49 protein-coding genes (1 of these 49 running past the window's edge) are annotated in these 57671 nt (G+C 60.5%); 19 read left to right on the forward strand and 30 right to left on the reverse strand.

All coding sequences use genetic code 11. From position 1 onward, the window contains the following. Window positions 1-243 precede the first annotated feature (243 nt). From VC35_RS15730 to VC35_RS15740, 3 genes are all read left to right on the forward strand, one after another. Window positions 244-1275 (forward strand): NADP-dependent oxidoreductase, encoded by a 1032-nt coding sequence (locus VC35_RS15730; RefSeq protein ID WP_046041323.1) that lies wholly within the window; start codon window positions 244-246, stop codon window positions 1273-1275. A gap of 79 nt (window positions 1276-1354) precedes the next feature. Further along, on the forward strand, window positions 1355-1957 hold the full coding sequence (gene recR / locus VC35_RS15735) for a recombination mediator RecR (protein WP_046041325.1): 603 nt from the start codon (window positions 1355-1357) through the stop codon (window positions 1955-1957). Between the two features lie 190 nt (window positions 1958-2147). Next, a complete protein-coding gene (locus VC35_RS15740) occupies window positions 2148-3296 on the forward strand; it encodes an acyl-CoA dehydrogenase family protein (protein WP_046041327.1) in 1149 nt (382 codons plus the stop codon). Window positions 3297-3426: 130 nt separating this feature from the next. Here the strand turns inward: VC35_RS15740 and VC35_RS15745 are convergent, their stop codons facing one another. The 17 genes from VC35_RS15745 to ccoN (VC35_RS15825) all read right to left on the reverse strand — a co-directional run bounded on the left by VC35_RS15745 (window position 3427) and on the right by ccoN (VC35_RS15825) (window position 20448). Further along, on the reverse strand, window positions 3427-3975 hold the full coding sequence (locus VC35_RS15745) for an adenine phosphoribosyltransferase (RefSeq protein ID WP_008050206.1): 549 nt from the start codon (window positions 3973-3975) through the stop codon (window positions 3427-3429). 77 nt (window positions 3976-4052) lie between these two features. Next, the gene (gene fnr, locus VC35_RS15750) at window positions 4053-4787 is read right to left on the reverse strand and encodes a fumarate/nitrate reduction transcriptional regulator Fnr (protein WP_046041331.1); all 735 of its coding nucleotides are present in this window, start codon (window positions 4785-4787) and stop codon (window positions 4053-4055) included. 93 nt (window positions 4788-4880) lie between these two features. Then, a complete protein-coding gene (gene hemN / locus VC35_RS15755) occupies window positions 4881-6263 on the reverse strand; it encodes an oxygen-independent coproporphyrinogen III oxidase (protein ID WP_046041427.1) in 1383 nt (460 codons plus the stop codon). Between the two features lie 266 nt (window positions 6264-6529). Further along, the gene (locus VC35_RS15760) at window positions 6530-7213 is read right to left on the reverse strand and encodes a sulfite exporter TauE/SafE family protein (RefSeq protein WP_046041333.1); all 684 of its coding nucleotides are present in this window, start codon (window positions 7211-7213) and stop codon (window positions 6530-6532) included. Continuing rightward, window positions 7206-7424 carry a cbb3-type cytochrome oxidase assembly protein CcoS gene (gene ccoS, locus VC35_RS15765; protein ID WP_046041335.1) on the reverse strand — a complete coding sequence of 73 codons (219 nt, stop codon included), beginning with the start codon at window positions 7422-7424 and terminating at the stop codon, window positions 7206-7208. Before ccoS ends, VC35_RS15760 begins: the two co-directional genes overlap by 8 nt. A gap of 22 nt (window positions 7425-7446) precedes the next feature. Continuing rightward, window positions 7447-9897 (reverse strand): heavy metal translocating P-type ATPase, encoded by a 2451-nt coding sequence (locus VC35_RS15770; protein ID WP_046041337.1) that lies wholly within the window; start codon window positions 9895-9897, stop codon window positions 7447-7449. A gap of 181 nt (window positions 9898-10078) precedes the next feature. Further along, window positions 10079-10618, reverse strand: a complete 540-nt coding sequence (locus VC35_RS15775; protein WP_046041339.1) for a FixH family protein — start codon at window positions 10616-10618, stop codon at window positions 10079-10081. A gap of 11 nt (window positions 10619-10629) precedes the next feature. Then, entirely contained in the window at window positions 10630-12045 is a 1416-nt protein-coding gene (gene ccoG / locus VC35_RS15780; protein ID WP_046041341.1) for a cytochrome c oxidase accessory protein CcoG, read from the reverse strand. Window positions 12046-12299: 254 nt separating this feature from the next. Further along, the gene (locus VC35_RS15785; protein ID WP_259674440.1) at window positions 12300-13391 is read right to left on the reverse strand and encodes a metallophosphoesterase family protein; all 1092 of its coding nucleotides are present in this window, start codon (window positions 13389-13391) and stop codon (window positions 12300-12302) included. 146 nt (window positions 13392-13537) lie between these two features. Beyond that, window positions 13538-14515: a cytochrome-c oxidase, cbb3-type subunit III gene (gene ccoP, locus VC35_RS15790; RefSeq protein ID WP_046041345.1), complete on the reverse strand. Its 978-nt coding sequence runs from the start codon at window positions 14513-14515 to the stop codon at window positions 13538-13540. Further along, window positions 14512-14697 (reverse strand): CcoQ/FixQ family Cbb3-type cytochrome c oxidase assembly chaperone, encoded by a 186-nt coding sequence (locus VC35_RS15795; protein WP_003175465.1) that lies wholly within the window; start codon window positions 14695-14697, stop codon window positions 14512-14514. The genes ccoP (VC35_RS15790) and VC35_RS15795 overlap by 4 nt, the downstream gene beginning before the upstream one ends. A 5-nt stretch (window positions 14698-14702) precedes the next feature. After that, window positions 14703-15311 (reverse strand): cytochrome-c oxidase, cbb3-type subunit II, encoded by a 609-nt coding sequence (gene ccoO / locus VC35_RS15800; RefSeq protein ID WP_009042961.1) that lies wholly within the window; start codon window positions 15309-15311, stop codon window positions 14703-14705. Beyond that, on the reverse strand, window positions 15311-16753 hold the full coding sequence (gene ccoN, locus VC35_RS15805) for a cytochrome-c oxidase, cbb3-type subunit I (protein ID WP_046041350.1): 1443 nt from the start codon (window positions 16751-16753) through the stop codon (window positions 15311-15313). Before ccoN (VC35_RS15805) ends, ccoO (VC35_RS15800) begins: the two co-directional genes overlap by 1 nt. Window positions 16754-17253: 500 nt before the next feature. Beyond that, window positions 17254-18210 (reverse strand): cytochrome-c oxidase, cbb3-type subunit III, encoded by a 957-nt coding sequence (ccoP, locus tag VC35_RS15810; RefSeq protein ID WP_046041351.1) that lies wholly within the window; start codon window positions 18208-18210, stop codon window positions 17254-17256. Beyond that, window positions 18207-18401 (reverse strand): cbb3-type cytochrome oxidase subunit 3, encoded by a 195-nt coding sequence (locus VC35_RS15815; RefSeq protein WP_046041353.1) that lies wholly within the window; start codon window positions 18399-18401, stop codon window positions 18207-18209. The genes ccoP (VC35_RS15810) and VC35_RS15815 overlap by 4 nt, the downstream gene beginning before the upstream one ends. Before the next feature lie 3 nt (window positions 18402-18404). Further along, window positions 18405-19013 (reverse strand): cytochrome-c oxidase, cbb3-type subunit II, encoded by a 609-nt coding sequence (gene ccoO, locus VC35_RS15820; RefSeq protein WP_008020035.1) that lies wholly within the window; start codon window positions 19011-19013, stop codon window positions 18405-18407. Between the two features lie 10 nt (window positions 19014-19023). Next, entirely contained in the window at window positions 19024-20448 is a 1425-nt protein-coding gene (ccoN, locus tag VC35_RS15825; RefSeq protein WP_046041357.1) for a cytochrome-c oxidase, cbb3-type subunit I, read from the reverse strand. 94 nt (window positions 20449-20542) lie between these two features. Between ccoN (VC35_RS15825) and VC35_RS15830 the strand changes: the two genes are divergently transcribed. Next, window positions 20543-21220 (forward strand): alpha/beta family hydrolase, encoded by a 678-nt coding sequence (locus tag VC35_RS15830; protein ID WP_046041359.1) that lies wholly within the window; start codon window positions 20543-20545, stop codon window positions 21218-21220. Window positions 21221-21332: 112 nt separating this feature from the next. On the opposite strand, the gene VC35_RS15835 is transcribed toward VC35_RS15830, so the two are convergent. The 4 genes from VC35_RS15835 to acnA all read right to left on the reverse strand — a co-directional run bounded on the left by VC35_RS15835 (window position 21333) and on the right by acnA (window position 27465). After that, on the reverse strand, window positions 21333-21794 hold the full coding sequence (locus VC35_RS15835; RefSeq protein WP_046041361.1) for a hypothetical protein: 462 nt from the start codon (window positions 21792-21794) through the stop codon (window positions 21333-21335). A 222-nt stretch (window positions 21795-22016) separates the two neighbouring features. Further along, window positions 22017-23582, reverse strand: a complete 1566-nt coding sequence (locus VC35_RS15840) for a methyl-accepting chemotaxis protein (RefSeq protein ID WP_046041362.1) — start codon at window positions 23580-23582, stop codon at window positions 22017-22019. 105 nt (window positions 23583-23687) lie between these two features. Beyond that, window positions 23688-24479, reverse strand: coding sequence for a CPBP family intramembrane glutamic endopeptidase (locus VC35_RS15845; RefSeq protein ID WP_046041363.1), 792 nt, complete (start codon window positions 24477-24479; stop codon window positions 23688-23690). 244 nt (window positions 24480-24723) lie between these two features. Next, complete coding sequence (acnA, locus tag VC35_RS15850) at window positions 24724-27465, reverse strand: aconitate hydratase AcnA (RefSeq protein ID WP_046041364.1); 2742 nt, start codon at window positions 27463-27465, stop codon at window positions 24724-24726. A gap of 487 nt (window positions 27466-27952) precedes the next feature. Here acnA and rlmM point away from each other — a divergent pair, with 487 nt between their 5' ends. Both rlmM and tusA read left to right on the forward strand, forming a co-directional pair. After that, the gene (gene rlmM / locus VC35_RS15855; RefSeq protein WP_046041367.1) at window positions 27953-29026 is read left to right on the forward strand and encodes a 23S rRNA (cytidine(2498)-2'-O)-methyltransferase RlmM; all 1074 of its coding nucleotides are present in this window, start codon (window positions 27953-27955) and stop codon (window positions 29024-29026) included. Between the two features lie 92 nt (window positions 29027-29118). Next, window positions 29119-29370 (forward strand): sulfurtransferase TusA, encoded by a 252-nt coding sequence (tusA, locus tag VC35_RS15860; RefSeq protein WP_046041369.1) that lies wholly within the window; start codon window positions 29119-29121, stop codon window positions 29368-29370. Window positions 29371-29419: 49 nt separating this feature from the next. On the opposite strand, the gene VC35_RS15865 is transcribed toward tusA, so the two are convergent. Next, window positions 29420-30829: an MATE family efflux transporter gene (locus VC35_RS15865; protein ID WP_046041428.1), complete on the reverse strand. Its 1410-nt coding sequence runs from the start codon at window positions 30827-30829 to the stop codon at window positions 29420-29422. Between the two features lie 164 nt (window positions 30830-30993). Between VC35_RS15865 and pdxB the strand changes: the two genes are divergently transcribed. Beyond that, window positions 30994-32136 carry a 4-phosphoerythronate dehydrogenase PdxB gene (gene pdxB / locus VC35_RS15870; RefSeq protein ID WP_046041372.1) on the forward strand — a complete coding sequence of 381 codons (1143 nt, stop codon included), beginning with the start codon at window positions 30994-30996 and terminating at the stop codon, window positions 32134-32136. Window positions 32137-32219: 83 nt separating this feature from the next. On the opposite strand, the gene VC35_RS15875 is transcribed toward pdxB, so the two are convergent. Further along, window positions 32220-32399: a PA1571 family protein gene (locus tag VC35_RS15875; RefSeq protein ID WP_046041374.1), complete on the reverse strand. Its 180-nt coding sequence runs from the start codon at window positions 32397-32399 to the stop codon at window positions 32220-32222. Between the two features lie 251 nt (window positions 32400-32650). Between VC35_RS15875 and VC35_RS15880 the strand changes: the two genes are divergently transcribed. Further along, window positions 32651-34444, forward strand: coding sequence for an ABC transporter transmembrane domain-containing protein (locus VC35_RS15880; protein WP_185754797.1), 1794 nt, complete (start codon window positions 32651-32653; stop codon window positions 34442-34444). A gap of 103 nt (window positions 34445-34547) precedes the next feature. Here the strand turns inward: VC35_RS15880 and VC35_RS15885 are convergent, their stop codons facing one another. Further along, window positions 34548-36476, reverse strand: a complete 1929-nt coding sequence (locus VC35_RS15885; protein WP_046041379.1) for a transglycosylase SLT domain-containing protein — start codon at window positions 36474-36476, stop codon at window positions 34548-34550. A 214-nt stretch (window positions 36477-36690) separates the two neighbouring features. Between VC35_RS15885 and VC35_RS15890 the strand changes: the two genes are divergently transcribed. Next, entirely contained in the window at window positions 36691-38610 is a 1920-nt protein-coding gene (locus VC35_RS15890) for an ATP-binding cassette domain-containing protein (RefSeq protein WP_046041380.1), read from the forward strand. Window positions 38611-38798: 188 nt separating this feature from the next. On the opposite strand, the gene VC35_RS15895 is transcribed toward VC35_RS15890, so the two are convergent. Continuing rightward, complete coding sequence (locus VC35_RS15895) at window positions 38799-39239, reverse strand: universal stress protein (protein WP_046041383.1); 441 nt, start codon at window positions 39237-39239, stop codon at window positions 38799-38801. Between the two features lie 104 nt (window positions 39240-39343). Between VC35_RS15895 and VC35_RS15900 the strand changes: the two genes are divergently transcribed. The 7 genes from VC35_RS15900 to VC35_RS15930 all read left to right on the forward strand — a co-directional run bounded on the left by VC35_RS15900 (window position 39344) and on the right by VC35_RS15930 (window position 47738). After that, complete coding sequence (locus VC35_RS15900; protein ID WP_046041384.1) at window positions 39344-39781, forward strand: hypothetical protein; 438 nt, start codon at window positions 39344-39346, stop codon at window positions 39779-39781. 514 nt (window positions 39782-40295) lie between these two features. Further along, window positions 40296-42443, forward strand: coding sequence for a fatty acid oxidation complex subunit alpha FadB (fadB, locus tag VC35_RS15905; RefSeq protein WP_046041387.1), 2148 nt, complete (start codon window positions 40296-40298; stop codon window positions 42441-42443). Window positions 42444-42472: 29 nt separating this feature from the next. Then, window positions 42473-43648: an acetyl-CoA C-acyltransferase FadA gene (gene fadA / locus VC35_RS15910; RefSeq protein WP_008023006.1), complete on the forward strand. Its 1176-nt coding sequence runs from the start codon at window positions 42473-42475 to the stop codon at window positions 43646-43648. Between the two features lie 99 nt (window positions 43649-43747). Beyond that, on the forward strand, window positions 43748-43984 hold the full coding sequence (locus VC35_RS15915) for a DUF1653 domain-containing protein (protein WP_046041390.1): 237 nt from the start codon (window positions 43748-43750) through the stop codon (window positions 43982-43984). A gap of 114 nt (window positions 43985-44098) precedes the next feature. Further along, window positions 44099-46726, forward strand: a complete 2628-nt coding sequence (gene topA, locus VC35_RS15920; protein ID WP_046041393.1) for a type I DNA topoisomerase — start codon at window positions 44099-44101, stop codon at window positions 46724-46726. Between the two features lie 159 nt (window positions 46727-46885). After that, a complete protein-coding gene (locus VC35_RS15925) occupies window positions 46886-47410 on the forward strand; it encodes a DUF6586 family protein (RefSeq protein WP_046041395.1) in 525 nt (174 codons plus the stop codon). A 94-nt stretch (window positions 47411-47504) separates the two neighbouring features. Next, a complete protein-coding gene (locus tag VC35_RS15930) occupies window positions 47505-47738 on the forward strand; it encodes a hypothetical protein (protein WP_046041430.1) in 234 nt (77 codons plus the stop codon). A gap of 93 nt (window positions 47739-47831) precedes the next feature. On the opposite strand, the gene sulA is transcribed toward VC35_RS15930, so the two are convergent. Next, complete coding sequence (gene sulA / locus VC35_RS15935) at window positions 47832-48308, reverse strand: SOS-induced cell division inhibitor SulA (protein ID WP_046041397.1); 477 nt, start codon at window positions 48306-48308, stop codon at window positions 47832-47834. Between the two features lie 10 nt (window positions 48309-48318). Next, window positions 48319-48927 (reverse strand): transcriptional repressor LexA, encoded by a 609-nt coding sequence (gene lexA, locus VC35_RS15940; RefSeq protein WP_007974043.1) that lies wholly within the window; start codon window positions 48925-48927, stop codon window positions 48319-48321. 229 nt (window positions 48928-49156) lie between these two features. Here lexA and VC35_RS15945 point away from each other — a divergent pair, with 229 nt between their 5' ends. The 3 genes from VC35_RS15945 (at window position 49157) to VC35_RS15955 (ending at window position 51783) form a co-directional block, all read left to right on the forward strand. Then, window positions 49157-49864, forward strand: coding sequence for a TetR/AcrR family transcriptional regulator (locus tag VC35_RS15945; RefSeq protein ID WP_007974041.1), 708 nt, complete (start codon window positions 49157-49159; stop codon window positions 49862-49864). 170 nt (window positions 49865-50034) lie between these two features. Further along, window positions 50035-51033, forward strand: a complete 999-nt coding sequence (gene nagZ, locus VC35_RS15950; protein WP_185754798.1) for a beta-N-acetylhexosaminidase — start codon at window positions 50035-50037, stop codon at window positions 51031-51033. Window positions 51034-51045: 12 nt separating this feature from the next. Further along, window positions 51046-51783: an S-methyl-5'-thioinosine phosphorylase gene (locus VC35_RS15955; protein ID WP_046041401.1), complete on the forward strand. Its 738-nt coding sequence runs from the start codon at window positions 51046-51048 to the stop codon at window positions 51781-51783. Window positions 51784-51854: 71 nt separating this feature from the next. Here the strand turns inward: VC35_RS15955 and VC35_RS15960 are convergent, their stop codons facing one another. The 3 genes in view from VC35_RS15960 to mfd are tightly spaced (at most 10 nt apart) and all read right to left on the reverse strand, a layout consistent with a single transcriptional unit that may run on beyond the window. Continuing rightward, complete coding sequence (locus VC35_RS15960) at window positions 51855-54548, reverse strand: DEAD/DEAH box helicase (RefSeq protein WP_046041403.1); 2694 nt, start codon at window positions 54546-54548, stop codon at window positions 51855-51857. Between the two features lie 6 nt (window positions 54549-54554). Then, on the reverse strand, window positions 54555-55133 hold the full coding sequence (locus VC35_RS15965; RefSeq protein WP_046041404.1) for a CsiV family protein: 579 nt from the start codon (window positions 55131-55133) through the stop codon (window positions 54555-54557). 10 nt (window positions 55134-55143) lie between these two features. Beyond that, window positions 55144-57671: the 3' portion of a transcription-repair coupling factor gene (gene mfd, locus VC35_RS15970; RefSeq protein WP_046041406.1), read on the reverse strand. Its footprint extends 922 nt past the window's final position; 2528 of the gene's 3450 nt are visible here — the last part of the coding sequence; the start codon falls outside the window, past its right edge — the gene reads right to left on this strand; the stop codon is at window positions 55144-55146.

Genomic DNA, 57671 nt, shown 5'->3' on the forward strand with positions numbered 1-57671 from the left:
CTTAACTGATCGGCATTAGGCATAGCGCCTGGCATTTTTGTTTCTGGCCATTGGGTAGGTAGTGACAGGTATGCCACCATCGCGAGCAGGCTCGCTCTCACAGGGGATTGCATTCCAAATGTGGGAGCGGGCTTGCTCGCGAAGAATTCACCCCGGTCCAACTGAGTAAACATCGAACGCCATACCGCCACAAAGGTCTGCTCCCTCTATCACTGAATCTCATCGATCACAGGAGACGCTGCCATGTCCGACACCATGACCCTCAATCAACGCATTGTCCTGGCTTCTCGCCCGGTGGGCGCGCCAACGCCGGAAAACTTCCGCATGGAGCGGGTGGCGCTGCCGGACTTGGCCGACGGTGAGGTGCTGCTCAAGACCGTTTTCCTGTCGCTGGACCCCTACATGCGCGGACGCATGAGTGACGCACCTTCCTACGCCGCTCCGGTGGAAATCGGCGAAGTCATGACCGGGGGCGCTGTCAGCCGGGTCGAGCGTTCCCTCAATCCGAAGTTTCAGGAAGGTGACCTGGTGGTCGGTGCCACCGGTTGGCAAAGCCACAGCATCAATGACGGTCGCAGCATCATTCCGATTCCTGGGCTGCCAAACCCTTCGATGGCTCTCGGGGTGCTGGGGATGCCGGGCATGACCGCGTACATGGGCCTGATGGACATCGGCCAGCCGAAGGCCGGCGAAACCCTGGTGGTTGCAGCTGCGTCCGGGGCGGTGGGCTCGGTGGTTGGCCAGGTGGCGAAGATCAAGGGGTTGCGCGTGGTTGGCGTGGCAGGTGGTGCGAACAAGTGCCGCTATGTCGTCGAAGAGCTGGGCTTCGATGCCTGCATCGACCACAGGAGCCCGGACTTTGCCGATGAACTGGCCAAGGCCTGTGGCAAGGGAATCGACATCTACTACGAAAACGTCGGCGGCAAGGTATTCGACGCGGTGGTGCCGTTGCTCAACCCCAAGGCGCGGATTCCACTCTGCGGCCTGATTGCCTCCTATAACGCCCATGAGGCGCCGAGCGGCCCGGATCGCCTGCCACTGTTGCAGCGCACCCTGTTGACCAAGCGGGTGCGCATCCAGGGCTTCATCGTGTTCGATGACTATGGTGATCGCCAGTCGGAATTCCTCAGCACCATGGCGCCCTGGGTACGCGATGGCAAGGTGAAGTTCCGCGAAGACGTGGTCGATGGCCTGGAACAGGCGCCCGATGCGTTTATCGGCATGCTGGAAGGGCGCAACTTCGGCAAACTGGTGGTTCGGGTTTCCCGGGACTGAGTAATTGACGCTGCAATTTGACGCTCAACCGAGGCGCGGGTATAAACCGCGTCTCGTTGTTTTGTCGGACTTTTCCACCATGAGCTTCAGCCCTTTGATTCGCCAACTGATCGACGCCCTGCGAATTTTGCCAGGCGTGGGTCAGAAAACCGCCCAGCGCATGGCGTTGCAATTGCTCGAGCGTGACCGCAGCGGCGGCTCGCGACTGGCGCTGGCCCTGAGCCAGGCCATGGAAGGGGTTGGTCACTGCCGCTTGTGCCGTACGCTGACGGAAGATGATCTGTGCCCGCAATGCGCCGATACCCGTCGCGACGACACCTTGCTCTGCGTGGTGGAAGGTCCGATGGACGTCTATGCAGTGGAGCAGACCGGTTTTCGCGGGCGCTATTTCGTGCTCAAGGGGCATCTGTCACCGCTCGACGGCCTGGGGCCGGAAGCCATCGGCATTCCGCAATTGATGGCGCGGATCGAGGAGGCCGGCACGTTCGCCGAAGTCATCCTGGCCACCAACCCGACCGTGGAAGGTGAAGCCACGGCGCACTACATCGCCCAATTGCTCAGCAGCAAAGGCCTGATCGCCTCGCGCATCGCCCATGGCGTACCGCTGGGTGGCGAGCTGGAGCTGGTGGATGGCGGGACACTGGCGCATTCGTTTGCCGGGCGTAAGCCGATCACTCTGTAATTTGTGTTGTTTGGGCTGACGCCATCGCGAGCAAGCTCGCTCCCACATTGGTTTTGTGTACGCCGCAATACCCTGTGAGAGCGAGCTTGCTCGCGATAAGGGCACCTCGCTCTACCTGACTTACACAATTTTGTTGAAAACCAAGCAAGCGCTCGGTTAACTTCACTGACCTCTTCAGTGGAGCTCGCCGATGTCTGCCTTTCAGGAATACTTCGACCCCAGCCACCAATTGGTCCGTGACAGCGTCAGACGTTTCGTCGAGCGCGAGATACTTCCTGATATCGAGCAGTGGGAAGAAGCCGAAAGCTTTCCTCGTGAGCTCTACCTCAAGGCCGGCGCAGCGGGGATTCTCGGCATCGGTTATCCGGAAGCTTACGGAGGCAGCCATGAAGGGGATCTGTTCGCCAAGGTTGCCGCCAGTGAAGAGTTGATGCGCTGCGGCTCAGGCGGGCTGGTTGCCGGCCTGGGGTCGCTGGATATCGGCTTGCCGCCCATTCTCAAGTGGGCCCGACCCGAAGTGCGGGTTCGTGTGCTGCCCCAGGTGCTGTCGGGAGAGAAGATCAGCGCCCTGGCCATCACCGAGCCTGGCGGCGGCTCCGACGTCGCCAACCTGCAAACCCGTGCCGTGCGCGACGACGATTTCTACCGGATCAGTGGCAGCAAGACCTTTATCACCAGCGGCGTGCGCGCGGATTTCTATACCGTTGCCGTGCGAACGGGCGAGCCAGGTTTCGGTGGCATCAGCCTGCTGCTGATCGAGAAGGGCACGCCCGGTTTCACCGTAGGACAGCAGCTGAAGAAAATGGGCTGGTGGGCGTCAGACACCGCTGAACTGTTCTTCGATGATTGCCGGGTGCCTGTAGGAAACCTGATCGGTGCCGAGAACATGGGCTTTGCCTGCATCATGGGCAATTTCCAGAGCGAACGCCTGGCCCTGGCGTTGATGGCCAACATGACCGCACAACTTGCGCTGGAAGAGAGCCTGAAATGGGCGCGCCAGCGCGAAGCCTTTGGCAAGCCGATCGGCAAGTTTCAGGTGATCAAGCATCGCCTCGCCGAGATGGCGACCGCGCTGGAGGTGTCCCGGGAATTCACATACCGCCAGGCGGCGAAGATGGCGGCGGGGCAGAGCGTGATCAAGGAGATTTCCATGGCCAAGAATTTTGCGACGGATACCGCGGACCGGATCGTCACCGATGCGGTGCAGATACTCGGTGGGCTGGGTTACATGCGCGAGAGTCTGGTGGAGCGGCTGTACCGCGACAACCGGATCCTGTCGATTGGCGGCGGGACGCGGGAAGTGATGAACGAGATCATCAGCAAGCAGATGGGGCTTTGAGTTCGGTGGTGTAGCGGCTGACGCTTTCGCGAGCAAGCCCGCTCCCACAGTGAATTGCATTCTTCCTGACAGAACGCAGTCAAATGTGGGAGCGGGCTTGCTCGCGAATGGCGTCAGTACAGGCGCCAGATTACTTGTCGCTCAACGCAAACTGCGTCAGGCAGAACGTAGGAATGCCCATGTCTTCCAGACGCTGCGAGCCACCCAGTTCCGGCAGATCGATGATCGCCGCCGCTTCATGCACCCGCGCGCCCATGCGGCGGATCAGGTTGGCGGCGGCAATCAGGGTGCCGCCGGTAGCGATCAGGTCATCGAACATCACCACCGAATCCCCTTCACACAGGCTGTCGGCGTGCACTTCCAGGAACGCTTCGCCGTATTCGGTCGCATAGCCCTCGGCCAGCACTTCAGCCGGCAGTTTGCCTTGCTTGCGGAACAGCACCAGCGGCTTGTTCAACTGATAGGCCAGTACCGAACCGATCAGGAAACCACGGGCGTCCATCGCGCCGATGTGGGTGAAGTCAGCCTCGACGTAACGGTGGGCGAAGCTGTCCATCACCAGGCGCAGGGCCGTGGGTGACTGGAACAGCGGGGTGATGTCGCGAAAGATCACACCCGGTTTCGGGAAGTCGATGACAGGGCGGATGAGGGATTTGATGTCGAAGGAGTCGAAGACCATCGTGGTGTCCTGGCAGGGCTGCAAACGACAAAGTATAACGGCGGCTGAACCGTTTCGCTCAGCCGCAACGTTTTGTTTCAGCCTTCCAGCGAGCCACCGGCCAGGGCGCACAGCTGGATCGGGTCGATAATCCGGATTTCCTTGCCTTCTGCCGCAATCAGTTCGTTTTGCTGGAAGCGGGTAAAGACCCGGGACACGGTTTCCACCGCCAGGCCCAGGTAGTTGCCGATTTCGTTACGCGACATGCTCAGGCGGAACTGATTGGCGGAAAAACCCCGGGCACGGAAACGTGCCGAGAGGTTGACCAGGAAGGTGGCAATGCGTTCGTCGGCGGTCTTTTTCGACAACAGCAGCATCATCTGCTGGTCGTCACGGATTTCGCGACTCATCACGCGCATCAGCTGGCGGCGCAACTGCGGCAATTGCAGGGCCAGTTCGTCGAGGCGTTCGAAAGGAATCTCACACACCGAGGTGGTTTCCAGGGCTTGTGCCGACACCGGGTGCTTTTCGGTGTCCATGCCCGACAGGCCAACCAGTTCGCTGGGCAGGTGGAAACCAGTGAGCTGTTCCTCACCGGTGTCGCTCAGGCTGAAGGTCTTGAGGGCGCCAGAACGGACTGCGTAGACAGAATCGAAGGTATCGCCCTGGCGGAACAGAAATTCGCCTTTTTTCAGCGGCCGGCCGCGTTTGACGATTTCGTCCAGCGCATCCATGTCTTCCAGATTCAACGAAAGTGGCAGGCAAAGAGGGGCCAGGCTGCAATCCTTGCAATGGGCTTGATTATGAGCGCGCAGTTTTACTGGCTCGGACATTTCTTCAATCCTTGTGGGAATTCACACATAAGACGTAAGGGTAACTCACCCGAGGACATTGAGGCCAGCCTGTGGCGCTTTTGTCGCAGCGCTCTAGATTACCCGTGAAAAACGCTGGCGACTGTGTTGTTCCAGGTACGCGTCGAACACCATACACACCGAGCGGGCCAACAGTCGTCCGGCGGGCAGGATGGTGATCCTGTCGCGTTCGAGTTCGATCAGCCCGTCTTTGGCCATGCCTTGCAGCTGGGGCCAGAGATCACCGAAATAGCCCTGGAAATCGATGTTGAAGGCCCGTTCGATATCGGAAAACTCCAGGCTGAAATTGCAGATCAATTGCTGGATGACCGCGCGCCGCAGCCGGTCGTCGGCGTTGCACAGCAGGCCACGGCTCGTGGCGAGCTGCATGGATGCAAGGACGTTCTGGTACTCGGTCAGGTCGCTGCTGTTCTGGCAGTACAGGTCGCCGATCTGGCTGATCGCCGACACGCCAAGGCCGATCAGATCGCAATGACCGTGGGTGGTGTAGCCCTGGAAGTTGCGTTGCAGGGTCGACTCTTCCTGGGCAATCGCCAGCTCATCGTCGGGCAGGGCGAAGTGGTCCATGCCAATGTAGCGGTAGCCGGCGCTGATCAGTTGCTCAATGGTGCGCTGCAGCATTTCCAGTTTCTGTGCAGGTGTCGGCAGTTCATTGCTGTTGATGCGCCGCTGGGGCATGAAGCGTTCCGGCAAGTGGGCGTAGTTGAACACCGATAACCTGTCCGGTTGCAGGTTGATGACCTCTTCGACGGTGCGGGCGAAATTCTCCGGCGTCTGTCTTGGCAGGCCGTAGATCAGGTCGATGTTGATCGAGCGAAACTGCAAGGTGCGGGCGGCGTCGATCACCGCGCGGGTTTCTTCCAGGCTTTGCAGGCGATTGACTGCACGCTGAACCGCCGGATCGAGGTCTTGCAGGCCGATGCTCACCCGATTGAAGCCCAGTTCCCGCAGCAGGCCCATGGTCGACCAGTCGGCCTCGCGCGGGTCGATCTCGATGCCGTAGTCGCCGGAGTCGTCGTCCAGCAAATTGAAGTGTTTGCGCAGATGCGTCATCAACTGGCGCAGTTCGTCGTGGCTGAGAAAGGTAGGTGTGCCGCCACCGAAGTGCAGTTGCTCGACTTTCTGCGTGGGGTCGAGGTGGCAAGCGATCAACTGGATTTCCTGTTCCAGGCGCTGCAAATAAGGCTGCGCCCGCCCGCGATCCTTGGTGATGACCTTGTTGCAGGCGCAGTAATAGCAAATGTTCGCGCAGAACGGCACGTGCACGTACAGCGACAACGGGCGTTGGGCCTTGCGGCTGTCGCGCAGGGCATGAAACAGGTCGAAAGTGCCGACCTGGCTGTTGAATTGCACGGCGGTCGGGTACGAGGTGTAGCGTGGTCCCGCCAGGTCATAACGGCGGATCAGGTCGGTGTCCCAACGAATGGCGTCGAGCATCATGCGGGCATTCCCCCGGATAGGCTGGCAGTGTCAGCCACTTTATGCGAGGGCGGGGAGGGGCATCTTGATTTGCATCAAGGGGGAGTGTGAAGTGCATTTTGTGGCGAGGGGGCTTGTCGGAATGCCGCACCACCCCGTTCGGCGGCGTAGCCGTCGTATACCCAACAACTTTTTCTCACTGACTCACTGCATTATCTGATTTGGGGCCGCTGCGCAGCCCAACGGGGTGGTGCGGCATTCCGACAAGCCCCCTCGCCACAATGTCAGTGTCCCATCAACCAATGCTGATGCGGCCCCGGCAAGGTCCAGATGCCGAACAGCATCACGAGCAATCCACCCGCCATCCGCACGCTGCGTTTGCGCAACAGTGCGGTGATGCGCTCGGCGGCAAGGCCTGTCGCCAGCAGCACCGGCCAGGTGCCGAGCCCGAACGCGAGCATCAACAATGCGCTGTCCAGCGCGTTGCCCTGGCTGGCCGACCATAGCAAGGTGCTGTAAACCAGACCGCACGGCAGCCAGCCCCAGAGCGCGCCCAACAGCAGCGCACGGGGAACGCTCGACACCGGCAACAACCGGTTGGCGACTGGCTGGATATGCCGCCACAGGCCGCGACCGAGGCTTTCGATACGGGTCAGGCCGCTCCACCAGCCGGCCAGGTACAGGCCCATGGCAATCAGCAGCAAGCCGGCAAGGATGCGCAGGAACATCGCCGCCGGGCTGCTGGCCACGGCCCATCCGGCCAGGCCGATCAGCAGTCCGGCGCAGGCATAGCTCAGGATCCGGCCCAGGTTGTAGGCCAGCAACAAGCGAAAGCGGCGACTGCGTTGTTCCTTGGGAATCGCCAGGGTCAGCGCGCCCATCAAGCCGCCGCACATGCCCAGGCAATGGCCGCCGCCGAGCAAGCCGAGGATCACCGCAGACACCAGCAGTGGCGCAAGGTCAAGCATGGGGCGGGGCCTTGTCTTGCGGCTTGGTCGGTTGGCCGCTGGCCTCATCGACGGCGGCGGTGTGGTTCGGGTCCTGGTCGTCGAACAGGATGCTATGGGCCGGGCCGTCGAGGTCGTCGTACTGACCGCTGTCCACCGCCCAGAAAAAGATATAGACGGCGATGGCCACGATCAGCAGCGCAGCGGGAATCATCACGTAAAGAGCTGGCATCTGGACTCCATGCCCGCGCGGCTCAGGCCGGCAGCGGGCGGGTTTCTGGCGAAGTGCTGGCGGCGGGCGCGCTCGGCATGCGAGTCAGGCGCAGCGCGTTCAACACCACGGTCAACGAACTGATCGACATGCCCACCGCCGCCCAGACCGGCGTGATCCAGCCGAGGGCGGCGAAGGGCAACATGAGGCCATTGTACAACCCGGCCCACAGAAGGTTCTCGATAATGACCCGGCGGGTGCGCCGCGCCAGGCTGAAGGCTTGCACCAGCGCGTCGAGGCGGTTGGAAAGCAGCACGGCATCGGCACTGGTTTTCGCAAGGTCGGTGGCCGAGCCCATGGCGACGCTGATATCCGCAGCCGCCAGCACTGGCACGTCATTTACCCCGTCCCCCAGCATCAACACCTTGCGACCTTCTTTGTGCAGTTGCTGCAGGACCTGCAGCTTATCGTCCGGACGCAAACCGCCACGGGCTTCATCGATACCCAGTTCCGCCGCCACGCTGGCGACCATTGGCGAGCTGTCGCCGGACAACAGCAGCGTGCGCCAGCCTCGCGCCTTGCACGTGGCCAACAGCGCGGGCGCGTCGGCCCGCAAGCGATCGTCGAGGACAAGCCAGGCCAGCGGTCCCTGGTTGTCGCCAAGCAGCAGCCATTGGCCGGCTTCCTCAGGCATCGACGGCACCATGGCGCCGCTGAGTTCGCAGACGAAATTCGGTTGGCCGATGCGCAGGCGGCGCCCGTCAACCAGCCCCTCCAGGCCAAGGCCCGGTGTGCTGTGGACTTCTTCGGCAGCCATCGGTGCACGACCGAAAGCGCGGGCGATCGGATGTTCGGAGCGGTTTTCCAGGGCTGCGGCGAGGCCCAGGCATTGATCGCTGTCGAGTGCGCCGAGGGGGCGGATCGAACGCAGCGCCAGGCGACCTTCGGTGAGGGTGCCGGTCTTGTCGAAAATCACTGTGTCGATCTGGTTCAGGCCTTCCAGCACATGGCCACGCGTCAACAGCAGGCCCAGTTTGTGCAATGTGCCGGTGGCGGCGGTGAGGGCGGTCGGTGTGGCCAGCGACAACGCGCAAGGGCAAGTCGCTACCAGCATCGCCAACACAATCCAGAATGCTCGCGATGAGTCCAGTTCCCACCACAGCAGGCCAATGACCGCAGCCGCAATCAACGACAACAGCAGGAACCATTGCGCGGCGCGGTCGGCGATTTCCGCCAGGCGCGGTTTTTCGGCCTGGGCACGATCGAGCAGGCGAACGATGGCCGAGAGGCGAGTGTCCTGGCCCAGGGCCTGAACCTCGACGGTCAGTGCGCCTTCGACGTTCATTGTGCCGGCGGTGACCGCGTCGCCGAGGGTGCGGGGTTGTGGCAGGTATTCACCGGTCAGCAGGGACTCGTCGACACTCGACTGGCCGTCGAGGATCTTGCCGTCAGCCGGGAGAATGGCGCCCGGATGAACCAGCACCTGATCGCCGACACGCAGTTCACTGAGCAGAATGCGTTCGCTCTGGCCGTCGGCTGTCAATCGCAGGCACGAGGCGGGCAACAGATTCACCAGCTGCGCGGTGGCGGCGGCGGTGCGCTCCCGGGCGCGACGTTCCAGATAACGCCCGGCGAGCAGGAACAGGGCAAACATGCCAACGGCATCGAAATACAGTTCTCCGACCCCGGTGATCGACGTCCAGATCCCGGCGATGTAAGCGCTACCGATGGCCAGCGACACCGAAACGTCCATGGTCAGGTGGCGGGTGCGCAGATCGCGCATGGCGCCTTTGAAGAACGGCGCGCAGCTGTAGAACACAATCGGAGTGGTGAGGAACAGCGCGACCCAGCGCAGGATGGTGTGCAGTTCGGGGCTGAGGTCGATGTTGAATTCAGGCCAGGTGGCCATGGTTGCCATCATCGCCTGGAACCACAGCAAACCGGCCACGCCGAGCTGGCGCAGGGCCAGGCGGTTTTCGCTGGCCAGTTGTTCGCTGGCCCGGTCGGCCTGATACGGGTGTGCGGCGTAACCGATGTGACGCAGCTCGCTGAGGACCTGGCTCAGCGGCAATTGCCCATCGGCCCAGCGTACGTGCAGGCGATGGTTGGACAGGTTCAGGCGCGCTTCGGCCACGGCCGGCAAGGTGCGCAGGTGTTTTTCGATCAGCCAGCCGCAGGCGGCGCAGCTGATGCCTTCCATCAATAGTGTGGTTTCGGCGAGTTCGCCGTCGTGGCGAACGAAGGGTTGCTGCACATCGGCACGGTCGTACAGCGCCAGTTCATCCACCAGTTGCACCGGCAGCGCTTCGGGGTTGGCCGAGGCTTCGCTACGGTGCTGGTAATAGCATTCCAGGCCACCGGCGACAATGGCCTCGGCCACGGCCTGGCACCCCGGGCAGCAGAACTCGCGGGGTTGCCCCAGGACTGCAGCGGTGAAGCGGCTGCCGGCGGGGACGGGCAGGGCGCAGTGGTAGCAGGGGAGTGGGGTGGTCATTTCTGTAGCCATGAAAGCCTTTGTGGCGAGGGAGCTTGTCGGATCGCCGCATCGTCCCGCTCGGCTGCGAAGCAGTCGTAGTGCTGCGGACTCGCTGTACCTGAAGGAACTGAGTTGCAGATTTTAGGGGTGCTGCGCACCCCAGCGGGAGCAAGCTCCCTCGCCACATTCGATGGCATTTTTATTTCTTCAGGTCTTCGGCACCTTGCAGCGGTTCGTCACCCAGCAGCAGGTCTTTGTCATGGCTGACCATTTCTTCTTCGAACATGCGCCAGATGTGCTCGTCCTGAGTGCCGAGCAACTCGACAAAACGCCGGCCTTCGACCTTGTCGCTCAACTGGCCGATGTAGCGGCCCTGTTCGGTTTCGCTGCGGGTCAGGGTGATCTTGCGATCCTTTTCCGGTTGGGTCGGCGAGATCAGGTTCAGCTCCAGGGTCCCGGGCTGGCTGTCGCCGCTCAGGCGCAGGTCAACCTCGCCGGTCATGCCATCGAGATGAACGCTGGCGCGCATTTTCAGGGTCTGGGCCAGCAGCTCACGGTCGAGGGAGCGGTTGATGCCTTTGCCGGCCTCGTAGTAGTTGTCGTTGACCAGGTTGTCCGGGTTCTTCACCGCGATGGTCACCATGGACAAGGTCAGGGTCACCGAGCAGGCCAGGATCCCGATGATGATCCACGGCCAGAGGTGCTTGTACCAGGGACTAGCGGCAGTTGCTGCGGGCATGTTCAGTTCTCTCAACGAATTTGTGGGCCGATGAACCGGCTCTTGGCTTCAATGTGGACGCTGTCGTCATCGGCGTCCTTGAGGATGAATTTCACCTCGTTGGTGCTCGACGGCAGTTTTTCCGGTGCGACGGACAGCTCGGCAGGCTGGCTGATGATCTCGCCGGCCGCGACCTTGATCTCGCGTCGACCCTGCAATTTGAGATCCGGCAGGCCGGAGGCTTCGAGCAGGTAGGTATGGTCGCGCTGGTCCTTGTTCATGATTTTCAGGCTGTAGACGTTTTCGATCCGGCCTTCGGCGTTCTCGCGGTACAGCACGCGGTCCTTGCTGACATCGAAGCCCACCAGTGCACGCATGAAGAACGCCGTCGCCAGCAGGCTGATCATCGCCAGCAGCACCACGGCATAGCCAATCAGGCGCGGACGCAGTTTATGGGTTATCTGCCCGGACAGGTTGTGCTCGGTGGTGTAGCTGATCAGCCCGCGCGGGTAATCCATTTTGTCCATGATGGCGTCGCAGGCATCGATACAGGCGGCGCAACCGATGCATTCGATTTGCAGGCCGTCGCGGATGTCGATACCGGTCGGGCAGACCTGGACGCACATGGTGCAGTCGATGCAGTCGCCCAGGCCCTGAGCCTTGTAGTCGATGCCTTTTTTGCGCGGGCCACGGCCTTCGCCACGGCGCGGGTCGTAGGAAACGATCAGGGTGTCCTTGTCGAACATCACACTCTGGAAGCGCGCGTACGGGCACATGTAGATGCACACCTGTTCACGCAACCAGCCGGCGTTGCCATAAGTGGCGAGGGTGAAGAAACCGACCCAGAAGTACGACCAGCCATCCGCCTGGCCGGTGAAGAAGTCGAACACCAGTTCGCGGATCGGCGAGAAGTAGCCGACGAAGGTCATGCCGGTGACGAAGCCGATCAGCAGCCACAGGCTGTGTTTGCTGAACTTGCGCAGGAGCTTGTTGGCGCTCATCGGCGCCTTGTCGAGCTTGATGCGTTGGTTGCGGTCACCTTCAGTGACTTTTTCGCACCACATGAAGATCCAGGTCCAGACGCTTTGCGGGCAGGTATAGCCGCACCAGACCCGTCCGGCGTACACGGTGATGAAGAACAGGCCGAAGGCGGCAATGATCAACATGCCGGACAGCAGAATGAAGTCCTGGGGCCAGAAGGTGGCGCCGAAAATGAAGAACTTGCGCTCCGGCACGTTCCACCACACGGCTTGATGACCGCCCCAGTTCAGCCACACCGTGCCGAAATACAGCAGGAACAACACGGCACCGCCAGTCATCCGCAGGTTGCGAAACAGGCCGGTGAAGGCGCGGGTGTAGATTTTTTCCCTGGAGGCGTAGAGGTCGACGCTGTTGTTCGCGTTCTTGGTGGGTGGAGTGACGTCGTGTACCGGAATCTGGTTGCTCATCATTGCATCCCACGGCAGTGGAAAAATGCCTCGGTCAGTACGTGCCGACCGCGGTCAAAAAGGGGTGTTGCAGTGGCGCAATGATACGCCTGTCGCTCTAGCCTGCGGGTGCGACCTTTGGTCGCGTTGGGAGAAATCCGCGGATGGTGTAGCGAATGTAACAAAACATGATGCAGGTCAATTGACACCCGCAGTATAGCTGCCCGGTCGTGGGGCATCGACGCCATCAGGTCATCCGATGGCGTCGCGGCGGTTTATTTGACCGGGACGGTATGGCTGGCAACAGGATTGCGCCAGTCATTGCCGGCGATGACGTTGACGGTGAGGGACTTTCTGTCGGGAGAAAAACTGGCCGACAACCAGCTTTGCCGAGTGGCCGAACCACTCATGAACAGTGGCGTATCACCATAGACGTAGTTGCTGGTCGGGTACTTTCCGTTCTGTTTGTTTGCATCGGCGGAAAATACGGCGGTCACGCGATAGTCCTCGAGCATCCGGGAGAACCGCATGATTTCGCGCTCCTGAACCGGCCAGCCGAACGGCTGGTGCAAGTTCAGCAGAATGATTTTGCCCTGGGCTCGAGCACGTTGCAGGTCTCGCTCCAGCCAGTCCAGCGAAGCGGTGATTTCGTAGGCGGTCGTATTGAAAAGCGAGTGAGTGGAAAAGTTGACGGAGTAGGTTGGTTCGTTGTGCAGCTGGACCAGGTGAACATCGCCATAGTCCCTGGAATACGCCAGGCTGCCGTACCAGGTTTTCGTGAAAACAGAAGCCCTGGCGGCGAGGTCCAGGGTGGCGACTTTACCCCAGTAGCGATTCTTCAGGTCGTCGACGCTCCCGGCAGCGCAGTCGGGGCAACCTGCGACATTGAAGTCGTAGTCGTGATTGCCCAAGCCAAAGTCGTAAAGTTTGTTGAGTTTGTCCTGCAATACCGAATGAACGTAGGCGCGTTCTCTGGGACGCCCGGAAGCGGTCAGGTTACCGTTGATCATCACCGGGATGGCGGCAGCCCCTCCGAGTTGGTTCCTGAAGTCGGCAATGCTGCTGTATTGGGCGTTGATCAGCCACTTTGATCGCGCTTCCTTGTCGGCTGCGGACTCGTGTTCCTTGTTATCGGATTTTTCACTGGAGGGGTACTTCGGTTCCGAGGCAAACACCAGGTGTTGCGGCTGGGATTGGCTGGCCATCGAATGCATGACGGGGGCACAGGTCAATATCAGCAGGGAGAGCAGTTTGCAGCTGTTTGAAATTATCATGGAAGTCCATTTCCGTTTTATTGATGTTGTTTGTCTTGCGGTGCAGGGATTGTCGAAATAGATGAATTTATGCGGCGGTTTTTTCTGAAGCAATCAGGTGTCGAGGCTTTGTTGATAAGGCATGTTTCCGCGATTGACTGGAAATTTGCTCTATTGGTTTTGTTGTTTGGCATCAATAACAAAACGGCCCCGCCAATTCACATTGGCGGGGCCGTATTTTGTAGCTTCAAGCGTTTGCCTTACTCGGCGTCCGCTGCCTTCTCGCCGTGAGACAGGCTGTAGACGTAAGCGGCCAGCAGGTGAACCTTGTCGTTACCTTGCAGCTGCTCTTGCGCAGGCATCTGGCCCTGACGGCCATAACGGATGGTCTGCTGCAGTTGAGCGAAGCTCGAACCGTAGATGAACGCTGCCGGGTGAGTCAGGTTAGGTGCGCCCATCGCTGGGGTGCCTTTGCCTTCCGGACCGTGGCACGCCACGCAGTTGGTAGCGAACAGTTTCTGCCCGGCAACCGGGTCGGCCTTGGTGCCTTCCGGCAGCTTGCGGCCATCGAGGTTGGTCAGGACAAACGCGGCCACGTCGGCCACGCCTTGCTCGCCAATCACGTCAGCCCACGCAGGCATCACCGCATGACGGCCGCCCATGATGGTGGTCTTGATGGTTTGCGGCTCGCCGCCCCAGCGCCAGTCGGCGTCGGTCAGGTTCGGGAAGCCATAGGCGCCCTTGGCGTCGGAACCGTGGCAAACCGAGCAGTTGGAGGCGAACAGGCGGCCACCCATCTTCAGGGCTTGCGGGTCCTTGGCCACTTCTTCGATTGGCATGGCCGCGAACTTGGCGAAGATCGGACCGAACTTGGCGTCCGACTTGGCCATTTCCTTTTCCCACTCGTGAACGCCGGTCCAGCCGGTCTGGCCGTTGGCGAACGGGGTCTGCTTCTCGTTGTCGAGGTAGCCGTAACCCGGCAGCAGGCCTTTCCAGTTACCCAGGCCCGGATACAGCGCCAGGTAGCCCAGTGCGAAGATGATGGTGCCCACGAACAGCATGAACCACCATTTCGGCAGCGGGTTGTCGTACTCCTCGATGCCATCGAAGGAGTGCCCGACGGTCTCGTCTGTCTGTTCGCTGCGCTGGCCCTTGCGGGTCGACAGCAGCAGCCAGGTCAGGGCGAAGATCGTACCGAGACTGAGGACTGTGACGTACAGACTCCAGAATGTAGTCATTCTTTGTTACTCCTAGAAGCTTGCTCGACGTGCTTGATGGCTTCGGGATCATCCGCGAAAGGCAGCAAGGTCGCGTCTTCAAACTCCGACTTGCGCTTGGGGCTGAACACCCACAGTGCCAGTCCGATGAAGGCCACCATCACGACAACGGTGCCCAGGCCACGAATCATCCCTATATCCATCTAATTCACCGTTTGCTTTTGATGATGGTGCCCAGGCCTTGCAGATAGGCCACCAGCGCGTCCATTTCGGTTTTGCCCTTCACAGCATCCTTGGCGCCGGCGATGTCTTCGTCGGTGTAAGGGACGCCGAGCGTGCGCAAGACTTCCATTTTCTTGGCGGTGTCTTTGCCGTCGAGCTTGTTTTCCACGAGGAACGGGTAGGCCGGCATTTTCGACTCGGGCACTACGTTGCGCGGGTTGTACAGGTGCGCACGCTGCCAGTCATCGGAGTAACGACCGCCGACGCGGGCCAGGTCCGGACCGGTACGCTTGGAACCCCACAGGAACGGGTGGTCCCAGACGCTTTCACCGGCGACCGAGTAGTGGCCGTAGCGTTCGGTTTCAGCACGGAACGGACGGATCATCTGCGAGTGGCAGCCGACACAACCGTTGGCGATATAAACGTCCCGGCCTTCCAGTTCAAGGGCGGTGCGGGGCTTCATGCCCTCGACCGGCTTGTTGGTGACATCCTGGAAAAACAGCGGAACGATCTGGGTCAGGCCGCCGATGCTGACGGCGATGACCATGAAGAAGGCCAGCAGGCCAATATTCTTCTCGACTGCTTCATGCTTCATCAGTGAGCTCCAACTACGGCAATCTGTTCGGCGGCTTTGGCTTCAGCCGGGTTCGAGGCGCGTACGGTACGGAATACGTTGTAGGCCATGAACAGCATGCCGGTGGCGAAGAATGCACCGCCCAGGGCGCGGACGATGAAGCCCGGGTGGCTGGCTTGCAGCGCTTCGACGAACGAGTAGGTGAGGGTGCCGTCATCGTTGATTGCACGCCACATCAGGCCCTGGGTGATGCCGTTGACCCACATCGAAGCGATGTAGAGCACGGTACCGATGGTCGCGAGCCAGAAGTGGGTGTTGATCAGGCCGGTGCTGTGCATCTGCGCACGACCGAACAGTTTCGGGATCATGTGGTAGATGGCGCCGATCGAGATCATCGCAACCCAGCCCAGAGCGCCGGCATGTACGTGGCCGATGGTCCAGTCGGTGTAGTGCGACAGCGAGTTGACCGTCTTGATGGCCATCATCGGGCCTTCGAAGGTCGACATGCCGTAGAACGCCAGGGAAACCACCAGGAAGCGCAGGATCGGGTCGGTACGCAGCTTATGCCAGGCGCCCGACAGGGTCATCATGCCGTTGATCATGCCGCCCCAGCTTGGCGCCAGCAGGATGATCGACATCGCCATGCCCAGCGATTGTGCCCAGTCCGGCAGTGCGGTGTAGTGCAGGTGGTGCGGGCCGGCCCAGATGTACAGGGTGATCAGTGCCCAGAAGTGCACGATCGACAGGCGATAGGAGTAGATCGGACGCTCGGCCTGTTTCGGCACGAAGTAGTACATCATCCCCAGGAAGCCGGTGGTCAGGAAGAAGCCCACGGCGTTGTGGCCGTACCACCACTGGATCATCGCGTCCGTCGCACCCGAGTAGGCCGAGTAGGACTTGAACAGGCTGACCGGCAGCGACATGTGGTTGACGATGTGCAGCATTGCGGTCACGACGATGAACGCGCCGTAGAACCAGTTGCCCACATAGATGTGCTTGGTCTTGCGCTTGACGATGGTGCCGAAGAACACCAGACCGTAGGTGACCCAGACAATGGCCAGCAGAATAGCCAGGGGCCATTCCAGTTCCGCGTATTCCTTGGTGGTGGTGAAACCCATCGGCAAGGTAATGATCGCGCCGACGATCACCGCTTGCCATCCCCAGAAGGTAAAGGCGGCGAGGCTGTCGGAAATCAGTCGCGTTTGGCAGGTTCGCTGCACGACGTAATAAGAAGTGGCAAACAGTGCACATCCACCGAAGGCGAAAATCACCAGGTTGGTGTGCAGCGGGCGCAGGCGTCCAAAGCTCGTCCATGGCAGACCGAAGTTCAACTCCGGCCAGACCAGTTGCGAGGCAATGAAGACACCGAGCCCCATGCCAAGGATCCCCCAGACCACCGTCATGATGGCGAACTGGCGGACTACCTTATAGTTATAAGCAGTCGGACTGATTGCTGTGCTCATTCTAAGGTTCCACGGTTTGGGTGTTTTATTAGGATTAAAAATCGGCCGCAAGTATGGAGAAAGCAAGGGGTCATTGCAACGCGCCATGACCTGGGTCAATGCTTTCAAAAGCTGATTCTGCGGCCTTTCCATGCGCCGCGTAAGGACAAAATTGCCCGCGGGCAAAACGTCCCGGCGGACTGATCAGGCGAGGGGGTCAGGTCGGATGTAACGAGGTGTGTTCAAACGCAACGTTTGGCTGACCGAAGGCAATTGGTGCGACAGCCGGTATCTACCAGCCTTTGCGGCCTGTCATCGGGCAGATTCGTCGAACACATCGTTCAGGGTCGACCTGGAACCGGCACCGGCCAGTCCGCATCGGGGGAAGCTTAGACCCGAATCCGGTGATCCGAAAGAAAGAGTCAAAGAGGGTGCGACAATGCGTCGCAAAGAGGCAGCGGCAAGCTTCAAGCTGCAAGCTTCAAGAGAAATCCCGTTGCTTGCAGCTCTGGCTTTTGACTTTACTTGCCGCTTGTAGCTTGAAGCTTGCCGCTCAACTGCTCATCACCTCTGGAAAGGCTGTACACGTAAGCCGCGAGCAGCTGCACCTTATCGTTGCCGAGCAGTTCGTTCTGCGCCGGCATATGGCCCTGGCGGCCATGCCGAATCGTCTGCTCAAGCTGCGTCAGGCTTGTACCGTAAATGAAGCCGGCCGGGTGCGTCAGGTTCGGCGCGCCCATGGCTTCGGTGCCCTGGCCATTAGCTCCGTGACAGGCGACGCAGGTGGTGCTGAAGGCTTGCTGTCCGGCTTGCAGGTCGGCTTTGCTGTCGGCAGGCAATGGCAACTTGGCCAGGCCATGGCGCACATAAGCGGCGACGTTTTTCACACCGTCCTCCCCCAGGACTTCACCCCAGGCCGGCATCATCGCCATCCGGCCACCCATGATGGTGGTCTTGAGGGTTTCTGCATTGCCGCCCCAGCGCCAGTCGCTGTCGGTCAGGTTGGGGAAACCGTATGCACCCTTGGCGTCCGAGCCGTGGCACACCGAGCAGTTGGAGGCAAACAGGCGGCCGCCCATTTTCAGTGCCTGCGGGTCCTTGGCCACTTCTTCCACGGGCATCGCCGCGAACTTGGCGAAGATCGGCCCGAACTTCGCGTCAGCCTTGTCCATCTCCTTTTCCCATTCGTGCACGCCGGTCCAGCCGTTTTCGTAGCCGGGGAGGACGCCTTTCCAGTTGCCCAGGCCCGGATAAAGGATCAGATAACCGACGGCAAACACCAGGGTGCCAGCGAACAGCATGAACCACCATTGCGGCAACGGGTTGTCGTACTCCTCGATGCCGTCGAAGCTGTGGCCCATGGTCTGGTCGACACTGCCCTTGGTTTCACCCTTGCGGGTGCCGATCAACAGCCAGGTCAGGCCGATCAGGCTGCCGATGGTCAGTACGCAGATCCACGTACTCCAGAAGGTGGTCATGGCCGGGTACTCCTTGTAGCTGATTCTTCAGTGATGTCGGGTTGTGGCTCGTCGGCGAACGGCAGCAGGCGCGCTTCGGCGAATTCCGGGCTGCGCTTGCCGTTGAATACCCACAGGGTCAAGCCAATGAACGCGACGAATACGACGACAGTGCCAAGGCCGCGGATCATTCCAGTGCTCAATTCAAACATTGCTCACCTCTTGCTCTTGATGGCAGTGCCGAGCACTTGCAGGTAGGCGACCAGTGCATCCATCTCGCTCTTGCCCTTGAGGGACGCGACGGCGCCGGTGATGTCTTCGTCGGTGTACGGCACGCCCAGGGTGCGCATGGCCTTGATCTTGGTTTCGGTATGACTGCTGTCGAGTTGATTGGCCACCAGCCACGGGTAGGCCGGCATCTTCGACTCCGGCACGACGTTGCGCGGGTTGTACAAGTGCGCGCGGTGCCAGTCATCCGAGTAACGTGCGCCGACCCGCGCCAGGTCCGGCCCGGTGCGTTTCGAGCCCCACAGAAACGGGTGATCCCAGACGCTTTCACCGGCCACCGAGTAGTGGCCGTAGCGCTCGGTCTCGGCGCGGAACGGGCGGATCATCTGCGAGTGACAGCCGACGCAGCCTTCGCGGATGTAGATGTCGCGACCTTCCAGTTGCAGTGCGGTGTAGGGCTTCATGCCTTCCACCGGTTTGTTGGTCACGTCCTGGAAGAACAGCGGGACGATCTGGGTCAGGCCGCCGATGCTCACGGCCAGGATCATCAGCAGCAGCAACAGGCCGACGTTTTTCTCGATAGTTTCGTGTTTCATGGCGGACTCCTCAGGCCATCTGCGCGGCAGCGGCGACTTCGGCAGGCTGCGAGGCCCGCACGGTGCGCCAAGTGTTGTAGGCCATCAGGAACATGCCGCTGAGGAAAATCGCACCGCCCACCAGCCGCACGACGAAGCCAGGGTGGCTGGCCACCAGGGTCTCGACGAAGGAGTAAGTCAGCGTGCCGTCTTCGTTCACCGCACGCCACATCAGACCCTGGGCGATGCCGTTGACCCACATCGAGGCGATGTACAGAACGGTGCCGATGGTGGCGAGCCAGAAGTGCGCGTTGATCAGGCCGATGCTGTGCATCTGCTCGCGGCCGAAGATTTTCGGGATCATGTGGTACAGCGCGCCGATGGAAATCATCGCCACCCAGCCCAAGGCGCCGGCGTGTACGTGGCCGATGGTCCAGTCGGTGTAGTGGGAGAGGGCGTTGACCGTCTTGATCGCCATCATCGGCCCTTCGAAGGTCGACATGCCGTAGAACGCCAGGGACACCACGAGGAAGCGCAGGACCGGGTCGCTGCGCAACTTATGCCAGGCACCCGAGAGGGTCATCATGCCGTTGATCATCCCGCCCCAGCTTGGTGCCAGCAGGATCAGCGACATCACCATGCCCAGCGACTGCGCCCAGTCCGGCAATGCGGTGTAGTGCAAGTGGTGCGGACCGGCCCAGATGTACAGGGTGATCAGCGCCCAGAAGTGCACGATCGACAGGCGATAGGAGTACACCGGACGCTCGGCCTGTTTCGGCACGAAGTAATACATCATCCCGAGGAAACCGGCGGTGAGGAAAAAGCCCACGGCGTTGTGCCCGTACCACCACTGCACCATCGCGTCAGTGGCACCGGAGTACAGCGAGTAGGACTTGGTGAAGCTGACCGGCAACTCCATGTTGTTGACGATGTGCAGGATCGCCACGGTGATGATGAACGCACCGAAGAACCAGTTACCGACATAAATGTGCTTGGTCTTGCGCTGCATGATCGTGCCGAAGAACACGATGGCGTAAGCGACCCAGACGATGGTGATCAGGATGTCGATCGGCCATTCCAGCTCGGCGTATTCCTTGGAGCTGGTGTAGCCCAGCGGCAGGCTGATGGCTGCCAGCAGGATCACAAGCTGCCAGCCCCAGAAACAGAACGCGGCAACTGCGGGAGCAAATAAGCGTGTTTGGCACGTCCGTTGTACGGAGTACAACGAACTGGCGAACAGTGCGCAGCCGCCAAAGGCGAAGATCACCGCGTTGGTGTGTAGCGGGCGCAAGCGGCCGAAGCTGGTCCACGGCAAATTGAAGTTGAGTTCGGGCCAGACCAACTGGGCAGCGAGAAAAACCCCGAGCCCCATGCCGACGATGCCCCACACCACCGTCATAATGGCGAATTGGCGGACCACCTTGTAGTTGTAGGCGGTACTGATAGAAGTGTTCATGGTTCCCCATCCACGGTTCAGCCGAAGTGAGCGCGCAGCGCAAGGCAGTGCACCCTTCGGCCGGAGTTATAGGCAGACTAAAAGCGAGGCAAGCATGGACAAAGGGCACAAGGCCGGTATTGACGGGGATCAATGGGCGCAGTGCGTGCGGGATCATGGATGGTTGTGGAATGCCGCCGCTGGCAAGGCTACTGCGACGTTGATCCTCGCCCATGGCGCTGGCGCACCGATGGACAGCGACTGGATGAGCGACATGGCTGCACGCCTCGCCGCGCAAGGCGTCAACGTGTTGCGCTTCGAGTTTCCCTACATGGCGCAGCGGCGCCTCGATAGCGGCAAACGCCCGCCGAACCCGGCGCCGAAACTGCTGGAATGCTGGCGTGATGTGTATCCCCAGGTGCGACGCCATGTCACTGGGCCGTTGGCCATCGGCGGCAAGTCCATGGGCGGTCGCATGGCCAGTTTGTTGGCGGATGAATTGGGCGCGGATGCCCTGGTGTGCCTGGGGTATCCGTTCTATGCGGTGGGTAAACCGGAGAAGCCACGGGTTGAGCATTTGGCGGGGTTGAAGACACGAACCTTGATCGTGCAGGGTGAACGCGATGCATTGGGCAACCGGGAGGCGGTCGAGGGGTATGCGCTATCGCCGGGTATCGAGGTGTTCTGGCTGGTGGCGGGGGATCATGATTTGAAGCCGTTGAAGGCTTCGGGGTTTAGTCATGAGCAGCATTTGGTGGCTGCGGCACAGAAGGTGGCTTCATTCCTTCAATGAAGTTTTCGGCAGCAATCATCGCCTCATCGTGAGTAAGCCCACAATGGATTGGATATGCCTGATCCATTGTGGGGGGAACTACGCCGCTTGGGGGACTTGCGATGTACTAACTTCAGGATGTTTGTCTTGTTAAGTTGAATACGCCATTGGGGGATTCAAATTCGGGACTGAATGTCGCTTCAAAGTCGCCCGTGCTGATGCCGTCTTTCGGATCGAGTTTGATGGAAACTTTAGCTGATAGTGCGTCTATGCATTTGAAATGACCATCGCTGGTCATATAACAGTGCGTAAAGGTAAGACCCTGTTCTCCCAAGTTGAATGTCTTGTCAATGATGTTTTCGTCAATGTAGTCAAGGGTGAAGTCATAGAGGAAAATGTCCCCTGTATTATTGGAGCCTGTCGAAGCGTTCCACGCCCAGAAATCCCTCCCATTAAAGCGGATGCGTTGAAGGGATGCGGTGGTCGCTTCGATCCAGGCGGGTTCTGTGTTGAAACGCCACCTGAACGTGCCGGGGGGTACCGGATAAAGTTTTTGTTTCGTTGCCGCTAATAGGCGTTCCAGTTTGCTATCCATCTTGGTTAAAGACCTCATAGATGTTGACACGTGACGTTCTGTCGATGTCGGGATGAATAGCGTAAGATTTTTATCGGAGCAATTTAACTATCAAGGTTGATAGTGGATTTTTTGGTTTTTATGTGAGTTATGAGATGTCGTTTTTTAAGGTGAAGCTTTATGCAATAAAAAATCCCCGATCATTGGTCGGGGATTATAGGGAAGTAGACGGCGCGCAATCGGCTAGCGGTTAAACCGCTCCACTAACGAATACTGGGTATTCGCGGTTTTGGTCAGCTCTTCACTCAGCAACGCCGAGTTCTGCGCCTGTTCCGAGGTCTGGTCCGCCAGCTCCGAAATGTTGCTGATGTTGCGGCTGATTTCTTCGGCCACGGCACTTTGCTCTTCAGTCGCGGCGGCAATCTGGGTGGTCATGTCGGTGATGTTGGCCACCGCTTCACTGATCCCCACCAGTGCCTGGTCCGCTTCCAGTACCCGCGCCACGCCTTCTTCCGCCTGACGATGCCCGGCTTCCATGGTCTGCACGGCGGTGCTGGCGGTTTGCTGGAGCTTGGCGATCAGCGCATGAATCTGCCCGGTGGACTCGCTGGTACGTTGCGCCAGCTGACGGACTTCGTCGGCCACCACCGCAAAACCACGACCCATCTCGCCGGCACGGGCCGCTTCGATGGCGGCGTTCAGGGCCAGCAGGTTGGTCTGGTCGGCGATGCCTTTGATCACGTCGACTACGCCGCCGATTTCGTTGCTGTCCTTGGCCAGTTGGGTCACGGTCACGCCGGTTTCACCGACTACCACCGACAGGCGCTGGATGGCTTCGCGGGTTTCCCCGGCGATATCACGACCGCGACCGGTCAGGCGATTGGCTTCCTGGGTGGCGTCGGCGGTGCGTTGCACGTGGCTGGCGACTTCCTGGGTGGTAGCTGCCATCTGGTTGACCGCAGTGGCCACCTGTTCGGTCTCGACCCGTTGACGTTCCAGACCGCTGGAGCTGTTGTGCGCCAGGGCGTCGGACTGCCTGGCTTGATCGGTCAGGTGTTCGGCCGTGTCCTGCAGGCGCGTCAGGCAGGTTTTCAGGCGTGCTTCCTGACTCAGGATGGACATTTCCAAACGCGCCTGGGCGCCGCGACTGTCGGTGTACATCTGTGCGATCAACGGATCGGAGGTGGTCTGCTCGGCCAGGCGCAGCAAACGCTTGAGGCCACGCTGTTGCCACTGAAGGCCCATCAGGCCCAGCGGCACCGAAAGACCGGCAGCCAGGGCAAACCCCCAATGGGAGTTCAGCGATGCACCGATCATGAAGCTTAATTGGCTGACCAGGATGAACGGCAGCCAGTCCTGCAGGATCGGCAACCATTTATCCGAGGAGGGAATGGCCGACTTGCCCTGGTTGATGCGTTGGTAGAGCGCTTCGGCACGGCGGATCTGTTCGGCGCTGGGCTTGACCCGCACCGACTCGTAACCGATCACCTGATTGCCTTCGAAGATCGGTGTCACATAGGCGTTCACCCAGTAATGATCACCGGTCTTGCAGCGATTCTTGACGATGCCCATCCATGGCAAGCCTTGTTTCAGCGTGTCCCACATGTGTGCGAACACCGCGGCCGGGACGTCGGGGTGACGGACCAGGTTGTGCGGTGCACGGATCAGTTCCTCTCGGGAAAACCCGCTGATCTCGACGAAAGCGTCGTTACAGTAGGTGATCATGCCCTTGGCATCGGTGGTGGAAATCAACCGTTGCTGAGCCGGGAAGGTCCGCTCGCGTTGTGTAATTGGCTGGTTGTTACGCATGGCTTTTTTAATCCGCAAGGCTTTCAAGTGCTGTATCGGCAAGGCCGGCGGATTGTTGAGATTATTTTTCGATAATCAGCGATGCGTCGCAAAATGACCCTTGCGTCAGCTGGTGAGCATCGGATAGGTGAACAGGCCGAAATGCAGCAGGTTCAAGCCAAAGTGGCTGGCAATGGCGGCGCCCAGCCCGCCGAACCGGTAGGCCAGGCCATAGCCGACCCCGGCCAGCGTCGCCAGCAACACCCACTGCCATCCTGCGCCGATATGGGCCAGGCCGAAGACCAATGACGCCAGCAGCAGGGCGAGGTGTTCACCGTAGGGCCGGTCTTTGAGGTACCGGCTCAGTCCGCCCTGGATGTAGCCACGGAACAGCGCTTCCTCGACCAGCGTCACCAGAAGCAGATTGTTCAGCAACCACAGCCAGGCTTGATCCGGCCATTTCGGCGCCCAGGCGATTACGCCCAGCAACAGCGCGCCGCCCAATGCCAGCACGGCGCTCAAGGTCAGTGCCAGTGCGGTGGCATACAGGGACAACCGAAGCGAACGTCGGCCGACAATCCACGGACAAACCAGTAACAGCCAGAAGCCGATCAGCGGTTTGTCCAGATTCAGGTGCATGGCGAATGACACGGCATCGTCGGTAAAGCGTTGGGGATTGATACCGCGACCGTTATAGAAACCGGGTAGCCAATGCGTCGCCAAGGCCAGGGCCAGGACGATGAACAGTCCGTGGCCGAGGTAGCGGACAAATGGGATCTCGCGTTGGCGAACCGCTGCGCCGGCGACCAGCAACAAGAACACCGAAATTGCCGAGAGCCAGCCGAGATGGCCGTAGGTCAGCGCCAGGCCGTAGCCGAAGGAAAGCAGGGCCAGAAACGTCCATGGCAGGGCAATCATTTGAAGTCCTTAGAGATGAACAGCTTTTGTGGCGAGGGAGCTTGCTCCCGCTGGGTTGCGAAGCGGCCCCAATAACAATCAACCCGTTGTGCCAGATGAAATGCATCTGCAGGGCTGGCGACTGCTTCGCAGTCGAGCGGGAGCAAGCTCCCTCGCCACAGATGGGGGTATCCTGAGGGCTGCGATTATAAGCGTGGCCCAAACAAAAACACCGCCCGAAGGCGGTGTCTTTGTCAGCGGTCGGTCAGGACGCGATCAACTGCCGCAACACGTAATGCAAAATCCCTCCGGACTTGAAGTACTCCACCTCATTGAGCGTATCGATGCGGCACAACACCTCGATCTTCTCGCTACTGCCGTCTTCGCGGGTGATGACCAGCGTCAGGTTCATCCGTGGCGTCAGCTCGACGCCGGTCAAGCCGAGTATGTCCAGGGTTTCACTGCCGTTGAGCTTCAGGCTCTTGCGGTTCTGATCCAGCTTGAACTGCAACGGCAGTACGCCCATGCCGACCAGGTTGGAGCGGTGAATCCGTTCGAAGCTTTCGGCGACGACCGCTTTCACCCCCAGCAGGTTGGTGCCCTTGGCGGCCCAGTCGCGACTCGAGCCGGTGCCGTATTCCTGGCCGGCGATCACCACCAGCGGGGTACCTGAAGCCTGATAACGCATGGCGGCGTCGTAGATCGGCATTTTCTCGCCAGTGGGAATGTAGCGGGTGTTGCCGCCTTCTTCGCCGCCGAGCATTTCGTTGCGTATGCGAATGTTGGCGAAGGTGCCGCGCATCATCACTTCATGGTTGCCACGCCGCGAACCGTAGGAGTTGAAGTCCCGCGGTTCCACGCCTTTGTCGCGCAGGTATTGCCCTGCCGGGCTGTCGGCCTTGATGTTGCCGGCCGGGGAGATGTGGTCGGTGGTCACCGAGTCGCCGAGCAGTGCGAGGATCCGCGCACCGGTGATGTCCTTGACCACGGGCGGCGGGCCGCCGATGTCGTCGAAGAACGGCGGGTGCTGGATGTAAGTCGAATCGTCCTGCCAGACATAGGTCGCCGCCTGCGGAACCTTGATCGCCTGCCATTGCGCGTCTCCGGCAAACACTTCGGCGTATTCCTTGTGGAACATGGCGGTGTTGACCTGATTCACGGCGTCGGCAATTTCCTTGCTGCTTGGCCAGATGTCCCGCAGGTAAACCGGCTTGCCGTCCTTGTCATCGCCTAGCGGCTCGCGGCTGAGGTCGGTGCGCACCGTGCCGGCCAGCGCGTAGGCCACTACCAGCGGCGGGGAGGCCAGCCAGTTGGTTTTAACCAGTGGATGCACCCGGCCTTCGAAGTTGCGATTGCCTGAGAGCACGGAGGCCACGGTGAGGTCGGCTTGCTGGATGGCTTTCTCGATGGGCTCCGACAGCGGTCCCGAGTTGCCGATGCAGGTGGTGCAGCCATAGCCGACCAGGGCAAAGCCCAATTCGTCAAGGTAATGGGTCAGCCCGGCCGCCTTGTAGTAGTCGGTGACCACTTTCGAGCCGGGGGCCAGCGAGCTCTTCACCCAGGGTTTGCGTTTCAGGCCTTTTTCCACGGCCTTCTTCGCCACCAGTCCGGCCGCCATCATTACGCTGGGGTTGGAGGTGTTGGTGCAGGAGGTGATCGCGGCGATGACCACGGCGCCGTTTTTCAGGCGATAGGTCTGGCCTTCGTAGTCGTAATCCACTTCGCCGGCCATATCGGCATTACCGACGGCAACACCGCCACCGCCTTCACTTTCCAGGCGGCCTTCTTCCTTGTTGGTGGGCTTGAATTGCAGGTCGGCGAAGTCGCTGAACGCTTGCGCGACATTGGGCAGCGACACCCGGTCCTGTGGGCGTTTTGGCCCGGCGAGGCTGGCTTCGACGCTGTCCATGTCCAGCGCCAGGCTGTCGGTGAACAGCGGTTCCTGGCCGGGCAGGCGCCACAGGCCCTGGGCCTTGCTGTAGGCCTCGACCAGTTGCACCGTTTCCAGGGGCCGTCCGGACAGGCGCAGGTAGTCCAGCGTGATGTCGTCCACCGGGAAAAAACCGCAGGTGGCGCCGTATTCCGGGGCCATGTTGGCGATGGTCGCACGGTCGGCCAGGGGCAGGTCGGCAAGGCCGTCGCCGTAGAATTCGACGAATTTGCCCACCACGCCTTTCTTGCGCAGCATCTGGGTCACGGTCAGCACCAGGTCGGTGGCGGTGATGCCTTCCTTGAGTTTGCCGGTGAGTTTGAAACCGATGACTTCGGGAATCAGCATCGACACCGGTTGCCCGAGCATTGCCGCTTCCGCCTCGATACCGCCTACACCCCAGCCGAGCACGCCGAGGCCGTTGATCATGGTGGTGTGGGAATCGGTGCCCACCAAAGTGTCGGGGAAAGCATAAGTACGGCCGTCCTCGTCCTTGGTCCAGACCGTGCGGCCGAGGTATTCAAGATTCACCTGGTGGCAGATCCCGGTGCCCGGCGGCACCACGCTGAAATTGTCGAAGGCACTCTGGCCCCAGCGCAGGAACGCATAGCGCTCGCCATTGCGCTGCATTTCAATGTCGACGTTCTGCTCGAAGGCGCTGCTGCTGGCAAACTTGTCGACCATCACCGAGTGGTCGATCACCAGGTCCACCGGCGACAGCGGGTTGATCCGCTGCGGATTGCCGCCGGCCTTGGCCATCGCCGCGCGCATGGCGGCCAGGTCGACAACCGCCGGTACGCCGGTGAAGTCCTGCATCAGCACCCGCGCCGGGCGGTACTGGATTTCGCGGTCGGAGCGACGCTCCTTGAGCCACGCGGCCAGTGCCTTGAGGTCGGCGCCGGTGACGGTTTTTTCGTCCTCCCAGCGCAGCAGGTTTTCCAGCAGGACTTTCAACGACATCGGCAACTTGTCCAGATCACCCAGGCTTTTGGCGGCATCGGGCAGGCTGAAGTAGTGGTAGGTCTTGTTGCCGACTTGCAGGGTCTTGAGCGTATTCAGGCTATCGAGGGACGGCATTGCGATCACTCCTTTGAGTCCGCACGGCTACGGACAGAGGGAACGGATAGAGGACTAAACCTAGCCCTCTTTGGTGCTTAAGGCTAATAACTGGACTCTATGGGCAAGTCCAGGGTCTGTTAACGCTTGCTGTCGAACCGCGTTGCGATGCCAAAGTGTGCGAGGCAAGGCGCGGGATGCCGCCAATGGTTGTTCCCTTGGCAAATCCCGCAACGCGGCCTCGCACACTTTGGCGCGCAACCCGAAGGGACGCGCCCCATTTTCCGCTGGGCGGCGTTGCTCGGAACTTATTTGGAACAACCAAACTGCGTTCCTCGCGCCTTGCCCAGCGGAAAATGGGGCTGCGTCGCGGTCGACAGCAAGCGTTAACAGACCCTGGGTTCCGAAGTCGGCTATCATGCGCCGGTTTTCGTGACAGGCTTTGCTTCAACGCAAGCCTGGGCATCGTGCAGTGGCCGAAATTCCTCGCCATTGCCCAGGAGTAAGAATGAACACCCTCTTTATGCATTGCCGGCCGGGCTTCGAAGGCGAAGTCTGTTCCGAGATTTCCGACCTCGCCGCGCGCTTGAACGTGGCCGGTTATGCCAAGGCCAAAGCTGCAACTGCCTGCGCCGAGTTTGTCTGCACCGAAGAAGACGGTGCCGAGCGCCTGATGCGCGGGCAGCGTTTCGCCGAGCTGATCTTCCCGCGCCAGTGGGCTCGGGGGATATTCATCGATCTGCCGGAAACCGACCGCATCAGCGTGATCCTGGCGCATATGGCGGACTTTCCGCTGTGCGGCAGCCTGTGGCTGGAAATGGTCGACACCAACGACGGCAAGGAACTGTCGAACTTCTGCAAGAAATTCGAAGTTCACCTGCGCAAGGCGCTGATGGCCGCCGGCAAGCTGGTGGAAGACGCTCACAAGCCGCGCCTGCTGCTGACGTTCAAGAGCGGCCGCGAAGTGTTCATGGGCCTGGCGGAGTCGAACAACTCGGCGATGTGGCCGATGGGCATTCCGCGATTGAAATTCCCCCGCGAGGCGCCGAGCCGCTCGACCCTCAAGCTGGAAGAGGCCTGGCACCACTTCATCCCGCGCGACCAGTGGGACGAGCGCCTGCACGGCGACATGACCGGCGTCGACCTCGGGGCCGCCCCCGGTGGCTGGACCTGGCAACTGGTCAATCGCGGCATGCTGGTGACCGCCATCGACAACGGCCCGATGGCCGAAAGCCTGATGGACACCGGTCTGGTGCAGCACTTGATGGCTGACGGTTTTACCTTCAAGCCCAAGCAACCGGTGGACTGGATGGTCTGCGACATCGTCGAGAAGCCGGCGCGCAACGCCGCGATGCTGGAAGAGTGGATTGGCGAGGGGCATTGCCGCGAAGCGGTGGTCAACCTCAAGCTGCCGATGAAACAGCGCTATGCCGAAGTGAAGCGCTTGCTCGAGCGCATTGCCGATGGCTTCAAGGCCCGGGGCATCAAGGTTGAGATCGGCTGCAAGCAGCTGTACCACGACCGCGAGGAAGTGACCTGCCATTTGCGTCGACTGGATGTGAAGAAGCCGAAATCCCGCTGATATCCATCCATGGCTTTTGTGGCGAGGGAGCAAGCTCCCTCGCCACAAACCCGGCAATGCGCGACAATGCCGGCCAGTTTCAGGAGTGAATCATGAGTGACATGCTTGATACGCCGGTAGACGGCACCCTCGACGCCACCGGCCTCAACTGCCCCGAGCCGGTGATGATGCTGCACCAGCACATCCGTGACCTGGTGCCCGGCGGCCTGCTCAAGGTGATCGCCACTGATCCGTCGACCCGTCGCGACATTCCCAAGTTCTGCGTGTTTCTCGACCATGAACTGGTGGCGCAGCACGAAGATGAGGGCACCTACCTCTACTGGATTCGCAAGAAGTCCGTTTAACGGTAGCCAAAAAAAAGACCTGCAAAAGCAGGTCTTTTTGTTTGTGCAGTCAACCCGCCGAGCGGCTGTTACGAATTCGCCTGCGCGCACTGAGCGTCAGGCGGATCGACAGCATCAGCGCCGCGCAGCTCAAGCCGGCAATCAACCCTTCCCATAGCCCGCTCGGGCCGCTGGCCGGACCGAACCAATCGGTCAGTCCCAGCACGTAACCGACCGGCAAGCCGATACCCCAATAGGCGAACAGGGTCAGGATCATCGTCACCCGGGTGTCCTGGTATCCACGCAGCGCGCCCGCGCAGATCACCTGGATGGCATCGGAAAACTGATACAGCGCGGCATACACAATCAACATCGACGCAATCTGGATCACGGCCTTGTCAGGCGTGTAGATCGAGGCGATAGGTTCGCGCAGGAGCAGGATCAGGGCCGCCGAGAACGCCGCGAACACCAGTGCCGCGCCGAGCCCGACCTTCGCCGCGAAGCGCGCCTGCCAGGGATTGCCGGCCCCCAGTGCCTGGCCGACGCGCACGGTCACCGCCATGCCCAGCGAGTAAGGAATCATGAACAGCAACGAGCTGATATTCAGGGCGATCTGGTGCCCGGCCACCACGGTAGAGCCGAGACTGCCGATCAACAGGGCAATGACCGCGAAGATGCTGGACTCGGCAAACACGGCGATACCGATCGGCAGGCCGATGCTGACCAGGCGCTTGATCACGGCCCATTTTGGCCGATCGAAGCGCACCAGCACACGGGTGCGGGCATAGAAGGGGGCCCAGAAGGTCCAGCCGGCCATGCTCAACGCCATGAACCACATCACGATGCCGCTGGCCCAGCCACAACCGACGCCGCCCAGGGCCGGTGCGCCGAAATGGCCATAGATCAACGTGTAGTTCAGCGGAATGTTCAGCAGTAGCCCGCACAAGCCGATGACCATGCTCGGACGGGTCCGCCCCATGCCATCGCTGTAGCAGCGCAGCACGTAATAGAACGCCATGCCCGGCAAGCCGAAGGCGATCCCGTGCAGGTAACCCATGCTCGGCTCGATCAATTGTGGGTCGACTTTCATCCAGTGCAGGATCGGCTCGGCGCCGAGCAGCAGGCCACTGCCGATCAACCCGACGCACAGTGCCAGCCACAGCGCCTGGCGTACCAGCGGGCCGATTTCGTCAAGCTGCCCGGCGCCAAAGCGTTGCGCGACCTTGGGTGTGGTTGCCAGCAGGACGCCGGACATCAACAGGTAGACCGGAATCCAGATCGAGTTGCCCAGGGCCACCGAGGCCAGGTCCCGTGGGCTGACGCGGCCGGCCATCACCGCATCGACGAAGCCCATGGCCGTGGTGGCCAATTGCGCGATCATGATGGGCAGGGCCAGGCTGAGCAGGCCTTTGAGCTCCAGGCGAACAGGTGTCGTCCGCGCCGGAGCAATGGCGGCGGTATTCTCAATTACAGGATTCAATGGCGAAACGTCCAAAAGGTATTGATGCACAGGCGCGCATTCTACGCGTTGACGCGCCAGTCAGGAAAAGACCCGTGTTGTGGATTTGTAATCATCTGCGAGCGGCGTGCTAGGCGCGATGAGGTATCTACGCCTAAACTGCCGATCCGCCAAAGGAGCCTGCCATGCTGATTGTTGCCGACGAAAATATCCCCCTGCTCGATGCCTTCTTCGGAGGCTTCGGAGAAATCCGCCGGGTACCGGGTCGCGCCATCGACCGTGCCACGGTCGAGCAGGCCGATGTGCTGTTGGTGCGCTCGGTGACCAACGTCAATCGCGCGCTGCTAGAGGGCAGCAAGGTGCGCTTTGTCGGTACGTGCACCATTGGCACCGATCATCTGGACCTGAATTACTTTCAGCAGACCGGTATCACCTGGTCCAGCGCACCAGGCTGCAATGCCCGCGGCGTGGTCGACTATGTGCTCGGCAGTCTGCTGACCCTGGCCGAAATCGAAGGTGTCGACCTGACCCGGCGTACCTACGGCGTGGTTGGTGCCGGCGAAGTGGGTGGACGGCTGGTCAAGGTCCTGCAAGGCCTGGGCTGGAAGGTGCTGGTGTGCGATCCACCTCGGCAAGCTGCAGAAGGTGGGGATTACGTCAGCCTCGAGCAGATCATCGACGAGTGCGACGTCATCAGCCTGCACACGCCATTGACTAAACAGGGTCCGCAATCGACCTGGCATTTGTTCGATGAAAAACGCCTGAACCAGCTCAGGTCCGGCACCTGGCTGATCAATGCCAGTCGCGGGCCGGTGGTCAACAACGCGGCGCTGCGCGATGTGCTGCTGGAGCGCGAAGACCTGCAAGCAGTGCTCGATGTCTGGGAAGGCGAGCCAGAAGTCGACGTGGCGCTGGCCGAACTCTGCGTGCTGGCAACGCCACACATTGCCGGCTACAGCCTCGACGGCAAGCAGCGGGGGACCGCGCAGATCTATCAGGCCTATTGCGATTTCCTCGGGCAACCGGCCCGCGTCAGCCTGGGCGATTTGCTGCCGGCACCGTGGCTGTCGCACGTGACCCTCAATGCGCAAAGCGACCCGGCCTGGGCGTTGGCCATGCTGTGCCGTGGCGTGTATGACCCGCGTCGTGACGATGCGGATTTCCGTCGCAGCCTTGTCGGCAATGTCAGCGAACAGCGTGCGGCATTCGATGTGCTGCGCAAGCAATACCCGTCGCGCCGTGAGATCGACGGGTTGCAGGTGCGAATCGAGGGAGATGCGCCTGAGTTGCAGAAAATTGTGGCGGCGTTGGGGGCGACGGCAATCTGATAGGCCGTGGCGGCCCCGGATTGGATAAGCAGGCATAAAAAACCCGGCCAACAAAGGGCCGGGTCAAGAAGACGGTGGCTATATCACTTTTGTTCGGCAGGTTTGACCAATCGCTTTTCCAGTTCGCTGCAAGCTTTCTGGATCATTTCTTCAGTGATCGGTACTTCGCGGCCCTGCTCGTCAATAATCGAGCAACCCAGAGACTGGTCTGGTTGCGTGCGGATCACTTGAATCTTGTCATCGCTGCTGTGTTGCAAGGACATGGCCTGTCTCCTCATCAGGTTGTTAGCTTACTGTAGAACCACCAGGTGACCGGGCTATGACAACTCCCTGCGATCTTTCCGGGGGGACAGAACCAGTCCAGCAGAAATGCCTTCGCCTGGCTACCCGAACTTTAGACCAATAATGTCTAGCCTCTAGTGTTGGTGGACATAATCAACCCGACTCATTGTGATTTGCAGCGAGCCACCCCATTGAGCGGTATAGGCTGACCCTAATGACTGCCTTGTCCAGGATGATTACGATGCTCTCTGCCCGTCACCGCCGTGCCATTCGCCTGGCCAGTCGTTTCATCGCGCCGTATCGCTGGCAGGCCTTTGGCGCCTTGCTGGCGTTGATCGCCACCGCCGGCATTACCTTGTCCATGGGGCAGGGCATCCGTCTGCTGGTGGACAAGGGGTTCATGACCCAGTCACCGCACCTGCTCAATCAGTCCATCGGTCTGTTCATGCTGCTGGTGGCGGGGTTGGCGATCGGAACCTTTGCACGGTTTTACCTGGTGTCGTGGATCGGCGAGCGCTGTGTCGCCGACATCCGGCGCAACGTGTTCAATCATCTGATTTACCTGCACCCGGGGTTTTACGAAGACAATCGCAGCTCGGAAATCCAGTCCCGCCTGACCGCCGACACCACGCTGCTGCAGTCGGTCATCGGCTCTTCGCTGTCATTGTTCCTGCGCAATCTGTTGATGGTGATCGGCGGTATCGTCCTGTTGTTCATCACCAACCCCAAGCTCACCAGCATCGTGGTGGTCGCCTTGCCCCTGGTGATCGCGCCGATCCTGATCTTCGGGCGCCGGGTGCGTAACCTCTCACGTCTGAGCCAGGACCGGATTGCCGACATCGGCAGCTATGTGTCGGAAACCCTGGGGCAGATCAAGACCGTGCAGGCCTACAACCATCAGGCCCAGGACGAGCGCCGGTTTGCCGTGACGGTGGAAGATGCGTTCAACACCGCACGCAAGCGCATCTTCCAGCGGGCGTGGTTGATTACCCTGGTGATCGTGCTGGTCCTGGGTGCGGTGGGGGTGATGCTCTGGGTTGGCGGCATGGACGTCATCGCCGGGCGAATCTCCGCTGGCGAGCTGGCGGCGTTCGTGTTCTACAGCCTGATCGTCGGCAGCGCGTTCGGCACCTTGAGCGAAGTGATTGGTGAATTGCAGCGGGCAGCCGGCGCGGCCGAGCGGATTGCCGAATTGCTGCGTTCGGAAAACATCATCCTGCCCCCGGTGGCGGGCGCGGTGAAACTGCCGGAGCGGGTCGATGGCCAACTGCAACTGCACAATGTGCGTTTTTCCTACCCGTCGCGGCCGGAAAGCTATGCCGTCGACGGGTTGAGCCTGACCATCAATGCCGGTGAGACGCTGGCGCTGGTCGGGCCATCAGGGGCCGGCAAATCCACGGTGTATGACTTGCTGCTGCGTTTTTACGACCCGGCGCAGGGGCGCATCCTGCTCGATGGCGTGCCGTTGACTCAACTCGATCCGCTGGACCTGCGCCGCTGTTTCGCTCTGGTATCGCAGACTCCGGCGCTGTTTTTCGGCAGCATTGAAGAAAACATTCGCTACGGCAATCCGCAGGCGACCTTGGCCGAGGTGCAGGAAGCAGCAAAAATCGCTTACGCCCATGACTTTATCGAAGCCATGCCCAACGGTTACCAGACTCATCTGGGGGACGGCGGCCTCGGCTTGTCCGGCGGCCAGCGCCAGCGCCTGGCCATCGCCCGCGCGTTGCTGGTGGACGCCCCGATCCTGCTCCTGGACGAAGCCACCAGCGCCCTCGACGCCCAAAGCGAGCACCTGATCCAGCAGGCACTGCCGGGCCTGATGAAGAATCGAACCACCCTGGTGATCGCCCATCGCCTGGCCACGGTGAAAAACGCCGACCGAATCGCGGTGATGGACCAGGGGAAACTGGTGGCGGTGGGCACGCATCAGGAACTGATTGCCAGCAATGCCTTGTATGCGCGGTTGGCGGCGTTGCAGTTCAGTGATGGGCAGAATGCCGTTTCCGACCAAATAACCGGCTAAGAAAAGCGCAATAAAAATGCCCGCATCTTTCAATGCGGGCATTTTTATTGCGGTTTACCAGAACAGCTTGCGGCTTGTAGCTTAAAGCTTGCCGCTGCTCCTCTTATTGATCATCAAAATACCGCTCATGCCAATCCACGATCGGCTGCGGTGAGTTGAGCTTGTCGCCATAGATCACCGAATACGACAGCACGTTTTGCACGTACTGGCGGGTTTCGTCGAACGGAATGCTTTCCACCCACACGTCGAAACTCAGGTGATCGGCACCGCGCAGCCATTGGCGTACGCGGCCGGGGCCGGCGTTGTAGGCGGCGGAGGCGAGGACGCGGTTGCCGTTGAACTGGCTGTGCACCTGGCTCAGGTAAGCGGCGCCGAGCTGGATGTTCTTGTCCGGATCCAGCAGTTGCTGTGGCGAGCTGTAGGGAATGCTGAACTTGCGCGCGGTTTCCTTGGCGGTGGCGGGCATCAGTTGCATCAGGCCCGAGGCGCCGACCCCGGAGCGGGCGTCGTCCATGAACGCACTTTCCTGGCGGGTGATGGCGAACGCCCAGCTCGGATGCAGGCCGCGGTTCTTCGCTTCACGCACCAGCGTATTGCGGTGGGCCATCGGGAAACGGATATCCAGGTCATCCCAATACTGGGCCTGACTGATGGTGCGGATCGCCGGGAAATACCATTTCAGGTCGTAGGCCAGTTTGGCCTGGGCGACCATCTCGTCGCGGCTGAAGTGGCGGCTGACGTGGTACCACTCGCGGCGACCGTCGACAATTTGCCCGCGAGCGTGGAATTCCAGGGCGCGACGCACGCCGGGAGTGTTGCGCACCTTGTTGATGGTGGCCTGGCTGAGCACCAGCGGTTTGTTGAGCAGCGAGTAGGGCGACTGTGAGCGATCGGCGGCGAGGAAACCATAGAAGTCGCGTTCGCGGGCCAGGCTTTTATAGAGCGTCTGCGCTTCAGGATTCTGCGGTTGCGCCAGTTCCAGGCTGCGGGCCTGCCAGTAACGCCAGCGGTTGGTGGTGGCCAGGTCCTGGGGCAGGCGGCGGGTCAACTGATAGGCATCGTCCCAGCGCGCCAGGCGCAGGAGCAGGCGCAGGCGCCATTCGGAAACCGTGTTGTCGCGTAGCTCCGGATCGTATTTGGTCATGACGTCCAGGGCTCGGCCGTCGAAACGTTTGGCGAGGGTCAGCCCGATTTCCCGGGCGATCGCCACTTTTTCATCCCGGGAGAAGTGCATGCTGCTGGCGTAACCGTCGAGCAGGTCCATGGCCTTGTCCGGGTCCTGGCGAGCCAGGCGGCGCAGGCCGAGGCTGACCACGTCGGACATGGCTTCATCGGCCGGGGTGAAGCGTGACGGCTGGTTGAGCAGTTCCGGTTTCTGCGCCACGTCCACCAGCAAGCGACCGCGAGGGGCGAGGGTGGTCATGCCGTTGACCAGGCTGTTGGCCAGCGGATAGTTGCGCGCCTGGGCGGCGAGTTTCGCGCGTTCCCAGCGTTTTTGCTCGGTCAGCTGGCCATCGGCGGCCCACATGCCGAACAGGGCATCACAGGCTTCGGGCTGGGATTTACCGGTCAGCCAGAGTTTCTCGGTGTTGGCGTAACCTTCGGCTTTGAGGTTGTGGCTGATCTGGTACTGCGCATTCAGGCAGTCCAGTTCGGTGAAGTTCATTTTCGGGTCGTAATACTTGACGAAGGTCGCCCAATCGCCCCGGTCTGCCAGCCAGCGCAACCAGCGCAGTTTCATCCAGTTGGCCTGGGGCAGGTCGCCGTGTTCGGCGAGGAATTTCTCGATTTCGGCGTTGCTTGCGGTTTTCAGGCGCGCGGTCAGCTCGTCGTACGCCAGGTAGGGTTCCAGCGGATAATCGGCGAGGGCCTGGCTGTAACGGAAATACGGGCCGCTATCGCCCTTGGCCAAGGCGCGCTTGGCTTCATCGTAATACTGGCGTTGGGTGGACAGGTCCACCGCCTGGACGGATTGGACGGCAGCGGCGGACAGTAAAAAAGCAGATAAAAGATTGAAAAGGCGACTGCGCATGAGACGTCCGGGCAGAGAAAATCATGACAAGTACGGGCCAGGCCCGCGCTGAATTGTCTGTAGCTTAGCCTTTTGCCAGCAGCCGGTGAAAGCTTTGCGGGTCTTCCCGCATCAGTTCGCAACATTTGTCATGCAGAGTGCTACGAGAGTGAAATTGCCGGCCTTCTGAAGCCTCAAGTCAGGTAGAATGCGCGCCCGGTTTTTGGAGAAGCTCATGACCCTGCTCAAATTCAGCGATGTGTCCCTTGCTTTCGGCGCTATGCCGTTGTTGGACAAGGTGTCCTGGCAGATCGCCCGTGGTGAGCGGGTGTGCATCATCGGCCGCAACGGCACTGGCAAGTCCAGCATGATGAAGCTCGTCAAGGGCGACCAGAAGCCCGATGACGGCTCCGTTTGGCGCGCACCCGGGCTCAAGATCGGCGAATTGCCGCAAGAATTGCCGGTGGCCGACGAGCGGACAGTGTTCGACGTGGTGGCCGAAGGCCTGGACGGCGTTGGCGCCTTGCTCGCCGAATATCACCACCTGAGCCAGAACATCGTCACCGACGCCGATCTGGACAAACTGATGCACGTCCAGCACGACCTCGAAGCCCGTGATGGCTGGCGCTTGCAGACCCTCGTCGACAGTACCTTGAGCCGCCTGCAACTGCCGGCCGACAAGACCCTCGCCGAGTTGTCCGGCGGCTGGCGGCGTCGCGTCCTGCTGGCCCAGGCCCTGGTGTCCGAGCCGGACCTGCTGCTACTCGACGAACCGACCAACCACCTGGACATCGGTGCCATCGCCTGGCTTGAAGAAGCGCTGAAGGATTTCCAGGGCGCCGTGCTGTTCATCACGCACGACCGTTCTTTCCTGCAGAACCTGGCAACCCGCATCCTGGAACTGGATCGCGGTGGCCTGATCGACTGGAACGGCGACTACGCCAGTTTCCTCGTGCACAAGGAAGCTGAACTCGCTGCCGAAGCCACTGCCAACGCGCTGTTCGACAAGCGCCTGGCCCAGGAAGAAGTGTGGATTCGCCAGGGCATCAAGGCCCGTCGTACCCGTAACGAAGGTCGTGTCCGTGCACTGAAAGCCTTGCGTGTCGAGCGCAGCGAGCGTCGTGAGCGTACCGGCAAGGCCAACATTCAGCTGGATACCGCCGACAAGTCCGGCAAGCAGGTCATGGTGCTCGAGAATGTGAGCTTCGCTCACCCAGGCGGGCCGTTCCTGATCAAGGACTTCTCCATGGTGCTGCAGCGCGGTGACCGTATCGGCCTGCTCGGCGCCAACGGTACCGGCAAGACCACGTTGCTGAAGCTGATGCTCAGCGGCCTGCAACCGACCAGTGGCAAAGTGGAAGAGGGCACCAGGATCGACGTCGCCTACTTCGACCAGCTGCGCCATCAACTGGACCTGGAAAAAACCGTGATCGACAACGTGGCCGAAGGTCGCGACTTCATCGATATCGACGGCCAGAGCCGCCACGTGCTGAGCTACCTCGGCGACTTCCTGTTCAGCCCGCAGCGTGCCCGCACGCCGGTCAAGGCGCTGTCCGGTGGTGAGCGTGCCCGTCTGTTGCTGGCCAAGCTGTTCAGCAAGCCGGCGAACCTGCTGGTACTCGACGAACCGACCAACGACCTCGACGTTGAAACCCTCGAATTGCTCGAAGAGGTCTTGCTGACCTTCAACGGCACCGTACTGATGGTCAGCCACGACCGGGCATTCCTCGACAACGTGGTTACCAGCACCCTGGTCTTCGAAGGTGAAGGCAAGGTTCGCGAGTACGTCGGTGGCTATCAGGACTGGCTGCGCCAGGGCGGCTCGCCGCGCCTGCTGGGCGTGACCGAGAGCAAGTCCGGCAAGGCCGACCTGAACTCCGCGGTGGTGAAGGCCGAGCCTGCCCCGGTAGCGGCAGCGGTCGAAGCGCCAGTGGCGAAGAAAAAGCTCAGCTACAAGTTGCAGCGCGAGCTGGAAGCGTTGCCGGGGCAGATCGAAGCCATGGAGCAGCAGATTGCCGCTGTTGAAGCACAGATGGCGGATGCGGGTTTCTACCAGTGTCCTGCTGCCGAGTCCGCTGCGGTGATCGCTCAGTTGGAGCAGTTGCAGGCTGAACTCGACATCATGGTCGAGCGTTGGGCCGAGCTGGATGCCTGATTGACGCTGCAATAAAAAAGCCCGGCGCTCAGTGATGAGCGCCGGGCTTTTCGTATGAAGATTTGAAGGTTGTTACGGTTTCAATGTGGGAGCGAGCTTGCTCGCGATGGCGGCCTGTCAGTCAACATTGATATCGACTGACAGTGCCTCATCGCGAGCAGGCTCGCTCCTACAGGTGATGTACAGCGTCAGGATTTGTTCTGCAGGCGCACCGCCAGCACATCGCAAGGCGCGCCGTGCAGCACGTCATTGGCGGTGGAGCCCAGCAGCAGTGCCAGGCCATGCCGGCCATGGCTGCCCACCACGATCAGGTCGCAGGTTTGCTCCTTGGCCAGGTGGTGGATCTCCTGGCGTGGCTGGCCGTAGGTCAGGTGGCTGTATTCCCTGGAGAGCTCCGGATATTTCAGGATCAAGCGGTCAAGGCGCTCCTTGGCCTGATCGAACTGCTGCTGTTGCAGTTGTGACAGGTCCATCGGCACGTCGCCGCCGAAGGCCATCGCCATCGGTTCGACAATGTGCACCAGCGACAATTTCGCACCGTTGCTCACCGACAGTTCGCGAGCGCGGTGAATCACAGGGTCGCACTCTTCGGTCAGATCTACAGCGACCAGAATATGGTTGTAGGGCATGAGGTGCTCCTCCTGAGGGATGCAATATTGGTAAGTATGGCTGGTTTCAAGCGCATTGGCTCCAAAGTGACACAATGGGCTCATTCAAATTCGGGAGTACAGATATGACGGTCTGGATAGTGGTGTCAATCCTGCTGGTGGTGCTGAGTCCGCTGGCATGGTTGCGGCCGTCGCGAGTTCAGAGCGGGCGCATAGCCTTGCGGATGGAGGCTCGGCGCATCGGGCTGGCCATGCAACTGGCACCTCAGGAATGGCCGCACTGGCTCAGCCAGGAGCCGCCGAGCCCCTGCGCCCAGTACCATCGTCCGCGGCGTGGCAGTCGGCCGGCGTGCTGGAGTTACTGGCAAAAATCACCGGGTGTCTGGGTCAATCAATGGCAGGAAATCTGTGAAGATCGGTCGCTACTCGATCATTTCGAGAAATTGCCAGGCAATGTCTTCAAGGTCGAGGCTGACAAGCAAATAATCGCCCTGTATTGGGGCGAGAAGGGCGAGGCCGAGGTATTGCAACAGATTGATGCCACCCTCAAGGCATTGGCCTGATACCGCAAGCAGCAAAAATCATCAGGCAATAAAAAGCCCGACAAAATCATCGGGCGGGTTGGCCAGGCAGGCCGGTAAATCGGTGTTGGCTGATCTTACGCTGGGCATTCGCCAAAAGCGTTCACAATTTTCCCCTTGGTTTCGCCAGCGTAGCTTGTTAAACACGGGCTGCAGCGAATTAGGGCGACTTTTCTAACAATTGATTCTATGAATGACCTTGCATGCTTCGGCGTGTTTAAGGTCTTCGCAGTACGGAAATGACCGGAAAGTCGCGTTTCAACCCGTTTTTCAGGCGATTGACAATTGTCGGAAATTCCGTGAAGGTGACGTACCCAAATCAAACGGGCGTATGAATTGAGCGTTTGTATTTCAGACCGCTCCTACAGAATCCCGACTATCGCGTTGGCGGGTGTGCCGGGGGAATGGGCGTAGCATTGACGATCAACGTCCCTGCCGAGCCATTCGCCTGCGTCCGACGTGTACTGTTCAGCTTCCATATCGTGGAGATCAGTTGATGATTTACGAAGGTAAAGCCATCACGGTTAAGGCTCTTGAAAGTGGCATCGTCGAACTGAAGTTCGACCTCAAGGGTGAGTCCGTCAACAAGTTCAACCGTCTAACCCTGAACGAACTGCGTCAGGCCGTAGACACTATCAAGGCAGATGCTTCGATCAAGGGCGTGATCGTCAGCAGTGGCAAGGACGTGTTCATCGTCGGCGCCGACATCACCGAATTTGTCGACAACTTCAAGCTGCCGGATGCAGAACTTGTTGCTGGCAACCTCGAAGCCAACAAGATTTTCAGCGATTTCGAAGACCTCAACGTCCCGACTGTTGTTGCCATCAACGGCATCGCGTTGGGTGGCGGTCTGGAAATGTGCCTGGCGGCGGACTACCGCGTCATGTCCACCAAGGCCAAGATCGGTCTGCCGGAAGTCAAGCTGGGCATCTACCCAGGCTTCGGCGGTACTGTGCGCCTGCCGCGCCTGATCGGTGCCGACAACGCCATCGAGTGGATTGCCGCCGGCAAGGAAAACCGTCCTGAAGACGCGCTGAAAGTCGGCGCCGTCGATGCAGTGGTTGCTCCTGAGCAGCTGCAGGACGCCGCGCTGGAATTGATCAAGCGCGCCATCTCCGGCGAGTTTGACTACAAGGCCAAGCGCCAGCCGAAGCTGGAAAAGCTCAAGCTGAACGCCATCGAACAAATGATGGCTTTCGAAACCGCCAAGGGTTTCGTGGCCGGCCAGGCTGGCCCGAACTACCCGGCGCCGGTTGAAGCGATCAAGACCATCCAGAAAGCCGCGAACTTCGGTCGCGACAAGGCGCTGGAAATTGAAGCTGCCGGTTTCGTGAAGCTGGCCAAGACCTCTGCCGCGCAGAGCTTGATCGGCTTGTTCCTGAACGATCAGGAACTGAAGAAAAAGGCCAAGGCCTACGACGAAATCGCCAAGGACGTGAAGCAGGCCGCCGTACTGGGCGCCGGCATCATGGGTGGCGGTATCGCCTATCAGTCGGCTTCCAAAGGCACGCCGATCCTGATGAAGGACATCAACGAGCACGGTATCGAGCAGGGTCTGGCCGAAGCCGCCAAGCTGCTGGTTGGCCGCGTTGATAAAGGTCGCATGACCGCCGCGAAAATGGCTGAAGTGCTCAACGGCATCCGTCCAACCCTGTCTTACGGCGACTTCGGTCACGTGGACCTGGTGGTCGAAGCGGTCGTCGAGAACCCGAAGGTCAAGCAAGCGGTACTGGCTGAAGTCGAAGACAAGGTCAAGGAGGACACCATCCTGGCGTCCAACACCTCGACCATTTCCATCACCTTGCTGGCCAAGGCCCTCAAGCGTCCGGAAAACTTCGTCGGCATGCACTTCTTCAACCCGGTGCACATGATGCCGCTGGTGGAAGTGATCCGTGGTGAGAAGTCCAGCGAGCTGGCGGTTGCCACCACCGTTGCCTACGCCAAGAAAATGGGCAAGAACCCGATCGTCGTCAACGATTGCCCGGGCTTCCTGGTCAACCGCGTCCTGTTCCCGTACTTCGGCGGTTTCGCCAAGCTGGTCAGCGCCGGTGTGGACTTCGTCCGTATCGACAAGATCATGGAAAAATTCGGCTGGCCGATGGGCCCGGCATACCTGATGGACGTGGTCGGCATCGACACCGGCCACCACGGTCGTGACGTGATGGCTGAAGGCTTCCCGGACCGCATGAAGGACGACCGTCGCTCGGCCGTCGACGTGCTCTATGAAGCCAAGCGCCTGGGCCAGAAGAACGGCAAGGGCTTCTACGCCTACGAGACCGACAAGAAGGGCAAGCAGAAGAAAGTTGCCGATCCTTCGGTGCTGGAGGTGCTCAAGCCGATCGTTTACGAGCAGCGCGAAGTCACCGACGAAGACATCATCAACTGGATGATGATCCCGCTGTGCCTGGAAACCGTGCGTTGCCTGGAAGACGGCATCGTCGAAACCGCTGCCGAAGCCGACATGGGTCTGGTCTACGGTATTGGTTTCCCTCCATTCCGTGGCGGTGCGCTGCGTTACATCGACTCGCTCGGTGTGGCAGAGTTCGTTGCCCTGGCTGACCAGTACGCTGATTTGGGCGCGCTGTACCACCCGACCGCGAAGCTGCGCGAAATGGCCAAGAACGGCCAGAGCTTCTTCGGTTAAGCGCCCCCAACTAGAGTGAGAGTGAACTTATGAGCTTGAATCCTAGAGACGTCGTGATTGTCGACTTCGGTCGTACTCCGATGGGCCGCTCCAAGGGCGGCATGCACCGCAACACCCGCGCCGAAGACATGTCGGCGCACCTGATCAGCAAACTGCTGGAACGTAACGTCAAGGTCGACCCGAACGAAGTCGAAGATGTGATCTGGGGCTGTGTGAACCAGACCCTGGAGCAGGGCTGGAACATCGCGCGCATGGCGTCGCTGATGACCCAGATCCCGCACACTTCGGCCGGCCAGACTGTCAGCCGCCTGTGTGGCTCGTCCATGAGTGCTCTGCACACTGCTGCACAAGCGATCATGACCGGCAACGGTGACGTTTTCGTGGTTGGTGGCGTCGAGCATATGGGCCACGTGAGCATGATGCACGGTGTCGATCCGAACCCGCATATGTCGCTGTACGCGGCGAAAGCCTCGGGCATGATGGGCTTGACCGCGGAAATGCTGGGCAAGATGCACGGCATCACTCGCGAGCAACAGGACGCTTTCGGCGTGCGCTCCCACCAACTCGCCCACAAGGCGACCGTGGAAGGCAAGTTCAAAGACGAAATCATCCCGATGCAGGGCTATGACGAGAACGGTTTCCTGAAAACCTTCGACTACGACGAAACCATTCGTCCGGAAACCACCCTGGAAAGCCTGGCGGCTCTCAAGCCAGCGTTCAATCCAAAGGGCGGCACCGTGACAGCCGGTACCTCGTCGCAGATCACCGATGGTGCCTCGTGCATGATCGTGATGTCGGCGCAGCGTGCACAGGACCTGGGCATTCAGCCTCTGGCGGTGATTCGCTCGATGGCGGTGGCAGGTGTGGATCCGGCAATCATGGGCTATGGTCCAGTACCGGCCACACAAAAAGCACTGAAGCGCGCGGGTCTGGGCATCTCCGACATCGACTTCTTCGAGCTCAACGAAGCTTTCGCCGCACAGGCCCTGCCAGTGCTGAAAGATCTGAAAGTGCTCGACAAGATGAACGAGAAGGTTAACCTGCACGGCGGCGCGATCGCCCTGGGTCACCCGTTCGGTTGCTCTGGTGCGCGTATCTCCGGCACTTTGCTCAATGTGATGAAGCAGAATGGCGGTACCTTCGGGGTAGCCACCATGTGCATTGGTCTCGGCCAAGGCATCTCCACCGTCTTCGAACGCGTTTAAGCGTCTCGTTGATGGAAGCCGGGGCCAAGTGCCCCGGTTTTTGTTTTTCCGGATTTATTTTTGTTTTTATTTTGAAAAAATTTCAGTGAGGGCCAAAGCATGCCGATACAACCTGGGCTCTACCAACATTACAAAGGTCCGCAGTACCGCGTATTCAGTGTTGCGCGGCATTCGGAAACCGAAGAAGAAGTGGTCTTCTATCAAGCCCTGTATGGCGATTACGGCTTTTGGGTGCGTCCCTTGAGCATGTTCCTGGAGTCCGTCGAAGTTGACGGCGAACAGGTGCCACGCTTTGCTTTGGTGCAGGCCGAAGAAAGCCTTTTCAACAAGGCATAAGCTGAGTGCGCGCAAAACCCTGCGCTTGACCTCACCTTGTTGCCACTATATATAGCGGTGCCGCGTCAGGCGCCAACCGCCTTTCACTTCTCGAATTCAGGAATTTTCTGATCCATGGGCAAATCGCTGGTCATTGTGGAATCCCCGGCTAAGGCCAAGACCATCAACAAGTATTTGGGCAACGAATACGTGGTGAAGTCGAGTATCGGCCATATCCGAGACCTGCCCACCAGCGGTTCGGCTAGCGCCAGCAAAGAGCCAGCCGCCAAGCGCGGCAAGGCTGCTGCGGGTGAAGTGCCGGCACTGTCGCCGAAAGAAAAAGCGCGCAAGCAGCTGGTCGCACGCATGGGTGTCGATCCGGACCATGGCTGGAAAGCCAAGTACGAGATCCTCCCGGGCAAGGAAAAAGTCATCGAAGAGCTGCGCCGGCTCGCCAAGGATGCTGACACCATCTATCTCGCAACCGACTTGGACCGCGAGGGGGAAGCCATTGCCTGGCACCTGCGCGAAGCCATCGGTGGTGACGACACCCGCTACAAGCGCGTGGTGTTCAACGAAATCACCAAGAAGGCGATTCAGGAAGCCTTCTCGAAACCGGGCGAGCTGGATATCGACCGCGTCAACGCCCAGCAGGCGCGTCGCTTCCTCGACCGCGTCGTGGGCTATATGGTTTCGCCGCTGCTGTGGGCCAAGATCGCTCGCGGTCTGTCCGCCGGTCGCGTGCAATCGGTTGCCGTGAAGCTGGTGGTCGAGCGTGAACGTGAAATCCGCGCGTTCATCCCTGAAGAATACTGGGAAGTTCATGCCGACCTCGGTACCGCCAAAGGCGCGACCGTGCGTTTCGACGTGGCTCGCGAAAAGGGCGAAGCCTTCAAGCCGCTCAACGAAACCCAGGCCATGGCCGCGCTGGAGAAGCTCAAGGCTTCCAGCTACAGCATCGTCAAGCGCGAAGACAAGCCGACCAGCAGCAAGCCGTCGGCGCCATTCATCACCTCCACCCTGCAGCAGGCCGCGAGTAACCGCCTGGGCTTCGGTGTGAAGAAGACCATGATGATGGCCCAGCGTTTGTACGAAGCTGGCTATATCACCTATATGCGTACCGACTCCACCAACCTTTCGGTTGATGCCGTGGCGATGGCGCGTACCTATATTGAAGGCGAGTTCGGCAAGAAGTACCTGCCGGAAACCCCGAACGTCTACAGCAGCAAGGAAGGCGCACAAGAGGCTCACGAAGCGATTCGTCCGTCCGACGCCAATACCGAGCCAAGCAAGCTGTCGGGCATGGAGCGTGACGCTGAGCGCCTCTACGAGCTCATCTGGCGCCAGTTCCTCGCTTGCCAGATGCTGCCGGCGCAATACCTGTCGACCACGGTCACTGTGGGTGCCGGCGACTTCGAGCTGCGCGCCAAGGGCCGCATCCTGAAGTTCGACGGTTACACCCGCGTCATGCCGCAAATCGCCAAGCCAGGTGATGACGACGTACTGCCGGACATGGCCCAGGGCGACGCGATGAAGCTGATCAAGCTTGATCCGACCCAGCACTTCACCAAGCCGCCGGCACGTTACTCGGAAGCCAGCCTGGTAAAAGAAATGGAAAAACGCGGCATCGGTCGTCCTTCGACCTATGCGGCGATCATTTCGACCATCCAGGACCGCGGCTATGTGGCGCTGCACAACCGTCGTTTCTACTCGGAAAAGATGGGCGACATCGTCACCGAGCGTCTGGCTGAGAGTTTCTCCAACCTGATGGACTACGGCTTCACCGCCGGCATGGAAGAGCACCTCGATGACGTGGCCCAGGGCGAACGCGACTGGAAAAACGTGCTCGACGAGTTCTACGGTGACTTCAAGAAGAAACTCGAAGTGGCCGAAAGCCCGGAACACGGCATGCGTGCCAATCAGCCTGTCATGACTGACATTCCGTGCACCACTTGCGGCCGGCCGATGCAGATTCGTACCGCATCGACTGGTGTGTTCCTCGGTTGCTCGGGCTACAGCCTGCCGCCGAAAGAGCGCTGCAAGGCCACCGTCAACCTGGTGCCGGGCGACGAGATCGCTGCGGACGACGAGGGTGAATCGGAATCGCTGGTGTTGCGTGGCAAGCATCGTTGCCCGATCTGCAGCACGGCGATGGATGCCTACCTGCTCGATGAAAAGCGCAAGCTGCACATCTGCGGTAACAACCCGGATTGCGATGGCTACGAAATCGAAGAGGGCACTTATCGCATCAAGGGCTATGAAGGTCCGAGCCTGGAGTGCGACAAGTGTGGCAGCGAGATGCAACTCAAGACCGGCCGTTTCGGCAAGTTCTTCGGTTGCACCAATGCCACCTGCAAGAACACCCGCAAACTGCTGAAGAGCGGTGACGCGGCGCCGCCGAAGATGGATCCGGTGAAGATGCCTGAGCTGAAATGCGAAAAGGTCAACGACACCTACATCCTGCGCGACGGTGCATCCGGCCTGTTCCTGGCGGCCAGCCAGTTCCCGAAAAACCGTGAGACTCGTGCTCCGCTGGTGATGGAAATCATCCCGCACAAGGATGAGATCGATCCGAAGTATCACTTCCTCTGCGAAGCGCCGAAGAAAGATCCGGATGGCCTCCCGACTGTGATTCGTTACAGTCGCAAGACCAAGGAACAGTACGTGCAGACCGAAGTCGACGGTAAGCCGACTGGCTGGAAAGCGTTCTACGACGGCGGCAAGTGGACGGTCGAAGACAAGCGTCCAGCTGCGAAAGCGTAAAGCGTCACAGCAATGAAAAGGCCGCATGAGAACCCTCGGGTTTTCATGCGGCCTTTGTTGTGCTCCTGTAAAAAAAAGGGGGGCTTGCGGTTGGATCGGCTGATCCACGACACTGTCCAACCTGCATGAAGCAATTATTTCGTTGTGGAGGCTGCCGTCATGGCCCACGAACTGTATACCCGCACCAATCAGAAGATTTATTTCGCCGGCTTGTCGCTCGAAGCACTGGCCCGCACTGAAGAGGGGCGGGCGATGAATTCGCTGGCGCTGATCCAGGCTGGACGCGAATCCGCGCTGTTTCACCTGTACGGCGCGCTGTTGGGTCTGTGTCACGAAATCGCCGGTTTCTATCGCTTGCCTCAGGCCAATGCGCCCCGTGCGGAGTTGTTGCTGACTCGCGAGGTGCTGGAAACCATCGTCATTCCGGAAATGGCTGAGCTGGTCGAACTGGCCAATAATCCGGAAACCTGGTTGGCCAAGTTGTTGGCTGCCCATGCTGCGTTGTTTCAGCCGCCGCGCGCGCCCCACAAGCCGAAAGGGGACGTGACCCAGCCACTGATCCTGGCTGTCAATCTGGATGAAGAGGAAGCGCCGGAAGAGCTGAGTCGGGAGGAGTTGGAGAGCTGGCGTCAGAATCTGAAAGGATTGGCGATCCGCTTTCGCGAAGGCCTGAACGAGTGCTGACAGAAACAGTTTTGGGATGGCATCTGGTCAAGATCCCGAGCGAAGCCTGGCCGATGCCTATATAATCCCCGCCTTTCGTGGAGAACAGTCCTTTATGCCAACGTCCTTTCTAGAAATTGTCGAGTTACCAGACGGCCGTATCGAGCTGCGCAGGGCCGAGGACGAGGGTTCTCTGGTTACTTTGGATTTCTCCGAGGACGCCAAGGCATTCCTGCAAGGGCAGCACGTGGAAGTCGCCAAGGCGATGTTGAGCGTCGGTGTTCAGATGGCCGGTCGCCTGGTTGAAGGCGAATTCGACAAGGAAGAGGGGTCGCGGGTTCTTCATTGACCCCCGTCTGTCGCTTTTCTTGATGTCGTTACTCATCGGCTTCTCTGTCCCTGGAGAAGCCTGGCGCGGTGAAGCGCGCGTCTTGCTTGTCGGTTAACCCAGTCGAATATTCAGGCTCTGAGCGTCCCCGGTGCGGGCGGCGCTGATCAGTTGTTGCCGCGATTGGGGGCTCAACGGGTTGATCCAGCTGACCACCGTGTGGCTACGACCCAGGCGCAGGGCTTCGCAGGTCAGTTGCTGGGCGCTCTGGGTGCCCCGCGGTTGCAGCAACAGAATGCGCTCGCGGTTGAGGCCGGCATCTCGCAGCCAGGCTTGGGTCAGGCTGGCGGGCGGCGCGATCAGTGTCAGCCAGCGTGCATCCTGGTCCTGGCTCAATTCCCTGAGGATCGGTGCCAGAAGGCTCAGGCAGTTCCCGGTTGCACCACGCAGTGACAGCTCGCTGAAAACGTCAGGTTCGGCGCTCCAGGGGGACTCGACTACGTCTTTCAGAATCGGCGCCAATGGCTGTGCCATGAACGCTTCGAACAACGGCAGTTGGGTTTGCTGTGGTGATGTCTGTGGGAACTGCATGGTGCCTCCTTTAGCGGCGAATGACGCCGACACTCAAGCCTTCGATCACCAGTTCCTGGTCTTGAAGGTTCACTTCAATAGGGGCGAACTCGGGGTTCTCGGCGATCAGCCAGACTTTGCTGCCGTCACGCTTGAAGCGCTTGACGGTCACTTCGTCGCCGATTCGCGCAACCACGATCTGACCGTTACGGGCTTCGCGGGTGGTGTGAACCGCCAGCAGGTCGCCGTCGAAAATGCCAACATCCTTCATGCTCATCCCATGGACGCGCAGCAGGTAGTCGGCGCGCGGATGGAAGAAGGCGGGATTGATGTTGCAGGACTCTTCGATGTGTTGCTGCGCAAGAATCGGGGCGCCGGCTGCGACCCGGCCAATGATCGGCAGGGTGGAATCGTCGGCCTTGGCTTCGAATCCTGGGATGCGAATGCCACGGGAGGCGCCAGGCGTCATCTCGATTGCACCCTTGCGGGCCAGTGCCTTGAGGTGTTCTTCCGCCGCATTGGGCGATTTGAAACCCAGTTCCTGAGCGATTTCCGCACGGGTGGGTGGATACCCGTTGTCTTCCAGGCAGCGTTTGATGAAAGCCAGAATCTCTGCTTGTCGTGGCGTCAGCTTTAGCATATCGATCGCTCTGTTTTTTTATACAGTGACTGGGATTATATACAGTGCGGCGGTCTTGGCAATGCCCCATTTTTCAGTCGCCGCCGGACGGTCAAACAGTCAGTGGATTGAAGCTTCGCCGTTGTGTGGTTAAATGTCTGACCGACCATTCCCAAAACGAACTGCCAGACTTGACAATGCACAGGCTGAAACGTATGTTTCAAACAAGTGTTTGTCAGGCGGAGTAGCCATGGCCCAGTCGGAAACCGTTGAACGCATTCTTGATGCAGCCGAGCAGTTGTTCGCGGAAAAAGGTTTCGCCGAAACCTCGTTGCGTCTGATCACCAGCAAGGCGGGTGTCAACCTGGCGGCGGTGAACTATCACTTCGGTTCGAAGAAGGCGTTGATTCAAGCGGTTTTCTCGCGGTTCCTCGGGCCGTTCTGCATCAGCCTCGATAAAGAGCTGGAGCGGCGTCAGGCCAAGCCTGAAATCAAGCCGACGCTCGAAGAGTTGCTGGAAATCCTCGTCGAGCAGGCACTGGTGGTGCAGCCGCGCAGTGGCAACGATCTTTCTATTTTCATGCGTCTGCTGGGGCTGGCGTTCAGTCAGAGTCAGGGGCACTTGCGTCGTTATCTGGAAGACATGTACGGCAAGGTGTTCCGCCGCTACATGATGCTGGTCAACGAAGCGGCGCCGCGTATTCCGCCCATCGAACTGTTCTGGCGCGTGCACTTCATGCTGGGTGCGGCGGCGTTCAGCATGTCCGGTATCAAGGCCTTGCGCGCGATTGCCGAAACCGATTTCGGCGTGAACACCTCCATCGAGCAGGTCATGCGCCTGATGGTGCCATTCCTGGCTGCCGGCATGCGTGCCGAATCCGGCGTTACTGACACGGCCATGGCTACGGCCCAGTTGCGTCCGCGTAGCAAATCGACACCGGTTGCCGCCAAGGTTTAACCGCACACGGGTGGGCGCGGCAGCTGACATCCGCTAAGCTAGCCGCCCATGCCGACTCTCGTTCTGAACCCGTTTCCCATTGATATCGCCGACCTGCCGGGCATAGCGTCTGGCGGCGAATTCGTGTAGGCCGGGTTTTCTGTTATCAAGGAATTTTTATGACTGCTGGCTTGCAAGGCTCGTTGATGGTGGACGTCGCCGGTACCTGGCTGACGGCTGAAGATCGCCAATTGTTGCGCCAGCCCGAGGTGGGCGGCCTGATCATCTTTGCCCGCAACATCGAGCATCCGCGTCAAGTGCGCGAGCTGAGTGCGGCCATCCGCGCTATTCGTCCCGATCTGTTGCTGGCGGTGGATCAAGAGGGCGGCCGCGTGCAGCGCCTGCGCCAAGGGTTCGTGCGCTTGCCAGCCATGCGCGCCATTGCCGATAACCCGAACGCCGAATACCTGGCCGAGCAGTGCGGCTGGATCATGGCCACCGAAGTGTTGGCCGTTGGCCTGGACCTGAGCTTTGCCCCGGTGCTGGACCTGGATTACCAGCGCAGCGCCGTTGTCGGCACCCGTTCGTTCGAAGGTGATCCCGAGCGCGCTGCCTTGCTCGCGGGTGCATTCATCCGTGGCATGAACAGCGCCGGGATGGCGGCCACCGGCAAGCACTTCCCTGGTCATGGCTGGGCTGAAGCGGATTCCCACGTCGCGATCCCGAATGATGAGCGCAGTCTCGACGAGATCCGCGCCAAGGACCTGGTGCCGTTTGCCAAACTGAGCAAGCAACTGGCGGCGGTCATGCCGGCCCACGTTATTTATCCACAAGTCGATTCCCAGCCCGCAGGTTTCTCCCGCCGCTGGTTGCAGGACATCCTGCGCGGCGAGTTGCAGTTCGATGGCGTGATCTTCAGTGACGACCTGTCCATGGCGGGCGCCCACGTGGTCGGCGATGCCGCCAGCCGTATCGAAGCGGCACTGACTGCCGGTTGCGACATGGGCCTGGTGTGCAACGACCGTGCGGCCGCCGAACTGGCCCTGAGCGCTGCGCAACGCCTGAAGGTCAAGCCTTCCGAGCGCATTGCGCGGATGCGCGGCCAGTCGTTCGCCAACACCGAATACCGTCAAGACCCGCGCTGGCTGGCCGCTGTCAGCGCGCTCAAAGAAGCTCAATTGATTGATTAAGGACTGTTCGTTATGACGGTTTACGCGATTATCGGTGGCACAGGCCTGACTCAACTCGAAGGCCTGAGCATTCGCCAGTCACTGGCAGTGGACACGCCTTATGGCGCACCTTCGGCCGAGGTGCAGATCGGCGAGTATGCCGGCAAGGAAGTACTGTTCCTCGCGCGTCACGGCCATCCCCATCGTTTTCCGCCGCATCAGGTCAACTACCGCGCCAATCTCTGGGCGCTGAAGCAGGCCGGAGCCGAAGCCATTCTGGCGGTCAACGCTGTGGGTGGCATTCATGCCACCATGGGCACCGGGCATTTCTGCGTGCCGCATCAGTTGATCGACTACACCAGCGGTCGTGAGCACACCTACTTTGCCGATGACCTGGAGCACGTCACCCATATCGACTTCAGCTACCCCTACAGCGAACCGTTGCGTCAGCAACTGATTGCGGCATTGGCGGCGGAAGGCGTGGGCTACAGCAGTCATGGCGTGTATGCCTGCACTCAAGGGCCTCGCCTGGAAACGGTGGCTGAAATCGCCCGGCTGGAGCGTGACGGCTGCGACATCGTCGGCATGACCGGTATGCCGGAAGCGGCCCTGGCCCGCGAACTGGAACTGGATTACGCCTGTCTGGCGCTGGTGGTGAACCCGGCGGCGGGCAAGTCGACGGCCGTGATCACCATGGCCGAGATCGAGCAGGCCTTGCATGACGGCATGGGCAAGGTGAAATCGACGCTGGCGCGGGTGCTCAAGGGCTGAGTCCCGCTTGAAACCGAGTTGACCTCATCGCGAGCTTGCTCGCGATGGCGGTCTAAAAAACGCCGAAAGTCTCAGCGTTTTTCAAGGTTTTCCGGCAGCGGCGCAAACAACGCCTCGATATCATCGCTCTGCAGTTTCCAGTCCCCGGCCTTGCGCCCATCCAGCACGCCGGCCGCGAGGTCGGATTTTTCCTTTTGCAGGTGCTGAATCTTCTCTTCCACAGTGCCGCGCGCAATCAACTTATAGACGAACACCGGCTTCTCCTGGCCGATGCGGTACGCCCGGTCGGTCGCCTGGTTTTCCGTCGCCGGGTTCCACCATGGGTCGTAATGAATCACCGTGTCCGCTTCGGTCAGGTTCAGGCCAACGCCACCGGCCTTCAGGCTGATCAGAAAGATCTGACGCTTGCCGCTCTGGAATTCCTTCACCGGTGTGCGGCGGTCGCGGGTCTGGCCGGTCAGCAGGGCGTAGGCCACGCCGCGTTTGTTCAGTTCGTCTTCGATCAGTGACAGCATCGAGGTGAACTGCGAGAACAGCAGGATTCGCCGACCTTCCTCGAACAACTCTTCGAGCATTTCCATCAGGCTGTCGAGCTTGCCCGACGTGCTGCCACGGCTTGGCAGGGTTGCCTCGTTGACCAGGCGCAAGTCGCAGCACACCTGGCGCAGCTTGAGCAGTGCTTCGAGAATGATGATCTGGCTGCGGGCCACGCCTTTGCGGGTGATTTCGTCGCGGACCTTCTTGTCCATGGCCAGGCGCATGGTTTCGTACACATCGCGCTGGGCCTCGTTGAGTTCGACCCAGTGGATGATCTCGGTTTTCGGCGGCAACTCGGTGGCCACTTGTTCCTTGGTGCGGCGCAGCAGGAAAGGTTTGATCCGGCCGTTGAGGTGCTGAAGCCTGACCTCGCTGGTGCGTTTTTCAATCGGCACGCGGTAATCGCGGTTGAAGCTTTTGACGTCACCCAGCCAGCCGGGTAACAGGAAGTGAAACAGCGACCAGAGTTCGCCCAGATGGTTTTCCAACGGCGTGCCGCTCAGGCACAGGCGCTGCCGGGCGTTGAGCTCGCGAGCAGCCTGGGCGGCCTTGCTGGTCGGGTTCTTGATGTATTGCGCTTCGTCCAGCACCAGTATGTGCAAGGGCTGCGCCGCCAGGCGTTCGACATCCTTGGGCAGCAGCGCATAGGTGGTCAGGATCAGGTCGTAATCGGCCAGCTTGTCGAAGTGCTTTTTGCGGCTGGCACCGTATAGCGCCAGTACCTTGAGCTGCGGCGTAAAGTGCGCCGCTTCGTCGAGCCAGTTGGGAATCAGGCTGGTCGGCATCACCACCATGCAAGGCCGATCCAGGCGGCCGGCGTTTTTCTCGCTCAGCACGTGCGCGAGTGTCTGCAGGGTTTTGCCCAGGCCCATGTCGTCCGCGAGAATTCCACCCACTTCCAGCCGCCGCAACGATTGCATCCAGCTCAAGCCTTCGAGCTGATACGGACGCAGCGTCGCATTCAGGCCTTCCGGGGCGGTGGCCGTGTGGTCCTTGATGTCGCGCAGGCGCTGGGCAAAGGTGCGGATCTGTTCGCCACCCTCCCAGAGCAGTGGCATGTCTTCCAGCGGGTTCAGGCGCGTGGCATCGGCCTTGCTCAGGCGCAGTGTGGTGTCGCCGGGCTCCTGCAGGTAGAACTCGCCGAGGGTGGCCAGCACCGGTTTCAAGCGACCGAAGGGCAGTGCGACTTGCAGCGGGCCGTACTCGGAGTTCGGGCGATTGGGGATGTTGACCAGGATCAGCTCGTCGTCGCGGCGTCGGGCAAGGCGTTCCGGGTTGAGGATTTCGGTGTGCGAGCGCATCAGGTTGAGCAGGATCGGTAACAGGCTCAGGCGTTCGCCGTTGACGATGATCCCCAGTTCCAGGTCGAACCAGTCGCGCTCTGGAGCCTGTTCGACCGTAGCGTACCAGTCGTCTACCGCCGTCAGGTCGAAACCGAAGTCCTCGTCGATCTGCAATTCCCAGCCCTGGGTGCGCAACTTCGGCAGTTCATTGAGGGTAAAGGTCAGCCAGGCGCTGTCATTGACCATCTCAAAAAGCTCGCCGGCGCTTTCCGGCAAGGCCTTGCTTTGCCGGGTGGCGATTTTGAAGCCGAGGATTCGCAACTGTTCCCGGTAGGACTGTTCCACGTCCGGGTGGCGTTTTATCCGCAGCGTCTGGGTTTCCTGGCGAATCAGGATGTCGGTGTTTTTCTGTCCGGAAACGTACTCGTCCAGATAACTGAAAGACAGCGCCGCACGATGCTGGATGTAACGCTGCATTCGACCGTTGCGCGGTTCGAACGCGCTGAACTCGATGCTCGCCAGCCACAGGCGCGGGACGGGCTGCACATTGTCCACCAGCACTTGCGGCGGGGCTTTCGGGCTGCGGTTTTCCAGGACGGCCTGGAGCTTTTCCAGGAGTTCGGCGTCTTTGGCTGCGGCGGGGTAGTCGAGGGTTTCCTGCACTTGCAGAAGCACCGCCGCGCAATGTTTGCAGTTGCTGTGGACCGGGCAGGAGCAGGTGGCGTCGACCATCAGCAGCGTGCCCTTGGCTGACTCGCGCAGGCGAATGGTCTGACGGTAAACGTTACCGCCAGAGCCTTCGCAGGCAGCAATGATCGTGGCGTCGCCGGCCTCGACGATCCTGACGCGATTCTCCAGCGCGTAACGGCGACCACGCTCCAGGCTCTGTTCCTTGAATCGGCTGACCCAGGATGGTGCCAGGGGTTTGCTCAGGGTCGCGGACATAGGGAATCAGTCCGGAATTTCTTCGGGAGCTGCTCGGGGTGCGGGGGCGGTCAGCGAAGTGATCTTGATCAGCAGGCCGAGGTGGCCGTTATCGAGAAAATTCAGCTGGCCGTTCTTGGTGTGGCTTTCCTGTTTCAAGCGCTCGCTGGCGGTCACCATGCCATTGGCATCGATCTGGTTGACCCAGAAATCGGCGTCGACGTCGGTAAAGCGTCCCAGTGTCATGTTCAGTGTGCCCTCGATCGGGAACTGACCATATTGTTCCTTGCCGTCGCTGATCGCCACTTTGCTGGCCGTTTCGCCGAGGGGCTGTTGCCAGGCCTTGTGCAGCAACACCGTGTAGTCGGCGCTGCTGGTGAGTTTTTCCACTTCGCCATTGAGGCTTGGCGTGCGCAGGCTGTCGGCGCTGACTGGCTGAGCGCCAGCCGCCCAGTCTTCCGGCGCGGCGCGGCTGACAATCGCCGGTACGGCGTTTTGACGGACCAGAATCATTTCGACCTGGTACAGGTCATCGGCAAATGCCGTGGATGCGACCAGCGCTGGCATCAACAGGGTCAGCAGGGTCAGTGAGCGAAACAGGCGCATGTGGCGTCCTTCAAGCAGTTTTCGGAACGAGGCGCTCGAACAGCGCCTCTACAGTATTAAAGCGCTCTTCCGGGCGCTCCATCGGAACCATGAACTTGAACATCGTGGCGCCTTCGAATTTGTAGCGTTTTGGCTGGCTCTGGATCAGTTTGATCAGGGTCAGCGGGTCGACCGGCGTCTGTGCGGCGAACTCGACGCGACCGCCCTGGGGGCCGCCATCGACTTTTTTGATGCCCAGTTGCTCGGCCTGCAATTTCAATGCTGTGATGCGGATCAGGTTCTTGGTCGGTTCCGGCAACAGGCCGAAACGGTCGATCATCTCCACCTGCAAATCCTTCAGGCCGTCCTCGTCGGTGGCCGAGGCAATGCGCTTGTAGAGAATCAGGCGGGCGTGGACATCCGGCAGGTAGTCTTCCGGGATCAACGCCGGTACCCGCAAGTTGACTTCCGGACCGCCGCCGAGCGGTTGATCGAGGTTCGGCTGCTCGCCCTTGCGGATCGACTTCACCGCGCGCTCGAGCATTTCCATGTACAGCGTAAAGCCGACGGCCTGGATCTGCCCGCTCTGGCCATCGCCGAGCAATTCGCCGGCGCCACGGATTTCCAGGTCGTTGGTGGCGAGCACGAAGCCCGCGCCGAGGTCCTGGGTGTTGGCAATCGCCTCCAGGCGCTTTTCCGCGTCCGGGGTGATTTGCTGGCGTGGCGGCGTCAGCAGGTAGGCATACGCCTGGTGGTGGCTGCGTCCGACCCGGCCGCGCAACTGGTGCAATTGTGCCAGGCCGAACTTGTCGGCACGCTCGATGATGATGGTGTTGGCGCTCGGTACGTCGATGCCGGTCTCGATGATGGTCGAGGCGATCAGCACGTTGAAGCGCTTGTGGTAGAAGTCGCTCATCACCTGTTCGAGATCGCGTTCACGCATCTGCCCGTGGCCGATACCGATCCGTGCTTCCGGCACCAGTTCGGCGAGGTCGGCGGCGCATTTCTCGATGGTCTTCACGTCGTTGTGCAGGTAATAGACCTGACCGCCACGCAGCAACTCACGCAGCAAGGCCTCTTTGACCGTGCTCTTGTTCTGTTCCATGACGAAGGTGCGGACCGACAGGCGGCGGGCCGGCGGCGTGGCGATGATCGACAGGTCGCGCATGCCCGATACCGCCATGTTCAGCGTTCGCGGAATCGGCGTGGCGGTCAGGGTCAGGATGTCGACTTCGCTGCGCAGGGCCTTGAGCTGTTCTTTCTGGCGCACGCCGAAGCGGTGTTCCTCGTCGATGATCACCAGGCCAAGGTTTTTGATCTTCACGTCGTCCTGCAGCAGCTTGTGCGTGCCGATCACGATGTCGATCTTGCCTTCGGCCAGGTCCGCGACCGCCGCATTCACTTCCTTGGCCGACTTGAAGCGGCTCATCACTTCCACGGTCACCGGCCAGTCGGCAAAGCGGTCGCGGAAGCTGTTGTAGTGCTGCTGGGCGAGCAGGGTGGTCGGCACCAGGATCGCTACCTGGCGACCACCGTGCACGGCGATGAACGCGGCGCGCATCGCCACTTCGGTCTTGCCGAAGCCGACGTCGCCGCACACCAGGCGATCCATCGGCTTAGGCGCGAGCATGTCTTCGCGCACCGCTTCGATGGTGGTTTGCTGGTCCGGGGTTTCTTCGAACGGGAAGCCGGCGCTGAAGGTGGCGTAGTCGGCTTTCGGGTCGGCGAAAGCGTAGCCTTCGCGGGCGGCGCGGCGGGCATAGATGTCGAGCAGTTCGGCGGCCACGTCACGCACCTGTTCGGCGGCTTTGCGCTTGGCTTTCTGCCAGGTCTCGGAGCCGAGGCGGTGCAGTGGGGCCAGAGCATCGTCGCTGCCGGTGTAGCGGGCGATCAGGTGCAGGTTGGCCACCGGCACATAAAGCTTGGCGCCTTCGGCGTATTCCAGGGCAAGGAATTCGGCGGTCTGGCTGTCGATTTCCAGGGTCGCCAGGCCCAGGTAGCGGCCGACGCCGTGGTCGATGTGCACCACCGGCGCACCCTCGCGCAGCTCGGTGAGGTTCTTGATGACGGCATCGTTGTTGGCGTCGGTGCGCTTTTCCCGGCGACGGCGCTGCATCACGCGCTGGCCGAACAACGGGCTTTCGGCGACGAGGGCCAGGGCCGGGTCGTCGAGCAGCAAGCCTTCGTCGAGCGGGGCGATGGTGATCGCCAGGCGTTCCTTACCGGCGACAAAGTCCGGCCAGCTGTCGACGGTTTTCGGTCGCAGTTTCAGGCGTTCCAGCAGTTCCAGCAGCACCTCGCGGCGGCCTGCGGATTCGGCGGTGAACAGCACGCGACCGGGGAACTGGTCGAGGAAGTCCGCCAGTGCCGCCAGCGGTTGGGTAGCCTTGGCTTCGATGGCCAGGTTCGGCAGCTCCCGAGCGGGGAAGCGCTCGCGACCGCTACCGCTTTCCACGTCCTGTTGACTGGCCACCACGCGCGGCCAGTTCTTCAGGCGCGCGAAGCAGTCTTCCACCGGCAGGAACAGCTCTGCAGGCGGTAATAAAGGACGGGACGGGT

Origin of the sequence: Pseudomonas fluorescens (genome assembly GCF_000967965.1) — a bacterium.
GTDB lineage: Bacteria > Pseudomonadota > Gammaproteobacteria > Pseudomonadales > Pseudomonadaceae > Aquipseudomonas > Aquipseudomonas grandcourensis.

Excerpts from the sequence above, each read along its gene's own strand:
- fadB (WP_046041387.1), top strand. The coding sequence starts at position 40,296 with ATGATTTACGAAGGTAAAGCCATCACGGTTAAGGCTCTTGAAAGTGGC.
- VC35_RS15835 (WP_046041361.1), bottom strand. The coding sequence starts at position 21,794 with ATGGATAGCAAACTGGAACGCCTATTAGCGGCAACGAAACAAAAACTT.
- ccoO (WP_009042961.1), bottom strand. The coding sequence starts at position 15,311 with ATGAAGCATGAAGCAGTCGAGAAGAATATTGGCCTGCTGGCCTTCTTC.
- VC35_RS15730 (WP_046041323.1), top strand. The coding sequence starts at position 244 with ATGTCCGACACCATGACCCTCAATCAACGCATTGTCCTGGCTTCTCGC.
- ccoN (WP_046041350.1), bottom strand. The coding sequence starts at position 16,753 with ATGAGCACAGCAATCAGTCCGACTGCTTATAACTATAAGGTAGTCCGC.
- rlmM (WP_046041367.1), top strand. The coding sequence starts at position 27,953 with ATGAACACCCTCTTTATGCATTGCCGGCCGGGCTTCGAAGGCGAAGTC.
- VC35_RS15945 (WP_007974041.1), top strand. The coding sequence starts at position 49,157 with ATGGCCCAGTCGGAAACCGTTGAACGCATTCTTGATGCAGCCGAGCAG.
- VC35_RS15775 (WP_046041339.1), bottom strand. The coding sequence starts at position 10,618 with ATGCCCGCAGCAACTGCCGCTAGTCCCTGGTACAAGCACCTCTGGCCG.
- ccoN (WP_046041357.1), bottom strand. The coding sequence starts at position 20,448 with ATGAACACTTCTATCAGTACCGCCTACAACTACAAGGTGGTCCGCCAA.
- VC35_RS15915 (WP_046041390.1), top strand. The coding sequence starts at position 43,748 with ATGCCGATACAACCTGGGCTCTACCAACATTACAAAGGTCCGCAGTAC.
- VC35_RS15845 (WP_046041363.1), bottom strand. The coding sequence starts at position 24,479 with ATGATTGCCCTGCCATGGACGTTTCTGGCCCTGCTTTCCTTCGGCTAC.
- sulA (WP_046041397.1), bottom strand. The coding sequence starts at position 48,308 with ATGCAGTTCCCACAGACATCACCACAGCAAACCCAACTGCCGTTGTTC.
- VC35_RS15770 (WP_046041337.1), bottom strand. The coding sequence starts at position 9,897 with ATGACCACCCCACTCCCCTGCTACCACTGCGCCCTGCCCGTCCCCGCC.
- ccoP (WP_046041351.1), bottom strand. The coding sequence starts at position 18,210 with ATGACCACCTTCTGGAGTACGTGGATCTGCGTACTGACCATCGGCAGC.
- tusA (WP_046041369.1), top strand. The coding sequence starts at position 29,119 with ATGAGTGACATGCTTGATACGCCGGTAGACGGCACCCTCGACGCCACC.
- pdxB (WP_046041372.1), top strand. The coding sequence starts at position 30,994 with ATGCTGATTGTTGCCGACGAAAATATCCCCCTGCTCGATGCCTTCTTC.
- ccoS (WP_046041335.1), bottom strand. The coding sequence starts at position 7,424 with ATGCCAGCTCTTTACGTGATGATTCCCGCTGCGCTGCTGATCGTGGCC.
- VC35_RS15965 (WP_046041404.1), bottom strand. The coding sequence starts at position 55,133 with ATGCGCCTGTTTCGCTCACTGACCCTGCTGACCCTGTTGATGCCAGCG.
- lexA (WP_007974043.1), bottom strand. The coding sequence starts at position 48,927 with ATGCTAAAGCTGACGCCACGACAAGCAGAGATTCTGGCTTTCATCAAA.
- VC35_RS15795 (WP_003175465.1), bottom strand. The coding sequence starts at position 14,697 with ATGGATATAGGGATGATTCGTGGCCTGGGCACCGTTGTCGTGATGGTG.
- ccoP (WP_046041345.1), bottom strand. The coding sequence starts at position 14,515 with ATGACTACATTCTGGAGTCTGTACGTCACAGTCCTCAGTCTCGGTACG.
- ccoO (WP_008020035.1), bottom strand. The coding sequence starts at position 19,013 with ATGAAACACGAAACTATCGAGAAAAACGTCGGCCTGTTGCTGCTGCTG.
- VC35_RS15925 (WP_046041395.1), top strand. The coding sequence starts at position 46,886 with ATGGCCCACGAACTGTATACCCGCACCAATCAGAAGATTTATTTCGCC.
- VC35_RS15960 (WP_046041403.1), bottom strand. The coding sequence starts at position 54,548 with ATGTCCGCGACCCTGAGCAAACCCCTGGCACCATCCTGGGTCAGCCGA.
- VC35_RS15840 (WP_046041362.1), bottom strand. The coding sequence starts at position 23,582 with ATGCGTAACAACCAGCCAATTACACAACGCGAGCGGACCTTCCCGGCT.
- VC35_RS15880 (WP_185754797.1), top strand. The coding sequence starts at position 32,651 with ATGATTACGATGCTCTCTGCCCGTCACCGCCGTGCCATTCGCCTGGCC.
- VC35_RS15875 (WP_046041374.1), bottom strand. The coding sequence starts at position 32,399 with ATGTCCTTGCAACACAGCAGCGATGACAAGATTCAAGTGATCCGCACG.
- VC35_RS15955 (WP_046041401.1), top strand. The coding sequence starts at position 51,046 with ATGACGGTTTACGCGATTATCGGTGGCACAGGCCTGACTCAACTCGAA.
- VC35_RS15885 (WP_046041379.1), bottom strand. The coding sequence starts at position 36,476 with ATGCGCAGTCGCCTTTTCAATCTTTTATCTGCTTTTTTACTGTCCGCC.
- VC35_RS15890 (WP_046041380.1), top strand. The coding sequence starts at position 36,691 with ATGACCCTGCTCAAATTCAGCGATGTGTCCCTTGCTTTCGGCGCTATG.
- fnr (WP_046041331.1), bottom strand. The coding sequence starts at position 4,787 with ATGTCCGAGCCAGTAAAACTGCGCGCTCATAATCAAGCCCATTGCAAG.
- VC35_RS15895 (WP_046041383.1), bottom strand. The coding sequence starts at position 39,239 with ATGCCCTACAACCATATTCTGGTCGCTGTAGATCTGACCGAAGAGTGC.
- ccoG (WP_046041341.1), bottom strand. The coding sequence starts at position 12,045 with ATGAGCAACCAGATTCCGGTACACGACGTCACTCCACCCACCAAGAAC.
- VC35_RS15900 (WP_046041384.1), top strand. The coding sequence starts at position 39,344 with ATGACGGTCTGGATAGTGGTGTCAATCCTGCTGGTGGTGCTGAGTCCG.
- VC35_RS15830 (WP_046041359.1), top strand. The coding sequence starts at position 20,543 with ATGGACAAAGGGCACAAGGCCGGTATTGACGGGGATCAATGGGCGCAG.
- acnA (WP_046041364.1), bottom strand. The coding sequence starts at position 27,465 with ATGCCGTCCCTCGATAGCCTGAATACGCTCAAGACCCTGCAAGTCGGC.
- VC35_RS15930 (WP_046041430.1), top strand. The coding sequence starts at position 47,505 with ATGCCAACGTCCTTTCTAGAAATTGTCGAGTTACCAGACGGCCGTATC.
- VC35_RS15740 (WP_046041327.1), top strand. The coding sequence starts at position 2,148 with ATGTCTGCCTTTCAGGAATACTTCGACCCCAGCCACCAATTGGTCCGT.
- topA (WP_046041393.1), top strand. The coding sequence starts at position 44,099 with ATGGGCAAATCGCTGGTCATTGTGGAATCCCCGGCTAAGGCCAAGACC.
- VC35_RS15745 (WP_008050206.1), bottom strand. The coding sequence starts at position 3,975 with ATGGTCTTCGACTCCTTCGACATCAAATCCCTCATCCGCCCTGTCATC.
- VC35_RS15760 (WP_046041333.1), bottom strand. The coding sequence starts at position 7,213 with ATGCTTGACCTTGCGCCACTGCTGGTGTCTGCGGTGATCCTCGGCTTG.
- recR (WP_046041325.1), top strand. The coding sequence starts at position 1,355 with ATGAGCTTCAGCCCTTTGATTCGCCAACTGATCGACGCCCTGCGAATT.
- hemN (WP_046041427.1), bottom strand. The coding sequence starts at position 6,263 with ATGCTCGACGCCATTCGTTGGGACACCGACCTGATCCGCCGTTATGAC.
- VC35_RS15815 (WP_046041353.1), bottom strand. The coding sequence starts at position 18,401 with ATGTTTGAATTGAGCACTGGAATGATCCGCGGCCTTGGCACTGTCGTC.
- fadA (WP_008023006.1), top strand. The coding sequence starts at position 42,473 with ATGAGCTTGAATCCTAGAGACGTCGTGATTGTCGACTTCGGTCGTACT.